The organism is Rhodovulum imhoffii, from assembly GCF_003046545.1.
In the GTDB taxonomy this organism is placed as follows: domain Bacteria; phylum Pseudomonadota; class Alphaproteobacteria; order Rhodobacterales; family Rhodobacteraceae; genus Rhodovulum; species Rhodovulum imhoffii.
The window spans coordinates 54438-110950 of sequence record NZ_QAAA01000002.1 but is presented as its reverse complement, the minus strand read 5'-3'; the positions used below and the strand labels follow the sequence as shown (position 1 = coordinate 110950).

Here is a 56513-nt window from a genome sequence, read left to right as displayed (position 1 = left end):
ATTCGCGAATGGCAGGTGGATCCGGAAACCGGGGCACTGCACCCGGAGCGGCTGGAGGTTCTGCTTGACGACAAGGTAAGGCTGGTGTGCTTTCCCCATTGTTCGAACATCCTTGGACATGTGAACGATGTGGGCGCGTTGTGCAGCCGTATTCGTGCGGCGGGCGCGGTCTCCTGCGTTGACGGTGTCAGTTTCGCGCCCCACGGGCTCCCCAATATTGGGAAGCTTGGGGCGGATATCTACTTATTCTCGGCCTACAAGACCTTCGGCCCCCATCAGGGGATCATGACGCTTCGGCGGGATCTGGCGCGGGTGCTGCCCCATCAGGGCCATGACTTCAATGCGGGGAATCTGTTGTGCCGGTTTACCCCTGCCGGGCCGGACCACGCCCAGGTTGCCGCCTGTGCCGCGCTGGCCGATTATGTCGACGCGTTGTATGAGCATCACTACCGTGCCGGTCGCGATCCGGTCGGGCGCAGTGCGAAAGTGGCGGAACTGTGCCGTGCCCATGAGATTGCCCTGGTGGAACCGTTGCTGGAGTTCTTGCGCAGCCGCGGGCTGCGAATCCTTGGGCCGGACCGGCCGGGATGGAACCGGGTGCCGACCGTTTCGCTTCAGGTGCCCGAACCGGGCGTATCGCTGGCGGAACGGCTGGCAAAGCACGGCATCCTGACGGGGGGGGGCAATTTCTATGCGCCCCGCCTGCTGTCCGCGATGGGGGTTGATCCTGCGGAAGGGGTGCTGAGAATCAGCCTTGTGCATTATAACTCGCCGCTTGAGGTTGACCGGCTGATCCGTGCACTAGATTGCGAATTGTAGGTTTTGCGCCTGCGGGCAAGTTTGACCTCAAGTACCGGGAAAGACATGGTTTCATCCTCCCCCATCCTTTGGTGGGTCCGGCGCGATCTGCGTCTTTCGGACAACCCGGCCCTGGCGGCCGCCGTGTCGCGCGCGCGGCCGCTGATTCCCGTTTTTCTGCATGACGAAACGGTAGAGTCACTGGGGGCCGCCCCGCGCTGGCGGCTGGGGCTGGGGGTCGAGAGACTGGCCAAGCGCCTGCGCCAACTGGGGGCCGGACTGGTATGCCGGCGTGGCCCGGCGCGGGAGACGCTGCTGGAGCTGGTCGCGGAAACCGGGGCCGGCACCGTGGTGTGGAATCGCTGCTATGACCCGGACTCGATCGCGCGCGACATGCCGCTCAAGGCGGAGCTGGCCAGACGAGGTGTGGCCGCCCGCAGCTTTGGTGGCCACGTGGTGTTCGAACCCTGGGCCCTGGAGACAGGGGCGGGCCGCCACTACAAGGTTTATACGCCCTATTGGAAGGCGCTGAGGGTTCTGGATGCCGAACCGCCTCTGGCGTCCCCAGCCAATCTCACCGCGCCCGATATCTGGCCCCGCAGCGAAGATATCGCGGACTGGCACATGGGGGCGGGGATGGGGCGTGGTGCGGATGTCGTTGCCGCACATGTGCGTGTCGGGGAAGAGGCCGCCGCCGATCGGCTGGAACAGTTTCTGGAGGAGCGCCTGCCGCGCTATACGGGGGACCGCGACCGCCCGGACCTGCCCGCGACCTCGGGCCTTTCGGAGAATCTCGCCTGGGGGGAGATCGGTCCGCGGCGTTGCTGGCAGGCGGGGATGATGGCGATGGACGCGGGTGTCGCGGGGGCGGAGACATTCCTCAGGGAACTTGCCTGGCGTGAGTTTGCCTATCACCTGATGTATCATACCCCCCGGCTGCTGACGGCCAACTGGCGCACGCGATGGGATGCCTTCCCGTGGAATGCCGAGGCCAACGCCCCCGAGGTGCTGGCGTGGAAACAGGGCCGTACCGGCGTCGCCTTCGTCGATGCCGCGATGCGCCAGATGCATGTCAGCGGGACGATGCACAACCGGGCGCGGATGATCGCCGCCTCTTATCTGACCAAGCACCTGCTGACCCACTGGCGCATCGGGCAGGCATGGTTCGCCCAGCATCTGATCGACTGGGACCCGGCCTCCAACGCGATGGGCTGGCAGTGGACCGCCGGGTCGGGACCGGACGCGGCGCCTTATTTTCGTATTTTCAATCCGGACACGCAGTTGGCAAGGTTCGATCCGCACGGTGTGTATACCGACAGGTGGCTTGCCGAGGGGCGCGCCCGCCCGACGGACACGGCGCTGTCTTACTATCGGGCCATTCCACGCCGCTGGAACCTTTCTCCCGGCGATCCGCCTCCACAGCCGGTTATCGGGTTGAGCGCCGGGCGGGCGCGGGCGCTGGCGGCTTATGAAACCGTGCGCGTGTGAACTTCTTGCCCTGTCCGGGTGCAATCTGCCAAAAACCGAAAAAAGGGAGACGGGATGGACGTCCTGAAATCGACAAAGGGTCAGCAGAACTTGCCGCGTTATTTTTCGCAGGTGTTCGATGTGGCCAGTTCCATGGGGCGGGGTCAACTGGATTTCGTACTGCCTGACGGGCGCCGCTTTCGCGCCGAGGGGCGCGGCCCCGGCCCGGTCGCGCAGGTGAATGTGCAGGATAACGACCTGTTCGCCCGGCTGATCCGCGAAGGCGATCTCGGCTTTTGTGAGGCTTATCTGGACGGCGGTTGGTCCTCCCCGGACCTGATGGCGTTCATGGATCTCGTCCATGCCGACAATGATGAGATATATGACGGCTTTCCCGGCCAGTCCGTTATACGCGCCTTCGAGAAATTGCGGTTCTGGTTGCAGCGCAACACCAGACGGCAGGCGCGGCGCAATATCTCCCATCACTATGACCTGGGGAATGAGTTCTACAGTCTTTGGCTGGATGACAGCATGACCTATTCTTCCGCGCTGTTCCGGACCGGGCAGGAAAGCCTTGAAAAGGCGCAGGAGCAGAAATACGCCTCTATAATCGCGGAGATGGGCGCGCAGCCGGGTGACCATGTGCTGGAGATCGGCTGCGGCTGGGGCGGGTTTGCGGAATACGCGGCCCGGCAGGGTCTCAGGGTCACCGGCCTGACCATCAGCCGCGCGCAATACGAGTACGCCGCGGCGCGCATCCGCAATGCCGGGCTTTCGGACAGGGTGGACTTCCGGCTTCAGGACTATCGCGACCACAGGGGCGAATACGACGGTATCGCCTCGATCGAGATGTTCGAAGCCGTGGGCGAGAAATACTGGCCGATCTATTTCGACAGCCTGCGCAGCCGTTTGCGCCCCGGACGTCACGCCACGCTGCAAATCATTACCGTGCAGGAGCGCCGGTTCGAAATTTACCGAAATGGTATTGATTTCATTCAGAAATATATTTTTCCCGGTGGCATGTTGCCCAGCCCCGCGGCCCTGCGCGACCAGGTGCGCGCGGCCGGGCTGGAGGTGACCCGCTCTCTCGAGTTCGGGGAAAGCTATTCGCTGACCTTGCGCCGCTGGCACGAGGTCTTCAACCGCAGGTGGGACGAAATATCCGCGCAGGGGTTCGATGCGCGCTTCCGGCGCATGTGGAACTTGTACCTGACCGCTTGCGCGGCGACTTTTCACAGCGGAAACTGTGACGTGACACAGATTACCGTGACGCGGCCCGCCTGAAGCCGGTTTCGAGGCAGTATGACCGACGTTTTTCTTTACGGCACCTTGTGCCATCCGCCGTTGTTTTCATGCGTCAGCGGGCAGGACATGCAGGCCGTGGCGGCCAGGCTTCCCGGCCATCAGGCGATGGCGACCGGTTTGGGGGCGATGCTGGTGCCCGGGTCGGGGGATGATGTGGCGGGGGTATTGGTCCGGGGGCTGGATGAGGCGGCGCAGGCGCGTCTTTTCCATTACCACGCATGTCTGGGTTACGTCCCCCGGCGGGTCGAACTGGTGACCGAAGCGGGCCGGGTTGTCGCCACGGCGTTTCAGCCGGAGGCGCCCGCCCTGGCGGGAGACTGGAACTTTCCCGCATGGCTGGCTGCCGACAGTGCGCTGGCGCTGGCCACGGCGGCGGAGATCATGGCCCGCCATGGTCAGCGCGACCCCGGCCAGATCAGGCCCCGGATCATGATGCTGCGCAACCGGGCGCAGGCGCGGTTGCAGGCCGGGGGGGACCGGCCCGCAGCCTTGCGCCGACCGACCGGGACAGGGGATGTTGAAATTCTCGCCCGCCGTTTTGCCTATGAAAACTTCTATGCTGTCGAGGAATACGATCTGCGCCACCGCCGCTTCGACGGGGCCATGTCCGCGCCGATCAACCGGGCGGCCTTCGTCACCGCCGATGTGGCGACGGTATTGCCCTATGACCGGGTACGTGACCGTGTGCTGCTGATTGAGCAGTTCCGCATTGGCCCCGTCGCACGGGGGGACGGGCAGGCATGGTCGCTGGAAGTCATTGCCGGACTGGTGGATGCGGGCGAAACGCCGCATGACGCCGCCCGCCGCGAGGCACGGGAGGAAGCGGGACTTGAGGTAGGGCGTTTGCACCGCATCCATGGCTATTACCCCTCTCCGGGGGCGAACGCGGAATACATGTATTCCTTTCTGGCAGAGGCCGACTTACCTGAAAGCGCGGCGGGCCTTGGCGGTGTTTTGTCCGAGGGTGAGGATATCCGCGCCCATGTCCTTCCATTTGACGCCATCGCGCCGCTGATGGACAGTGGGGAGATCGAGAACGCCCCGCTGGTCATTTCCCTGATGTGGCTTGCAAGACATCGTGAGCGGTTGCGGCAGGCCGCTTGAGTTGCCCGCGTGGCACCGCTAGGCAGGGTGAAACGCGAGACAGAAAAGGTGCCCGGATGCGCAAGGATTTCGCCGGTTTGGTCGGCAATACACCTCTGGTCAGGTTGAACGGTCCCTCCGAAGCCACGGGCTGTGAGATTCTCGGAAAGGCGGAGTTCATGAACCCCGGCCAGTCGGTCAAGGACCGTGCCGCGCTGTGGATCATTCGCGATGCCGTGGCGCGCGGGGCGTTGCGCCCCGGCGGCACCATCGTTGAGGGCACGGCGGGCAACACCGGTATCGGGCTGGCGCTGGCAGGGGCATCGATGGGGTTTCGTACGGTCATCGTGATCCCCGAGACCCAGAGCCAGGAAAAAAAGGACATGCTGCGCCTGGCCGGTGCGGACCTGGTAGAGGTGCCTGCCGCGCCGTATTCGAATCCGAACAACTTCGTTCGTTATTCGGAACGGCTGGCCGGGAAACTGTCCAAAACCGAGCCGAACGGCGCAATCTGGGCCAACCAGTTCGACAATACCGCCAACCGGCAGGCGCACCTGGAAACCACCGGGCCGGAGATCTGGCAGCAAACCGGCGGCAAGCTGGACGGGTTCATCTGCGCGGTCGGGTCCGGCGGGACCTTGGCGGGCACGGCGCTGGCGTTGCAGCCGAAGGGTGTGAAGGTGGGGTTGGCGGACCCGGAGGGGGCGGCGCTTTACAGCTATTACACCACCGGCGTGCTGACCTCGGAGGGGTCGTCAATCGCCGAAGGGATCGGGCAGGGGCGCATCACGGCCAATCTCGACGGGCTTGCCCCCGATTTTTGCTGCCGCGTCCCGGATGCGGAGGCCCTGCCGGTGCTGTTTGATCTGCTGGAACATGAAGGGCTTTGCCTTGGGGCATCGTCCGGTCTCAACGTTGCCGGGGCCATGCGCATGGCGCGCGAGATGGGGCCGGGCCATACCATCGTCACGGTGTTGTGCGATTACGGCACGCGCTACCAGTCGAAACTCTTCAACCCCGCTTTCCTGCATGAAAAGGGCCTGCCGGTGCCGCATTGGCTGGGCGGATCCGCGCGTGCACTGCCCGAGGTATATCAATCGTGACCCTTTTGTGCCGCATTCTGGTCTGCCTGACCCTTGTTCTGTCTTGCCTGCCGGCGGCGCCGGTTCTTGCCCAGCCCGTCGAGGAGGCGACCATCCCCGATTACACGACGTGGGAGATCCTGGCGACCCGGGCCGAGAATCTGCTGGCCGAGGGTCAGGCAAGCAATGCCACGCTTGAAACCCTGCGGGCCGCGCTGACGGAGGCGCGGACGAGGTTTCTGAGTGCGCAGGATATCAACGCCAGCCGCATCGCCACTTTGCAGGAACAGATCGATGCGCTGGGCCCGGTCCCCGATGGCGGCACCGAGGCCGAGGATATCGCCGCACGCCGGACAGAACTGAACAAGCAACTGGCGGAGCTGCGCGCGCCGGTTTTGCAGGCGGAGCTGGCCTATCGCCGGGCGGACGGGTTGATCCGCGAGGCTGACAAGATCATTCGCGACCGGCAGGCGGATGAGTTGATGTCCCTGGGGCCAACGCCGCTTAACCCGGTGCTCTGGGGCGAGGGGCTGTCGACACTGATCGAGACCGGGCGTGGGATCTGGGAGGAGCTGCGGACGAATATACAGGACCCGGCCCATCGTATGAACATGCGTGAAGACCTGCCTGTAACGCTGTTCTTTATTGTTCTGGCCGGGGTTCTCGTCAGCCGGGGACGCGGCTGGATGGAACGTGTGACCAGCCGCATCCTCACCCGCGGCAAGCGGCGTGGGCGCGCGGTTTACGGGTCTCTCAGTTCATTGGGGCAGATCATCGTTCCGGTGGTGGGGGTTCTTGCCCTGACGGCGGCCGCCAAATCTACCGGCATCTTCGGGCCGCAGGGGACGGCGGTGCTCAATCTGCTGCCGCTGATCGGCCTGGTCCCGTTTACCGCCCGCTGGCTGGGCGGGCAGGTCTTCCCGAAAACGCCCGTTTCCAAGCAGGTTTTGATTATTCCGGAAGACAGTATTGCCAAGGGGCGCTTGTACACCACGATGACGGGGGTCATCCTGTCTGTCGGGGTGGTCATGGACTTCCTGTTCAAGAGCTATGATTACAGCGAGTCTGTCCGCGCGGTCTTGTCCTTTCCGCTGATTGTATCGATGGCACTGCTGCTGTTTCTGATCGGCAGACTGGTGCGGCAGCATGATCGCGGCAAAGGCAGTGGGGAAAGTGTTGTCGATGGCTGGGCCTATGGCGCGCGCCTGACAGAGTTCGTGGGCCGGTTGGGAATGCTGGCTGCCGTGGCCGGGGCGGTTCTTGCCGCTATCGGGTATCGCGATGCGGCTGTGTTTTTCGTGTTTCCCTCCGTTCTGACGCTGGGGCTTTTCGCGCTGTTGCTTGTGTTGCAGCGGTTTGTGGATGACCTGTACGAATTTCTGACCGGGACCGCAGGGGAAGGGGGCGCACAGCGATCGCTCATCCCGACGCTTCTGGGGCTTGGGCTTGCTTTTCTGGCCTTGCCTTTTCTGGCGTTGATCTGGGGGGCCCGGATCGCCGACCTGACCGAGCTCTGGTCGCGGTTTCTTTCGGGGTTCACGATCGGGGGAACCCGGATTTCCCCATCCGATTTTCTGGTTTTCGCCGTTGTCTTCGCAATCGGCTATGGTCTGACGCGGGTGGTGCAGGGGACGCTGCGCAATACGGTTCTGCCCAAGACCCGGATCGACAGGGGAGGGCAGAGCGCGCTTATCTCCGGGGTCGGATATCTGGGGGTGATCCTCGCGGTGATCGTCGCCATCACAACGGCCGGGATCGACCTGTCGTCTCTTGCTATCGTGGCGGGGGCGCTTTCGGTCGGAATCGGCTTTGGGCTGCAGAACATCGTGTCAAACTTCGTCTCCGGCATCATCTTGTTGATCGAGCGTCCCGTCAGTCAGGGAGATTGGATCGAAGTCGGCGGCGTAATGGGGACGGTGAAGGATATCTCGGTACGTTCGACCCTGATCGAAACCTTTGACCGGACCAACGTGATCGTTCCAAACTCCGACCTCGTTTCGGGACATGTCACGAACTGGACCCATCAGAGCCTGATGGGGCGGGTCATCATCCCGGTCGGCGTGGCCTATGGTACGGATACCCGGAAGGTTGAAAAAATCCTGATGGAGATCGCCCAGGCGCAGCCGTTGGTCGTGGTGGATCCTGCGCCTTCGGTTCTGTTCATCAGTTTCGGCGCCGATGCACTGGAGTTCGAAATCCGCGTGATCCTGAGCGATGTGAACTATAGTCTTTCGGTACGCAGCGCAATCAATCACGAGATCGCGCGCCGTTTCACCGAAGAGGGGATCGAAATTCCCTACGCACAGCGCGATATCTGGCTGCGCAACCCGGATGCCGTGCAAACATTGGTTGCCTCATGCGGGGACACCGCGCAAGACAGCAGCAATGCGCTGAGGCGGGATGAGTATCATCCTGAAATCGAGCCATCCGAGGATGGTGATGGAGATGGACGATAAGGGCGACAAGCGTGGGAAAAGTTGCAAGAACCCTCTTGCGTTTGCAGAGGTTTCGAGGCTACACCCCACGCCACGGAGAGGTGGCCGAGTGGTCGAAGGCGCACGCCTGGAACGCGTGTAGGCGGGAAACCGTCTCCAGGGTTCGAATCCCTGTCTCTCCGCCACACTCAAATGCTGAATCCGTCCAAGGGCCCCGATTGGGGCCCTTTTTCTTTTTGTTTCAAAGGGCGTTGGCAGGGCCATCCGCCCTTCGGAGACCGGGCGCTTGACGTAGAAAGGGTCTCCGAATGGCCTGCGTCTCTCTTCGAGCGCCCCTCGACGGCCACAGGACGGCGCAAAACATTCTCGCATTTCCAATGGGTTGCCGGGTTCATGGGGTCGCCCCGTTCGCGAGATAATCCGGTGACGGAGACCGACACGAAGGCGCAGGGCGGTCAGAAGGACGGCTCCGTGGCGGCCGATCACCGGTCCGGTGCGCTGGTGCATGGGGCCGACGATAGCAGCGAAATCCCTGCCGGAAGTCTCTGATGACAAACAGACTTCGCGCCCATAGCCTGGCGCAATGTCGACCGGGCCCTGGACGGACGAAGAGAACGATCTGATCGTCGCGGATTACTTCGCGATGCTGTTCGATGACCTCGCGGGGAAACCCCTGAACAAGGCGGCATCATATCGACAGCTTGCAGACCGGATCGATCGGTCCGCAAAGGCAATCGAATACAAGCACCAGAACATCAGTGCCGTGCTCAAGGCGCTAGGTGAGACCTGGCTGACTGGCCTCGCACCCGCCTTCAACTTCCAGAGCTCGCTTGAGGATGCCGTTCTGCGATGGATGAACTCGCATCCGGAGTGGGTCCTGCGGGTCCCCGGCAACCGACCACCCACCGGCCTTCACGATGCGGCGCAGATCTGGATCGGGCCGCCGCCGACGCTGTCGAACCAGCCGCCACCGCAGGAGCTGGACCTGATGTTGCGGATCGCCAGGAAGTCCGACGTAGCCGGCCGCGACGAGCGTAACCGTGTCCTCGGCCGCGCGGGAGAGGAACGCGTGCTGGCGCATGAGCGGTTGGCGCTGCGGGCGGCGGGCCGCGACGACCTCGCGCGCAAGGTCCGCTGGGTGTCGGAGGAGGACGGTGACGGTGCCGGCTACGACATCGCCAGCTTCGAGCAGGATGGCCGGTCGCGGCTGATCGAGGTGAAGACTACGAACGGCTGGACGAGTTCGTGGATCAGACAAAAACGCTGGTTGGAGCCCTGGGCTGGGATCTCTTCCGAGAAGTCCGCGGTCGTGCGCCGGAGCAGATCGCAGGGCGAGAACTGCCAGAGGCTGAAATCCATGAAAGCCCTCGGTTCTTCTTCCGAGGCGAGGGCTTCGCGGCAGAGATGGGAATTGGGCCCTCCGGGGATTTCGTCGTCGCAGCAGGTTCGAGGGCAAGGGTCCGGACGACGCGAACAATACCGAGAGGGACGGTCACGCTCCGGAACACCCTTGTCGAGAAGGGTGTGCTCCGCGAGGAAGGCGATTTTCTTGTCTTCACAAGCGCCTACAGCTTCACGTCTGCCTCTGCCGCAGCTGCGGCGGTCATTGGTGCGAGCGCCAATGGCCGGATCCTCTGGAAACTCCCGGACGGACGCAATTACGCCGACTGGGAAGCCTCTCAAGGCATGTCAGACTGCGCCTCCGAGTGAGGCCGCCAAGGCGGTAGCAAGTTGGAATTCTGTTCCATCTCGCTAACGCCACCCACGTCGAACCGCTTCGCGGACGCTCTCAAAAAGTTTTCCGCTTTCAGTTACTTGCAAGAAATTCACCAAATTGGCGCAGTCACGAGGTCCGGAGAATATCGGCCCTGTGAGACCGCCTCCGGGCCGCCTGGCAGCAGGGGCAGTGCTCAGCCCCAACCGCATAACCCTCGAATACAACGAGAAAATCCGGCCGCAGCCGGATCGGGAGAACGCTTTCGCGGGGGCAAGTGGCGGAGAGACAGGGATTCGAACCCTGGGAGGGCTTGCACCCTCAACGGTTTTCGAGACCGCCCCGTTCGACCACTCCGGCACCTCTCCGCAAGCCTGAGGTCTTGTGAGGTGGTGATCTAATTGCTTCCGTGCAGCGGTGCAACCACTTTTATGCGTGGTGGCATGCGCAACGCCGCGCCGTTCGGCTGAGGTGCCCCTAGATTTGTAGACGCTTTGCCCGCTAATTTTGAGGCAAGGAGGAGGTGCCGGTGGTCTGCTCCCTGAAAGTGGTCCTCCCTGAAGTAGGCTTTCGGGCCAGTTGGAGGACGAAGGAATGGGACAGAAGAGGCACAAGCCGGAAGAGATCGTCGCGAAGCTGAGGCAGGTCGACGTACTGGTATCGCAGGGCCGATCGGTGGCCGAGACCCGTCATGCACTAAGACTGAAACCGGACCACCCGATAGGGGCAGGCCAGTTCGTCCATCGGCAAGTCTGTACTGGCCCGGGAACTTCGCTCAGGTCAAACCGCGAAACCGCAGGCTGACGGGATTTCAGGCCACGGCAGGTTGCAGACCCGCCCGGCTCTCATGAGTTTCTGTCCGGCGATACGAAGGGGAAAGATCGTGTTTCGCATCCCGTTTGCGCAAATGCGTTTTTTCATGACGCAGCCGCTTGACGCCGCCGGGCAGCTTGCCTAAAAGGCACCTCACGCCGGGATGACCCGGAAGGCATACGCGGTTGTAGCTCAGTTGGTTAGAGTACCGGCCTGTCACGCCGGGGGTCGCGGGTTCGAGCCCCGTCAACCGCGCCACTGCCTTCCCGACCCGACAAAAGCGCGGTTGTAGCTCAGTTGGTTAGAGTACCGGCCTGTCACGCCGGGGGTCGCGGGTTCGAGCCCCGTCAACCGCGCCACGTTTTCCCCCGGACCTGTGGCGAATAGGCGGTTGCCGCCCGCCTCGGAAATGTGAAACCTGTCGCGCAAGGCATATGCAGCGAAAGGATCTCGCATGAAGATCGACGGCACTCATTACCGCTCCATCTGGCGTGACGGGGACGGAACGGTAAAGATCATCGACCAGCGCTGGCTTCCCCATGAGTTGCGAATCGTGTCCCTGGAAAGCCGCACCGCCTTTGCCGATGCCATCCGCGACATGTGGGTGCGTGGGGCCCCCCTGATCGGCGCGACGGCGGCTTATGGTGTGGCGGTACAGATGGTGGCGGATCCCTCCGATGACGCACTGACGGAAACCTGGCGGGTCTTGCACGAAACCCGGCCCACGGCGATCAACCTGCGCTGGGCGCTGGATGAAATGGATCGTCTCCTCAGGCCGTTGCCCCTCGAGGCCCGCGCCGGGGCTGCCTTTGCCCGCGCGGCGGAGATTTGTGACGAAGACGTGGAAACCAATCGTCGAATCGGTCAGCACGGGCTGGAGATCATTCGCGCCATCGCCGCGAAGAAGGGGGGAGGGCGCGTCAACGTTTTGACCCATTGCAACGCGGGCTGGCTGGCGACGGTGGATTGGGGGACCGCGACCTCACCGATTTATCACGCGGCGGAGGCGGGGATCGACGTGCATGTTTTTGTGGATGAAACCCGTCCACGCAATCAGGGCGCGCAGCTGACCGCATGGGAAATGAACCACCACGGTGTCAGCCATGACCTGATCGTGGACAATGCGGGCGGCCACCTGATGCAGCACGGAGAGGTGGACCTGTGTATCGTTGGGACGGACCGCACCACCGCACAGGGCGATGTCTGCAACAAGATCGGTACGTATCTGAAGGCCCTGGCCGCACAGGCCAACGGGGTGCCGTTTTACGTGGCGCTGCCATCGCCCACAATAGACTGGACGGTCACGGACGGGGTGCGGGAAATCCCGATCGAGGAGCGGGCGCAGGATGAGGTGACCCGCGTGCAGGGGCGTTTGCCCGATGGGAAGATCGGGTGGGTACAGATTTCCCCCGACGGCACACCCGCGCGAAACCCGGCTTTCGATGTAACGCCTGCGGCGCTGGTAACCGGTCTGATCACCGAACGTGGCGTGGCACAGGCCAGCGCCGCAGGCTTGGCGGCGCTGTTTCCGGAGAAGGCCTAAAGATAAGGCGGCGTGCAGGCGGAGATCACCGTCGCCGGTCTGTCGCTGATATTGCGGAAGCGGTGCGGTTCCTGCGAATTGAACAGGTAGGAGTCGCCCGCCTTCAGAATCGTGCGGCACTTGCCGACGGTCAGTTCTATTTCACCGGAAATGACGATGCCGCCCTCGCTGGCGAGATGCTCCAGCATGGTCTCGCCCGTATCCGCGCCGGGGTCATAGGTTTCGTGCAGGATCTGAAGGTTGTGGCTGCGGGCATCGCCGACCTGCTTGAGCGTGATCCTGCCTTGCGCCTGGCCGGCGCCCGAATAAATGCGGGAGGTCAGGTCGCGCAATTCGCCGGGGGTGAAAAATACCTGCCCGCTGTCTTGTGCGTCCGGTTCGAAAAACTCTGACATCCCAATTCCCATGCCGCCCAGAATCTTGCGCAAAGAGGATACCGAAGGGCTGCTGCGGTTGGTTTCGATCATTGAAATCTGCCCGTGGGGCACGCCTGCCGACTCGGCCAGGTGCCGCTGGGACATTCCAAAACTCTTGCGTAATTCTCTCAGACGTGCGCCGACATCGAACTCGTGCATATGAAAGCCTCCCCGAAACGCTGTTTTGCTATGCGATTGCAGGGATTTGCACAAGTTGGAAGAAAGTACTGGCTCAAAATCCTGCGCAAAGGTAAACCTGACCGGAAGTTGGGAGGAATCAGCGATGACCAAGTCTGACGATCTGAAAACCCGGCGCGTTGCCGCAGTTGCCCAGGGGGCCGCCACGCGGGGCATCTATGTAGAGCGCGCCGAAAACGCCGAATTGTGGGATGTGGACGGCAAGCGATATATCGATTTCGCCGCCGGGATTGCGGTGAACAATACCGGCCATCGCCACCCCAGGATCATGGCGGCCGTGGCCGGGCAGGCAGAAGCCTTTACCCATACCTGCTTTCACGTTGCGCCCTATGAAAGCTATCTGCGCCTGGCCGAACGGTTGAACGCCGCCGCCCCCGGCGAATTCGCCAAGAAGACCCTGTTGGTCACGACAGGGGCCGAAGCGGTTGAAAATGCGCTCAAGATGGCCCGCGCCTATACCGGGCGCTCCGGCGTCGTCGCGTTCTCGGGGGCTTTCCACGGCCGCACGCTGATGGGGATGGCCCTTTGTGGCAAGGTCATGCCCTACAAGAAGAATTTCGGGGCCATGCCGCCTGAAGTATATCACGCGCCGTTTCCGAACGCCTATCATGGGGTGACGCCGGAGATGAGCCTGGCGGCGCTGGAACAGCTTTTCAGATCCACCATAGATCCGGAACGCGTTGCGGCCATCATCATAGAACCGGTGCAGGGCGAGGGGGGCTTCAATATTGCGCCCGCCGGGTTCCTGAAATCCCTGCGTGCGCTGTGCGACGCCCATGGGATCGTCCTGATCGCCGACGAGGTGCAGGCTGGAATCGCGCGGACAGGCAAGCTTTTCGCCTTTGAACATGCCGGAGTGGCGGCCGATCTTGTGGCCATGGCCAAGGGGCTGGCCGGAGGGTTTCCGCTGTCCGCCGTGACGGGGCGGGCGGAAATCGTGGATGCCGCCCCGTTGGGCGGGGTCGGTGGAACCTATGCCGGCAATCCGCTGGCCGTGGCTGCCGCCAACGCGGTGCTGGATGTGATCGCGGAAGAAGATCTGTGCGCCCGTGCCATTGAAATCGGCGAGCGGCTGCAAACCCGCCTGAAAGCGGTGGCGGAGCGGCAGGGCATGGCTTGTATCGGGGAGGTCCGCGGGCTTGGCGCGATGGTTGCCTTCGAACTGGTGCGTGATCGCGGCAGCCGTGACCCGGACCCGGCGCTGACCCAGGCCATCGTGGCCGAGGCCGAGGCGCGGGGGCTCATCGTCCTGCCCTGTGGCACGCGGGGCAACGTGGTGCGTATCCTGCCGCCGCTGACCACGCCTATGGCGCTGGTCGACGAGGCAGCCGACATTCTGGAGGCTTCGATCGAGGCCGCCGTGACAAAAACCGCCGAAGCAGCCTGAGGGAGGAGCCGATGGCGAAAGATCTGAGCATTCAAAGCAAACCCGACCTGTCCAGTTTCGTCTGGGATGATCCGTTCCTGCTGGAGAACCAGCTGACCGGGGAGGAGCGCATGCTCCGCGACGCCGCAGCGGCCTATGCCCAGGAAAAGCTGGCCCCGCGTGTGGTGGCGGCCTATCGCGACGAGGTGACCGATCCGGCCATCTTCCGGGAGATGGGGGAAATGGGGCTTCTCGGGGTGACCGTACCCGAGGACTATGGCGGGGTAGGGGCGTCTTACGTGGCTTATGGCCTGATTGCGCGCGAGATCGAGCGTGTGGATTCAGGGTATCGGTCAATGATGTCGGTGCAAAGCTCTTTGGTGATGTACCCGATCTACGCCTACGGGTCCGAGGCACAGCGCCGGAAATATCTTCCCAAACTCGCCTCCGGCGAATGGATCGGCTGCTTTGGCCTGACCGAACCCGACGCGGGGTCCGACCCTGCGGGCATGAAGACCCGCGCCGAGAAGACCGACACCGGGTATCGCTTGTCGGGCAGCAAGATGTGGATTTCCAACAGCCCCATTGCCGACGTGTTCGTTGTGTGGGCGAAATCCGATGCCCATGGCGGCAAGATTCGCGGCTTTGTGCTGGAAAAGGGCATGAAGGGGCTGTCCTCCCCCAAGATCGAGGGCAAGCTGAGCCTGCGCGCCTCAGTTACCGGGGAAATCGTGATGGAGGGGGTCGAGATCGGAGAAGAGGCCCTGCTGCCCGATGTCGAGGGTCTGAAGGGGCCGTTCGGGTGCCTCAACCGTGCGCGCTATGGCATCAGCTGGGGGGTTCTGGGGGCAGCGGAATCCTGCTGGCATGCCGCGCGGCAATACGGTCTGGATCGCAAGCAATTCGACCGCCCGCTGGCGCAGACGCAGCTTTACCAGAAAAAGCTTGCCGACATGATGACCGAAATCGCCCTTGGCCTTCAGGCCAGCCTGCGTGTTGGGCGGCTGATGGACGAAGGCAATGCCGCGCCGGAGATGATTTCCATCGTCAAGCGCAACAATTGCGGCAAGTCTCTGGATGTTGCGCGGCTGGCGCGGGACATGCATGGTGGCAACGGCATATCGGAAACTTTCCCGGTGATGCGCCATATGTGCAACCTCGAGACGGTGAATACCTATGAGGGCGCCCATGATGTGCACGCGTTGATCCTGGGGCGTGCCCAGACCGGATTGCAGGCGTTTTTCTGAACCGGGCGACATGCTGACATATCGCGCCGCCGGGGTTCCGGCGGCGCCCCCTGTTTTGCCGGAGATTTCTGATGAGTGAGATTCACAAGAACCTGATTGGCGGGGAATGGGTCGCGGGCGGCTCCGCCAGCGAGAATCGTAACCCCTCCGATCTGTCCGATCTTGTGGGCCTGTTCGCCCAGGGCACGGCCGCGCAGGTGGAGGCCGCGGCACAGGCCGCCCACGCGGCTTTGCCCGGTTGGGCCGCAAGCAGCCCGCAGGTGCGCGCCGACCTGCTGGAGCGGGTTGGCCAGACGCTGATGTCCCGCAAGGAGGAACTGGGCCGCGTTCTTGCCCGCGAAGAGGGCAAGACCCTCCCCGAGGCGATTGCGGAAACAGCCCGTGCCGCACAGATTTTCAAGTTTTTCGCGGGGGAATCGCTGCGGGTGCAAGGCGATGCGGTGGCTTCGGTTCGTGCCGGCGTGGATGTTGAAGTGATGCGCGAACCTGTGGGGGTGGTCGGGCTGATTACGCCATGGAATTTTCCCATCGCCATTCCGGCGTGGAAGATTGCCCCGGCTTTGGCCTATGGCAACACGGTGGTTTGCAAGCCCGCCGACCTGACACCGGCCTCGGCGCATCTGCTGGCGCAGATCCTTCACGACAGCGGTGTTCCGGCGGGTGTATTCAACCTTGTCATGGGGCGCGGGTCTGTCGTGGGAGAGGCGATCGTCAGCCACCCGCTGATCGATGCGATTTCGTTTACCGGCTCTGTCTCCGTCGGGCGGGCGCTGGCTGGGCGCGCGGCCGAAGGATTGAAAAAGGTGCAGTTGGAGATGGGCGGCAAGAACCCCATGGTGGTTCTGGACGACGCCGACATGGACACCGCCATCGCCGCCTGTGTGAATGGGGCCTTCTATTCGACAGGCCAGCGTTGCACGGCCTCGTCCCGGCTGATCGTTCAGGCGGGTATCCACGACGCCTTCGTCGACAGGCTTTGTGCCGAGGTTCAGGCGCTGCGTGTCGGCAATGCGCTGGAGCCCGACACCCAGATTGGTCCGGTGGCCAGCGAAAGCCAGTTGAACAACAACCTTTCCTATGTCGCGCTGGCCACGGAGGAAGGGGCGCAGGTCATGGGCGGGGAGCGGATCAACGGTGCCACAGAGGGGTACTTTCAGCGCCCGGCGCTGTTTCTCGATGCCTCCAACGTCATGCGCAGCACGCGGGAGGAGATTTTCGGCCCCTGCGCCAGCGTCATCCGCGTTGCGGATTTCGAGGAGGCCCTGGCTGTTGCCAATGATACGGAATTCGGCCTTTCCTCCGGCATCTGCACCTCCAGCCTGAAATATGCGCGGGAGTTCAGACGGCGCTCCCAGGCAGGGATGGTGATGGTTAATCTTGCCACGGCGGGGGTCGATTACCATGTGCCGTTCGGCGGGCGGAAGGGGTCTTCCTACGGTTCGCGGGAGCAGGGCCGCTATGCCGCCGAATTCTACACCACGGTCAAGACCGCCTACAGTTTCGCCCCCTGATATTGCGCTCTGACGCGGGGATGGGCCTACAGGTACGGCGCGGCTTTCCGGCTGCGCCGTTTTTCATTGCAGGCTGCCCGATTCCTGCCCGCCGCCCCGGGATGACGCGGGGTTTGTCACCTTTGTGTGCCTTGGTATTCAATTTTATGTTGCGCAAAAAAATGAGCGTTAATAGTGTTGCCCCCAGGAGGAGCGACCGAGGTCCGGCGAGAGTGAAACATCCAGCGAAGCAAGGTAAGATTTCGTTTTTTCTTTGTGATTTGAGGATCGGGGGGGAGCAGAGAAAAGTGGACAAGCCGCAAAATTCTGCGCGAAAATCTCCTGTAATCCGTCTTGGGTGTTTTGAATAGTGAGCAGTATGGCGTGTATTTTGCCGTCTCTTGCCGCGGCGCTGCGCCCACAACCTGTGTTAGGGAGAGAGACATATGAACACAACCGTTATCGTCAAGGGCATCGCGTTCGGGATTGCGGCGTCCATCGGCTTGGCCAGTGTGGCCGCTGCCGAAACTGTTCGTCTGCGGTTTCACACCTTCTATGGCACCGAGATGGACGAATTCGCCAAGAAGATGCGCGACACCGTGAAAGAGGCCAGCGGCGGCGATCTGCGTATTCAGTATTTCCGGGGCGGTGAACTGGTTGCCAGCGATCAGTTCGTGGATGCGGTTTCCAAGGGAACCATCGATATCGCCTATGGCGTGGGCAGTTACTGGGGCGGGCAACTGGACCTTGGCAATATCGAGGCCGGCCTGCCCGGGGCCTGGACCACAGCCGAAGAAGCGCGCGCGCTTTTCGAGGACAAGGGTCTGGATACGCTGCTGGCCGAGGCCTATGCCGGGAAAGGCGTCAAGCTGATCGGACGGGGCTACGGCAGCAACTACGACTTGCTGACCAAAGAGCCGGTCAACAGCCTCGAGGATCTGAAATCCATGAAGATTCGCGCCACCGGGCAGATGGCCAAGGTGCTGGAGGCCTTCGATATTCCTACCGTCTACCTGCCCGCGCAGGAGCTTTACATCGGTTTGTCCACGGGTGTCATCGATGGGGCGATCTACGGCGGCCCGGTGGAGTATGAGCAACTCAAGCTGCACGAGGCCGCCACGCATTACACCTTTCTCAACCTGCTCAATCCCGGCTGGATCGAGACGGTGATCATCAACCCCGATGTCTGGGAAGGCCTCTCCGAGACGCATCGGCAGATCCTGCGCGACGCCATCGACCAATACGCCGCCGATATTCACAACTGGCTGGAAGAGGGCAACCAGAAGATCGTGCAGGATGGCGACATTTTCGAATTTTCGACCCTTCCCGCAGAAGACTCCGCCCGCCTGACGGAGGCTGCCCAGTCTGTCTGGCAGGAAGAGGCGGCAAAGTCGGAACGCAACGCCCGCGCGGTTGAGATTCTCGCGGAAAACGCCAGGGCCGAAGGACGCCTGAAGTGAAGGTTTTTACCAGATACCTGCAAGTGCAGGATGGCCTGTCCGAGTTCGTCGGGCGGGCCATTTCGGGGCTGTCTCTGGTCTTGATCGTCATCTTGCTGATCGAGATCGTGGCCAGGTATTTTCTCGACTCCCCCACGATCTGGGCGCACGAACTTTCAACCATGCTGTTCGGGGCGTTCTGCATGCTGGCGGGCTGCTATGCGCTGCGCCACCACAGCCATGTGCGCTCCGAGGTGATCTACGGCATCCTGTCTTCGCGCATTCAGGCGCTGTGCGACACCATTGTCTTTGGCCTTGGGCTGGTTGTGTTGGCGGTGTTTTTCCGCATGGCCGTGGAGTTCGCCGCGGACTCCTGGGAAATGCGTGAGTTTTCCGCCCGCAGCGTGTGGCAGCCGCCGCTTTATCCGGTGAAGACGGTCATTCCCATCGCCGTGGGGCTTTTGTTTTTGCAAAACCTTGCGGAATTCCTGCGTTCTGTTTTGCGGACGTTCGGGGTGCGGTTCAACGACCCGCGCGCGCCGGAGGATGAGATCCTTGCAGAGACGCATCTGCCCGAAACGATGCACTGAGCCACGGGCCCACAGCGACAAAGCGGGGCGATGCCCCAGCCGAAAGGAATGGACATGGCCGATCTCGACCCCATGACAATAACCGCCATCATGTTTGCCTCGATGCTGGGGCTTATGGCGATCGGCGCACCGCTGGCCTGGGCGCTCATGATCTCGGGCATGGGCAGTGCCTACATGATGTTCGGAACCGGCGGGCTCGACCTGCTGCTGGCCTCTGCCTATGGGGCGATGGACAATTTCCTGCTGGTGTCGCTGCCACTGTTCATCTTCATGGGGCTGGTTCTGGAACGTTCCGGGATTACCGACGACCTGTTCGAGATGATCCACAAGCTGATGGGCGGGCTGCCCGGCGGGCTTGGCGTGGGGACGGTGCTGATCTGCGCCATGATCGCGGCCATGGCCGGGGTGTCCGGTGCCGCAACCGTCAGCCTTGGTATCATCGCGCTGCCGGCGATGCTCAAGCGCGGGTACGACAAGCGGCTGGTCACCGGGACAATCATGGCAGGGGGGGCGCTTGGCTTTCTGATTCCACCCAGTGTCCTGATGATCATCTACGCGTTCCTGTCGCGCGATTCGGTGGGCAAGCTGTTCGCCGCCGGCCTGATGCCGGGGCTGATGCTGGCCGGCATCTACATCGCGTACGTGCTGATCCGTTGCCGTCTGGACCCGAGCCTTGGCCCCCCCGCGCCGGTCGGGGAACGCTACAGCGGCCTCGAAAAGCTCAAGTCGTTGCGGCATCTGATTGCGCCTGCGCTTCTGGTGGGGGCGGTTCTGGGGGGCATTATCGGGGGGGTGACATCGCCGTCCGAGGCGGCGGCCATCGGCGCGGCGGGATCGCTTTTGATCGCGGTGCAGCGCCGCCGGGTGGACTGGCAGATGTTGCGCTACGTGATGGAAACCACAGCCAAGCTGATGGGAATGCTGATCTGGATTGCGATTGCCGCAGTGTTCTTTTCCAAGGTCTATGTGGGGCTTGGGGCGGGGATGATGGTTTCCGAACTGATCGACGATCTCGGGCTGGCGCCTTATGCGGTGATCGTGGCGATGCTGATCAGCTACTTCCTGCTGGGGATGTTTCTGGACGATTTCGCCATCATCTTCATCACCGTCCCGATCTACATCCCCGTCGTGCGGGACCTGGGCTTCGATACGGTCTGGTTCGCGGTATTGTTCATCCTCAGCATGCAGTCGGCCTACCTGACGCCGCCATTCGGCTACAACCTGTTTTACATGCGTTCGGTTGCGCCCAAGGAGATTACCATCGTCGATATCTACATGGCGGCCCTGCCTTTCGTGGCGCTGCAGATCCTCGGGCTGGCGCTGGTGGTGATTTTTCCGCAGATCGCACTTTGGCTGCCTGGCGTGTTGTTCTGAGCTTAACGGAATGTTGACAGGGGCAGGGCCGGGGGCTACTCCGGCCCTGCCTTGGTTTCCGGGCCTGCCCGGATGAAAAGGGAACGCGGTGCGCCTTCGGGCAATTCCGCGGCTGCCCCCGCAACTGTAGGCGGAGAGCGCGGCTGACAACGCCACTGGGAAACCGGGAAGGCCAGCCAAGCGACGACCCGCAAGCCAGGAGACCTGCCAGGGCGATCACCCGGTCCGCGTGCGGGGCGCGCGCGGGCAACGGCAGGTTCCGTAGTGGTGATGCTCGCCGTCTGCGGAAGGTAATCCCTTCACGGACATCGTTGCAAAGGCCGGCAGGACCGGCCGTGAGAACGGAACAGAATATGACACAACGCCTTTTTGCAATCGCGGGGGTGGCGGCGCTTGCACCGTTTTCGGTCCATGCCGAAAGCCTGCTTCTGGATGAGATCGTGGCCTCTGCGGCGTTGCTGCCGGTGGAAATCAACCGCACCGGCGCCACCGTCGAAGTGGTGGAGCAAGATGAACTTGACGGCGCCGGCCAGAGCGTCGGGCAAACGCTCAGCCGGCTGCCGGGTGTGTCGTTTTCCTCCAATGGCGGGCTGGGCGCGAATTCCACCCTGCGCGTGCGTGGCCTTGGCGGCAGCTATGTCGGGGTGCGGATCAACGGTATCGATGTCACGGACCCGTCCAGCACCCAGACAGCCTTCAACTTCGGGACGCTGACATCGGGTCTGGCGGGCCGGGTCGAGGTGCTTAAGGGGTCACAATCTGCGCTTTACGGTTCCTCTGCGATTGCTGGGGTTGTGGATATTTCCACGCGGAAGCCGGACCGGATGGGGTTCTCGCTGGGGAGCGTGGTCGAGGCCGGCAGCTTCGGCACTGTTTCCGGGACCGCGACGCTCACCAACAAAACCGGGAAGGGCTCCGTTGCGCTGACGCTCTCGCGGGTTGAGACAGACGGCTTTTCCACCAAACCCGACAATGATGAGGATGACGGCTTCGAACAGACCTTGCTGACCTTTTCGGCGGATTACCAGCTGACAGAGTCCCTGCGCCTTGGCCTCTCGGCGCTTCATGCCGATGGAACCGTCGAGTTTGACGCGGACATCGGTCATCTGGACAGTGAAACGGAGTCCACCCGTACGGGCGTTCGGGCCTTTGCCGAGTACCGGCAGGGTGTGCTGACCCATGAGGTTGCCGTCTCCGCCTATGAGATCGAGCGCGATCAGCACAATGTGCCAAGCTTCTATAGCCTCAATTACAAGGGGGAGCGCACCAGGCTGGAATACAAGGGCGGTGCCGATCTGTCCGCCGCAACCCGGCTGGCGTTCGGTGCGATCTGGATGGAAGAAAAATCCACCGTGGACGGGGTGAAATCCGATAGTGAGAGCCGTTCGGTCTTCGGGGAGGTTCAGCATGCTGCGACCGATGCGCTCGACCTGTCGCTGTCGCTGCGCTACGACGATGACGACGACTTCGATGGTGAGTTCTCCGGCCGCGGCGCGCTGGCCTGGCAGATTCAACAGGATCTGACCCTGCGCGCGGTTCTGGGCACCGGCTACCGGGCACCGTCTCTTTACGAACGTTTCGGTCCCTACGCTCTGGATGGCGTCACGCTGGAACCCGAGAAAAGCCGCAGCGCCGAGATTGGACTTGAAAAGCGGTATGAGACGGGCTTTGCCAAGGTGACGGCGTTTTATACCGAGGTCGATGATCTGATCGGCTTTCATGATCCTGACGGGTTCTTCGGCCCGCTGCCCGGCGGCTACCGGCAGGTTCCCGGAACCACCCGCACCCAGGGCGTGGAGTTTTCGGGCCGTTACGCGCTTGCCGAAACTGTCGCGCTTTATGGTAACTACACCTACACGGACGCGAAAGACCCCGACGGGCGGATGGCGCGCGTGCCGCGTCACGACCTGCTGATGGGGGTTGAGGCCGGGTTGAGCGATCGCCTGTCTTCCACCTTCGAGGTGCGGCACGTTGCCGATGTAAAGCCCAGCGCCTATGCCCCGTCCGGCCACAAGGTCGGGGATTACACGCTGGCCAACGCTGCGCTCACCTACGATCTGACGGAAACCGCAACCGCCTATCTGCGGGTTGAAAACCTCTTTGACGAGGACTACCAGACCGCGGGAGGCTACAATACCGCCGAGCGCAGTTTCTTCGTTGGCCTGCGTGCGGATTTTTAGAGCTATAGCCCTTGTCGTGCTGGGACTTGCCGGCACGGCACAGGCCGACCCGCCCCGGCGGGTCGTGTCGATCAACCTGTGTACCGACCAGCTTGCCATGCTGCTGGCCGGGCCAGGTCAGCTTTTGTCCGTCAGTCGTATCGGGGCGGATCCGATGAGTTCGCCGATGGCAGAAGTCGCTCAGGCCTTCCATACCAATAGTGGCGGGGCGGAGGAAATCTTTCTCCTGCGCCCGGATCTGGTTCTGGCCGGTCGATATTCCAATCCCGCAACGCTGGATATGCTGCGCCGCCTTGGTGTTCCGGTCGTGCAGGTTCCGATGACGTACAGCCTGCAAGAGGTGCCCGACCGCCTGCGCGAAGTGGGCCGCGTTCTGGGGCGGGAGGACCGGGCCGAGGCGTTGATCGCTGCGTTCGAAACCCGGCTGGCCCGGATTCGGCCCGGAGGCGCCGGGCCCGAGGCGGCCCTGTTCTCCGCCAATGGGTTTACCCAAGGGGCGGGGACGCTCAGCCATGACATTCTGCAAGCGGCGGAATTTTCAAACCTTTCGGCACGGTGGGGGCGACAGGGCAGCGGGTATCTCTCGCTTGAGGAAATCGTCATGGCGCAGCCCGACCTGATTGTGATGTCGCGCCCCTATCCAGGGACATCGCGGGCCGAGGAACTCCTGCGGCATCCGGCGCTTGGCAGGTTTGCCGCTACCGGGCGCATCGCCACAAGCGGGCCGGACTGGACGTGCGGAACGCCCCATGTTCTGGATGCTGTTGCACGCCTGGCCGAAGCGCGCCAACCTCCGATCGATGACTGACCTGCGCCTGACCCTGTCCCCCCCGTGGCTGGAGGCCGACCTGGGTGCTCCCCATAGGGTGCTGAGCTGGGCCTCCCACCGGCCCGGCTTCGTAACCGCGCGGCGTGTTCTCTGGCGCGAGGTCCGCAATGCCGACCTGACGCTTGATCTGGACGTTGGAACGTGGTTGCGCGCCCAGCTTGCGGCCCGCGACGCGAAGGATGCGGTGACGATGCTGACCTCGCGCTGTCTGGAGGGCCATGTCCGACGGTTCGCCCAGGTGGGGCGGGCACGGGCGGAGTGCATTGCCACCGTGGGCCTGTCCAATGCGGAACGGATCGGCTCGCGGCTGGGGGTGGGGCAGGGCTGGGGGACGATCAACCTTCTGGTCCACCTGTCCCCCGGCCTCACGGAGACTGCCCTGATCGAGGCCGTCAGCATCGCCGCACAAGCCCGAACGACCGCGATTCTCGACGCCGGGATCGTCCTGCCGACGGGGCAGGCGACGGGGACGGGAACCGATTGCATCGTCCTTGCCGCCCTGTCGGGCGACATGGAGTTTTGCGGCCTTCACACGGAAATCGGAGAGGCCCTTGGCCGTGCCGTATACGAGTCCGTCGCCCAGGGCGCGGCGGACTGGCTGGCCAACCCTTACGCAGAGAAGGCGCCCACATCCAGACAGGCGCCGAAGGCGATGGGGGTGTGCCAGGGGTCCGGGTCGCCCAGCACGTAACGGGCCGCGCGCATGATCCCGGCATGGGTTACGGCGAGGACACGCTCCTCGTGATAGGCGGCCAGAACCTGCCGGGTGCGGCCGATCAGCGAGGCGACGCTTTCCCCGCCATGGGGGCGCGCGGTGAAGAAATCGCGGGCCCACGCGTCCAGTTCGGCCTGCGGAACGGAGGCCCAGGGCCGACCTTCCCACGCGCCGAAATCCATCTCCGCCAAACGGAAATCGACACTGACTTTCACCTCCTTCCGCGTGCCCGCGCGGGCCGCAAGCCGGCGGCAGCGGGTGGCGGGGCTGGTCACGATGCGGCTCACATCCGGCAAAGAGGCAAGCACGGCTTCGGCTTCCTGGGCGAAGCCGGGGCAAAGCGGCACGTCGCGCCGCCCATAGCAGGTGCCGGGCGGTACGTCCGGGGTGGTGTGGCGCAGCAGGATCAGACCCATGCCAGAACCGCCAGAAGAACGCCCAGTTCGGCGATCTTGCCGACCGCGCCCAGGGTGTCGCCGGTATAACCGCCCAGCCGGTGGGCGAGGTAACGGCGCGCGCCCGCCACCAGTCCCCAGGTGGTCAGGGCGGCCGTGACGGCAGCCCCCGGCCCGATCGTCAGCGCCACAAACCCCAAAGCCGTCAGCGCCGTGGCCTGGGCGATGCGCTTGCCGGTCAGTGGCAGGCTCTGGCGGGTAAAGCTGGCCGCGCCCCCGGCCCGTGCATAGGGCAGGGTGGCCATCAGCGGCAGCATGGCGTATCGTGCCAGCGTATGGGCCGCGATCAGCCCTGCCGCCCCTTGCCATGGCCCGAACTGTGCCAAGGCAGCGGCACTCAGCCCCAGAACCAGCACCAGGGTCAGCATGCCATAGCTGCCGATGCGACTGTCGCGCATGATTTCAAGCGCCCGTTCTCGGGTGGCACCCCCGCCCAGCCCGTCGGCGGCATCCGCCAGCCCGTCCTCGTGCAACCCGCCGGTCAGAGCCACGCCCAGAGCAATGGCCAGCCCGGCCGCCACCGGCGCGGGCCAGATCCACCCGCCCAGAGCGAACGCCGCCGCCATAACGCCCCCTACGGCCAGCCCGACCGCCGGAAACCACGCCATCGCGCGGCCCATGGCGGCACTGTCGAACCCGGTTCCAACCGGCACTGGCAGGCGCGTCAGGAATTGCAGCGCCAGACCGATTTCCTCGGCCCGCGCGCGCATCAGGCCGGCTCCGAGACGCCGGCGTCGTCGAAGCTTGCCATCTCATTGAGCATGTCCGCCGCCGCCCGGAGCAGCGGCCACGCCAGCAGCGCCCCGGTGCCTTCGCCCAAACGCAAGCCCAGCTGCAAAAGCGGCTGTGCATCCATTGCGGCCATCATTTTCCGATGTCCGGTTTCGGCGGAACCATGGGCAAACACCATCGCCTTGCGCGCCTCCGGTGCCATGCGCACGGCGACCAGCGCGGCAGAAGAGGCGATGAACCCGTCCACGATCACGATGCGCCCCGCCTGAGCGGCCCCCTGCATGGCTCCGGCCATCATGGCGATTTCGAAGCCGCCATATTCGCACAGGGCTCCGATGGCGGTCAGTTCGCCGGTACGGGCGCTGGCACGGGTCAGGATGTCGCGCTTGCGGGCCAGCCCGGCGTCGTCCAGCCCCGTGCCGCGGCCGATGATCGCGTCGATCGGTGCGCCGGTCAGCTTATGGGTCAGCACGGTCGCCGAGGAGGTATTGGCGATTCCCATCTCGCCATAGGCGACCGCGTCCCAGTCGCCCCCGACGCCCAGGTCGCGCCCGGCTTCCAGCGCGGCTTCGCACTGTACCTGCGTCATCGCGGGGCCGGAGAGGAAGCTCTGTGTGCCCGGCGCGATGCGGCGATCAAGCAGGCCCTCCATGTCGAACGGCTGGCCCGCGATTCCCGCGTCGACAACCCGGAGCTCCGCCCCCACGGTTTTCGCGAATACGTTCGCTGCTGCGCCGCCTTGCAAGAAATTCAGCACCATCTGGCGCGTCACTTCTTTCGGGAATGCGGAAACGCCCTCATCCGCGATACCGTGGTCAGCGGCGAAGATGGTCAGTTGGCAGGTTTCCATCCGGGGGGTCAGCGTGGCTTGCAGGCTGGCGATCTGGGTGGCCAGTTCCTCGATCCGGCCCAGTGAGCCAAGCGGCTTGGTTTTCATGTCGATCTTGCGTTGCAGATCGGTGGCGAATGTCGTTTCTGTGCGCATGTTGGCCCTCGTGTTTGTGGCGGTGTTTTAGGGGGTGACTTCGGGGGCTGCAATCGTCCTGGGCAAAAGGGGCGGGTTGTCGCGGAAAGGGGCGGTATGGCGCGGGCGATCATGATTCAGGGCACGGGCTCCAACGTGGGCAAGTCGATTCTGGTCGCGGGGCTGTGTCGGGCGGCGCGGCAGCGGGGGCTTCGTGTCGCGCCGTTCAAGCCGCAGAACATGTCGAACAATGCCGCCGTCACCGTGGATGGCGGTGAGATCGGCCGGGCGCAGGCGCTACAGGCGGTGGCCTGCGGGCTGGATCTGCACAGCGATATGAACCCGGTCTTGCTGAAGCCCGAAACCGATACCGGCGCGCAGGTTGTCGTGCAGGGGCGAAGCCGGGGGGCGTTGTGGGCGCGCGATTACGGTGGCGTCAGGCCCACGTTGATGCCCGCGGTGCTGGAGAGCTTTGGCCGCCTTGCCGCCGGGGTGGATCTTGTGATCGTCGAGGGGGCGGGATCTCCGGCAGAGGTCAACCTGCGCAGGGGCGACATCGCCAACATGGGCTTCGCCCGCGCCGCCGGGGTGCCGGTTGTGCTGGCGGGGGATATCGACCGGGGCGGAGTGATCGCGCAGATCGTGGGCACGCAGGCGGTGATCGACCGTGACGATGCCGCGTTGATCCGGGGGTTTGTCATCAACAAGTTCCGGGGCGACCCGCGGCTTTTCGAGGACGGTTACCGGATGATCGGGGCGCGGACCGGCTGGCCGGGTCTTGGCGTGGTGCCATGGTTCGCACAGGCGCACCGCCTGCCCGCAGAGGATGCCGTGGACATGGGCGCGTCCGGCGGTCAGGGCGCCTTTCACGTGGTTTGCCCGATGCTGTCGCGCATTGCCAATTTCGATGACCTCGATCCGCTGAAGCTGGAACCCGCCCTGCGCCTGACGATGGTGCCGCCGGGCCGGCCCCTGCCGGGGGACGCGGATCTGGTGATTCTGCCGGGCACCAAATCCACCCGTGGCGATCTGGCGTTCCTGCGTGCACAGGGGTGGGATGTGGACCTGGCCGGCCATATGCGGCGCGGCGGGCGGGTTCTGGGCCTGTGCGGCGGGTACCAGATGCTCGGCAATGTCATCCATGACCCCGAAGGGCTGGAAGGTCCACCGGGAGAGACGCCGGGGCTTGGCCTGCTGGACGTGGAAACGCATATGCTGCCGGGCAAGACCCTGACCCGCGTGACCGCCGCGCATGCGGCGACGGGGGCGGGCCTGACGGGCTATGAGATTCACATCGGCCAGACGGATGGTCCGGACCGTGCGCGCCCCTTTGCCCATATCGCGGGACGTCCCGAGGGCGCGGTGTCTGCCGACGGTCATGTTGTGGGCACCTACCTGCACGGGCTGTTCGGGGATGACGGGTTTCGCCGGGCCTGGCTTGGGGCGCTTGGGCTCGAGGGGGGGGTGCGATCCTACGGCGCTGCGGTCGAAGAAACTCTGGATGCACTGGCGGAGCATCTTGAAACTCACATGCGGCTTGATGCACTTTTTGCTGCGGCCGGTTCAGTCGAGAGCGGCAGCCAGGCGTGACCATTCGGCCTCCGTGCCCGGCAGGCCGAGGCGCAACCAGCATCCGGAATAGGGGAAGATGCGGCTCCAGATATGTGCTGCCGCCAGACGGTCCCGCGCGGCGGTGGCGTCTGGGACTTCGAACAGCCGAAAAAGTGCCGTCCCCCCCACCGGCCGCCAGCCCGCCCGCGCAGCCAGGGCATCGGCACGGACGCCGTCCTGCCTCAGCCGGGCGATGCTGCGTGCTGTCCAGTCCTGATCGGCCAGGGCCGCGCGCCCGATCTCAAGCGCCGGGCCGGATACCGCCCACGGCCCGGCGCGCGCAGCCATTCGCGCCAGATGCGCCGCATCCCCCAGTACAAAGCCCAGCCGCACCCCGGCCAGGCCGTAGAATTTTCCGAAAGAGCGCAGCACGATCACGTTTTCAGGCCGCGTGCCAGGCAGCAGTGATAGGTCCGGATGCGCGTCGGCAAAGCTTTCATCGACAACCAGAAGACCCGTTTTGGCGGACAGCGCGCGCAGGGCGTCAGGGCTGTGTGTGCGGCCATCCGGGTTGTTGGGGTTGACGACGATGGCCAGATCCGCCCCCGCCAGTGCCGCGACATCCGAAACCTGCGTGGCCTGCCAGCCCGCATCCGCCAGGGCTGCGGCATACTCGTTATAGGTTGGGCCAAGGATGCGCGCCTGCCCCCGCGGGGCCAGGTGGGGCAGAAGCTGAATTGCCGCCTGTGCCCCGGCCAAGGGCAGCACCGGCCAGCGGGTGTGAAACCCCGCCTGTGCGGTGTCCTTCAGCGCCTCCAGCGAAGCCTGCCCGGGCAAGTCACGCCATGCGCTCGCCGGCAGGCCGGGCAGCGGAAAGGGCACGCGGTTGATGCCGGTGGAAAGATCGATCCAGCCTTCCGGCGTGCCGCCGAACCGTGCGATCGCGGCACCCAGGTCGCCGCCATGGTCTCTGATCCGTGTCATGCCGTCTTGATGGCCTTAGAGTCCGGCCAGCGCAAGGCCCGCCAACCCCAGCGCCAGCCCCGCCACCGCCCTGAGATAGAGGCCAAGCCCCTGCCAGAGTGTTTCCGGCGCCGGATCCGGGGCGGTTTCGTTCAGCCAAGGGTCGTCGTCAAGCGTTTCGTCATAGCAGCGCGGCCCGGACAGGCGTACGCCCAGTCCCCCGGCCATCGCTGCTTCTGGCCAGCCGGCGTTGGGAGAACGGTGCTTGCGCGCGTCGCGCTTCATGACCTTCCACACATTCCGGGGGGCGGCCCCGGCAAGGCAGAACAGCCCCCCTGTCAGCCGCGCGGGCACCCAGTTGGCCACGTCATCCAGCCGGGCGGCCACACGGCCGAAATGCATGAAACGGGTGCTGCGATGGCCGATCATGCTGTCGAGCGTGTTGATCGCCTTGTAGCCCGCAATGCCCGGCAGGCCCAGAAATACCCCCCAGAAAACCGGGGCCACGACCCCGTCAGAGGTATTTTCGGCCAGGCTTTCCAGTGCCGCACGGGTGATGGCGGGCGCGTCCAGATGTGCGGGGTTGCGCCCGACGATCATCGTGACGGCCTGCCTTGCCGCGGCCAGATCGCCGCGCGACAGGGGCCGGGCCACGGCGGCGACATGGGTGTACATGCTGCGCGGTGCGACCAGGGGCGCAGCCAGAAGACCCGTCAGGATTGCTCCGACCGCTCCGTCGGGCAGCACCGCGGCCACAGCAGCGGCGGGCAGGGTTGCCGCGGCCACCGTCACCGCTGTACAGGCCGCGCCCTTGGCCAGCCGGCGTTGTGGCGATCCGGTGTTCCAGCGGCTTTCCAGCGCGTCGATCAGAAGGCCCAGCCACATCACCGGGTGACTGATGCGGGTGTGCAGACGATCCGGCCAGCCGAAGGCGGTCTCCAGCCCCAGGGCGATGAGCAGGGCAAGGCTGTTCATCGCGGATCTCCGATGCGAAAACGGGTGATGTGGGACAACCCGGCATCCTGCATGGCTGCGCGGGCCTCCGGGGGTATGGTGCCGGGTGCGAACAACAAGGCTTGTGCTGCGCCGGTATGGGCACTGGCCAGGCCCAGGGCGCCCATTCGCCGCCCCAGTGCCAGAACCGGGGCTGGATCGGCCCCCCCGCGCAGAGCGTGATTGCGCCGCGCGCTTTCGGTGGCAAGATCGGCCAGCGCGGCCCGGTCGGGCCCCGTTTTCCAGCGGATGACCAGATCGGAGATATCGGCAAAGCGTGAGTCGGACGGGTCGGTGCGCTGGCCGGGGCCGGCGAACCCGCCAAGCACATCGAATGCAGGCAGCGGCGGCAGAGATGCCACAGCCCGTGCCGCCCGCGGGGCCCAGAGCGTGCGCTCGGGCGCCTCGATCATCAACGGGTCGGTCGCGCCTTCCAGGGACAGGCACAGCCCGGCTTCGTTTTGCAGGTTGGGGCGCAGACAGCGCAGCAGTGCCAGGCGCGCTGCTGTCGACGCCCCGGCACCCCCGCCCGGCGGCATGGTACAGGACAGGCGGGCACGCCCGAACGGGGCCGTTCCGAGGGCGCGCGCGAACAGTGCCCGCAGATCCGCCAGCCGCAGCACCGGCCTTGCACCTTGCCAAAATCCGAAGCCGCGACCGGGCTGCCATACCGCGTGAGCCCGAAGAACCGGACAGGGCAGGGTAATCAGCACGATCGCCCCCCCCGGACCAAGACGGCCTTGCAGGAACTCCCCGAAATGACCGCAGACAGAGGCCTGCCGCACTGCGCGGGAAACAAGAGCGGAAAATCGGGGCGGCATGGGATGTCCGGGTTGGAGGCGCGGTTCTTGCCGGCTGCACGCGGGAACCACAAGGGCTTCAGGCGGCCTCATCGGTTCTCAGGGATCGGTCGGGTACGGGTTCCGGCAACCCCTCACGCGAGAGGAGTACCGCGATCGGGCGCAGGCTGGGAATGTGGCTGCAGACGATCAGCGTGCCGACCATGATCGGGACCGAAAGGAACATTCCCGGTATGCCCCAAACCGCCCCCCAGAAAGCCAGGAACAGCAGGATGCCAAAAGTCGAAAGCCGCAGCGCCCGGCCCATCAGGATAGGGTCTATGACATTGCCAATGAAAAACTGCAACCCCGAGACGGTCAGGAACACGGCGACCGTTAACGCCGGATCGGTGAACTGCACGTAGGTGACCAGCGTGACCAGAAGCGTCGCCACGATAGACCCGATATTGGGAATGAAATTCAGGATATAAGCCATGATGCCGAGGGCAACCGCCAGGTCCAGACCAAAGCCCCTGGCCATAAGATACACCAAGAACCCGGTCGCGGCGCTGACGGCGGTCTTGATCAGCAGGTAATAGTTCACCTTGTAAATGATCGAGGTGACGATGTCCCCGACCTGTTCGGCGGTTTCGGGGTCTCCGAAGAAATTGGTCAGTTTGGTCGAGAACCATATCCGTTCCCCGAACAGAAAGGTGACGAACAGAATCACCAGAACGGTTCCCTGCATCAGGCTGCCCGCCTGTCCGGCCAGCGATTTCAGGTAGCTGGAGACATCCAGCGTCTGGACAGAATTGAGCACTGCCATCTCCACGTCCGGGCCGGCCCAGGAAAACATCGAGGCAATCGCCGCAGGGGTGCTTTCGACATAGGTCAGGGCGGTGCTCAGCACCGTATTCACCTGTGAAAGCACCAGCGACGTCACCCCCAGAAGCGTCAGCGTTATGAGGATCAGCGCCGCGATGGAAGCCAGCCAGTTGGGCACCCGCAGGGGGCCGATGCGGCGTGTGGCGATGAAGTTGATCGCATCGCTGGTGAAGCTGAAGACCATGATCGCCGTTGCCAGCGAGATCAGCAGAAACTTTGCCTTGACCAGCAAAAGCAGCATCACCGCGAAGGCGATAAGTACCAGCGCGCCGGTTTGCAGGGCATGCCGGTCGGGCCGCGGGTGGCGTATGAATTGCCGGGCGGTGCGTTCGGTGGTGATGGGGATGTCCTTGCGTGTGATGGTGTGTCTCCCGGCGTGCTGGCTCAGGTGAAGGGTTGAAGCGCGCCCGGCCCGGCGAGTCAAGGCGCGCTTTCATGTTGTACGGCGGGAAGAAAATGGGAAGTATGGAAAAAACGGTGGGAGGGAACGGATGGCCGGTTGGCAATTGGCTCATCGCATGGGGCGGCTCGGTACGGAATCCGCGTTCGAGGTTCTGGCCCGCGCGCAGGCTTTGGCGGAGCAGGGACGCACGATTGTCAATCTCGGCATCGGACAGCCCGATTTCGAAACCCCCGGTCATATCGTCGAGGCCGCCGTGAAGGCGCTGCGCGATGGGCATCACGGTTATACCCCCGCCAACGGGCTGCCCGCCCTGCGTGAGGCCGTGGCCGAAGACCTTTACCGGCGCCATGATGCGCGCGTGGACCCCGCGCAGGTTGTCGTTGTGCCCGGCGGCAAGCCGACGATGTTCTTCGCGGCGATGATGTTTGGCCAGTCCGGGGCGGAGATCCTGTACCCGAATCCCGGTTTTCCGATTTACGAGTCCGTTATCCGTTTTTCCGGCGCCACCCCGGTGCCCATCGCCCTGCGCGAGGAAACCGGCTTTGCCTTCGATGCCGAGGCCGTCCTGGCCCGGATCACCGCACGCACCCGGCTTCTGATCCTCAACAGCCCCGCGAATCCGACCGGGGGCGTTGTTCCGAAGGCGGAACTGGACCGGCTCGTGGCGGGGTTGGCCGACCATCCCCATGTCGTGGTGTTGTCGGACGAAATCTACAGCCGGATGCTGTATGATGGGGCGCATGTCAGCCTGCTGCGCTACCCCGAGCTTGCCGACCGTGTGATCCTTTTGGACGGCTGGTCCAAGACTTACGCGATGACAGGGTGGCGGTTGGGCTATGGCGTCTGGCCCCGCGCATTGGCAGAGCACGCAACGCGGCTTTGCATCAACACCCATTCCTGTGTGAACGCGGCGGCGCAATACGCGGGTCTGGCGGCGCTGACCGGGCCGCAGGATGCGGTGTCGGAGATGATGGCCCAGTTCACCCGCCGCCGCAGTGCCATCGTGGCCGGGCTGAACGCTTTGCCAGGGGTGCACTGCACCACCCCGGGCGGTGCGTTTTACGCCTTCCCCAACATCGCCGGCACGGGGCTGGAATCCCGTGCCGCGCAGGATCTGTTTCTGGAGAAGGCGGGTGTGGCGACAGTCGCCGGGACGAGTTTCGGTGCGTTTGGCGAAGGTTACCTGCGGTTTTCCTACGCCAACAGCCTTGAGGCGATCGAGGAGGCGCTTTCCCGGATCCGGGCGGTGCTTTAGTCCGCATCCGGCAAAAGCTTGCCGGGGTTGAGGATGCCGCTCGGGTCCAGGGCGGACTTCAGCATGCGCATGATCGCGACGGCGTCGCCATGTTCGGCATGCATGTATTTTCGCTTGCCCAGCCCGATTCCATGCTCGCCGGTGACCGTGCCGCCAAGATTCAGCGCGAGCTTTGCCAGCTTGTCGGAAAATGTGTCGGCGCGGGATGTTTCGTCTGGGTCTCCCGGGTCGATCAGCACGCCGCAATGGAAGTTTCCATCCCCGACATGACCTACGATGGTACAGGTCAGGCCAAGGGCGCGGCTGTCTGTCTGGGCGGTTTTCACGGCCTCGGCAAGGCGTGAGATCGGGACACAGACATCGGTGGACAACACCCGTCTGGAAGGGTTCAGCGCGCGGGTGGCCAGATGCGCCTGATGCCGCATGCGCCACAACGCGGATCGGTCTTCGCTATGTGTCGTCCAGCGGAAACCGGCGGCGCCGAAGTCCCGCGCCAGGGAGCCGAAGCTTTCCGCCTGTTCCGCCACGCCGGCTTCGGAGCCGTGGAACTCGAGGAACAGGTGTGGTGCCTCGGGCAGGTCGGAGCCCTGGTGCAGGTTGAAGCCGCGGACCATCATCTCATCCACCAGTTCGATGCGTGCCATCGGCAGGCCGGACTGGATGGTGGTGATGACCGTGTTGACCGCATCCTCGACGGAGGGAAACCGGCAGGTCGCGGCCGAGATCGCTTCCGGCTGGCCCTGAAGGCGCACGGTCAGTTCGGTCAGGATTGCCAAAGTTCCCTCCGAGCCGACCAAAAGGCGCGTCAGATCGTAACCCGCCGAGGACTTGCGCGCCCGCGTGCCGGTGCGGACGATCCGGCCGTCGGCCAGAACGGCCTCCAGCGCCAGAACGTTTTCCCGCATGGTGCCATAGCGCACGGCGGTGGTGCCGCTGGCACGGGTGGCGGCCATCCCGCCGAGCGTCGCGTTCGCGCCCGGATCGACGGGAAAAAACAGACCCGTGGCGCGCAGCCGGGTATTCAGGTCTTCGCGCGTGACGCCGGGTTGGACGGTGGCATCCATGTCTTCGGTGTTGATGCGCAAAACCCTGTTCATCCGGCTGGTGTCGAGGCTGATGCCCCCCCGCACGGGCAGGTGGTGCCCTTCCAGGGAAGTCCCCGCGCCGAAGGCGGTCACCGGACAGCCATGGGTATTGCAGATTTTCAGAATTTCCGAAACGTCCCCGGTGGTTTCGGGAAAGACCACCGCGTGGGGCGGTGCGGGGGGAAAGTGGGTCTCGTTTTCGCCGTGGGCCTGCCGTGCTGCGCGGGTCTTGGTCAGGCGCGCGCCGGGAAGGGACCGCAACGCCTCAAGGGCGGTCTCGATTGTCATGTCTCAGTCCAGAAGGGTTGCCATGTGGCGCAGGGCAAGGCTGTAGCCCTGTGCGCCGCAGCCTGCAATCACCGCATCCGCCCGTCGCGAGACGTAGGAGTGGTGGCGAAACGTCTCCCGCTTGTGGATGTTGGACAGGTGTACCTCGATCACCGGGCCATCGAAGGCCAAGAGCGCATCGAGGATGGCCACGGAACTGTGCGTATACGCCGCGGGGTTCAGGATGATGCCGTCCGCGGTTGCCCGCGCTGTCTGGATCTGATCGACGATCGTCCCCTCGTGGTTCGACTGGAAAAGCGCCACGTCCAGCCCCAGTTCCTGTCCCAGCGCCTTGCAGGTTGCGGCGATGCTGTCCAGTGTGTCGTGGCCATAGATCTCCGGCTGCCGCTTGCCCAGCAGGTTCAGGTTGGGACCGTTGAGAATGTGGATGGTCTTCACGGGGGCGCTCCTTGCAGGGTTGGTCGAGTTTTGCCGACACGGCGCGGGCTGGCAAGGGGGTCAGGCGAACGGATCCTGCGGATACTCCACGCGGGCGAGATAAAGCCCCTGTGGCGGGCAGACCGGGCCGCAGGCGGCGCGGTCGCGGGCCTCCAGCGCGGCTTTGACCGCCTGCGGGGGCCATGCGCCTGCGCCGACTCGCTCCAGCGTGCCGACAAAGCTGCGCACCTGATTGTGCAGGAAACTGCGGGCGCGGACGTGAAAGCGGAACTCCGATCCGCCGGGAAAGGGGATTTTCTCGATGCACAGTTCGTCCAGCGTCTTGACCGGGGAGGCCGCCTGGCAGATCGAGGCGCGGAAGGTGGTGAAATCGTGCCGGCCCAGGAGGTGGCGGGCGGCCTTCTGCATGGGGGCAAGCTCAAGCGTGTGCGGCACCTGCCACACCAGCCCGCGCATATGGGTCACCGGCGCGCGGCGGCTGACCAGCCGGAACAGATACTGGCGTTCAAGGGCGGAGAAGCGCGCGTGGAAATCCTGTGCCACCCGCACGACCTGGACGATTGCCACGGGCGCGGGTCTGAGATGGAAGTTCAGGGCCTCTCTCAGGCGGAAAGGATCCCAGTCGCGCTTCAGGTCGCAATGGGCCACCTGCGCCAGCGCGTGCACGCCCGCATCGGTTCGACCGGCGGCGGCGATGGAGGGCACGTCGGATTCCAGCCGGGCCAGTGCAGCCTCGACCGCCCCCTGAACGGAAGGCACGCCGGTCTGCCGCTGCCAGCCGGAAAACGGCGCCCCGTCATATTCGATTTTCAGCGCGAACCTTGGCATGGGTCTGCGTTACCGCGACAATGCGGTCTTGGCAATCGGCACGCTTTGGGCTGGCGGTCGGGGCGGGCTATGCTTACGTTGGCCCCCAAACGAGGGAGGCCCCTTTGCGCATCGGTGATATTGCAGACGGTGTAACACGCGGTTTGGAGAGCTTGGGCGCGACGGTCAGCGAAACCTTCATGGAGCCCGTGATCCGCCTTGGCGTGACGGGCCTGTCCCGGGCAGGAAAGACCGTATTCATCACCTCGCTGGTCGCCAACCTGATGGAGAGGGGGCGCATGCCGCAACTGCGCGCCGCCGCCTCGGGGGCGATTCAGGCGGCGTATCTTCAGCCCCAGCCGGATAACACCGTGCCCCGATTCGACTATGAGGCGCATCTTGCCGCGCTGACCGGCCACGATCCCCACTGGCCGGAATCCACCCGTGCGGTATCGGAGTTGCGCCTGTCGCTGAAGGTGCGCCCCGGAGGCCTTCTGGGGGCGGTGCGCGGGCTGCGCACGGTGCATCTGGATATCGTCGATTACCCAGGTGAGTGGTTGCTGGATCTCGGCCTGATGGAGAAATCCTATGCCGAGTGGTCTGCCGACACGCTTTCCCATATGCCCGAGCGCCCCGGCGGTACGGCGTTGGTGCAGGCGCTGAACGGGCTGGACGCCGCCCGGCCGCTGGACGAACCCGCGATCCAGGCCATGTCCGCCAGTTTTACCGCCTACCTGGCCCAAACGCGGGAGGCCGGCTTTTCCGATTGTTCGCCCGGCCGCTTCCTGCTGCCCGGAGATCTGGCGGGATCGCCGGTGCTGACCTTTGCGCCGCTGCCGGCGGTGTCGGGCAGCGCCCCGCGTGGCAGCCTCTGGCGCGAGATGGAGCGGCGGTATGAGGCCTACAAGCGCGAGGTCGTCAAACCTTTCTTTCGCGACCATTTTGCCCGGATCGACCGGCAGGTGGTGTTGATCGATGCCCTTGGCGCGATCCATGCCGGTCCGCGCGCGGTCGAGGATCTTCGCCGGGCGATGACGGACATCCTTGGCGCCTTCCGGCCGGGGAGGAATGCGTTTCTGAGTTCTTTGCTGACCGGCAAGCGGGTGGAACGTATCCTGTTCGCGGCCACCAAGGCCGATCACCTGCACCACAGCCAGCACGGGCGGATGACCGCGATCATGCAGGCCCTGATGCGCGATGCCCGTCGCCGGGCGGATTTCGCCGGGGCACAGACCTCGGCCATGTCGATCGCCGCGCTGCGCGCCACGGTTGAGGAAACCCGTCCGCACAATGGCGACACGCTGGACTGTGTGCGCGGCACCTTGCTGGAGACCGGGCGCCAGGCGGCGCTTTATCCCGGCGAGTTGCCGGAGGACCCCTCCGTGTTGCTGGAGCCTGCCCGCGCGGGCGCGGCAACCTGGCTGGACGGAGATTATAACATCATGCGGTTCGCCCCGGCCCGGCTGACCCTCAAACCCGGCGAAGGGCCGCCCCATATCCGCCTGGACCGTGCCGCGGAGTTCCTGTTCGGGGACCGTTTGCTATGAGCCGAAAGCCTGTTCTGTTCGATCTCGATGAAACGTCCGATACGCCCGAAACCCCGGCCACCGCGCCTCCGGTACCCGATCTGCCCGACGATCCGCCCACCGGGCAGGCGATGCGGGCCGTAGCCCTTCTGGCCGCGCGGCGGCCTTCGCGGACTCTGCGGCTGTTCTGGGCTGCATTCGTGGGGCTCCTCGGGCTGGCGATCTCGATTGCCGCCTGGGATTTCGTCACCGGGCTTTTGTCGCGCAGCAGCGTATTGGGCGGTTTGGCGTTGGGCTTGCTGGCGCTGGGCGGCGTGACGCTGCTGGTGTTGATATTGCGCGAGATGGCTGCTTTTGCCCGCTTGCGCCGCCTGGATGACCTGCATCAACAAGCCGATGCGGCACTGGCCGCTTCGGATTTGACGGCCGCCCGCAAGGTTCTGGATCGCCTGCTGGATCTTTATGCCGGGCGGGGGGATATACGCTGGGGCCGCGACCGCCTGGAAGAGCGGCGCGACGACATGTTCGATGCCGATGCGCTGTTGTCCCTGGCCGAAGCGGAGTTGCTGGCACCTCTGGATGCCGCCGCCACCCGGGAGATCGAGGCCGCCGCGCGTCAGGTTGCCGCTGTGACGGCTCTTGTTCCTCTGGCATTGGCGGATCTGGCTGCGGCGCTGACGGCGAACCTGCGAATGATCCGGCGCATTGCGGAGATTTACGGCGGGCGCGCGGGGTTTTTCGGCAGCCTGCGGCTTGGCCGGGCGGTGATGACGCATCTCGTCGCTACCGGTGCGGTGGCCGTTGGCGATGACCTGATCGGGTCCATCGCCGGGGGGGGCGTTCTGGCGAAGGTGTCCCGCCGGTTTGGTGAAGGGGTTGTGAACGGGGCGCTGACCGCACGGGTCGGCGTGGCCGCGATGGAGGTCTGCCGGCCGCTGCCGTTCCGGTCGCGCAAACGCCCCTCGGTCAGCGCGTTGCTTCAGCGGGCGCTTGCGGGGGTGTTTTCCCGCCCCTGACTGGACAGGGCTTTGCCCCCCGGCCATAGTCTGCGAATGCCCTTGCCGGACCGGACATGACCGCCTTCGATCTGACCACCGTTGCCTGCCGTGTGATTTCCCTGCCAATGGCCGGGGCGCGGCGTGCGCATATGCAGGCCTTACTGGCGGGGATGGGCATCATACCTGAATTTCGCCCCGGCGTTCCTGCCCGCCGTCATGCGCTGGGCTGCGCCCGTGCCCATCTTGCCGCGACGGCGGGGGGTGCGCACCTGCCCCTGATGGTACTGGAAGACGATCTTGCCCTGACGGGCGCCGTCCTGCCGCCGCTGCCCTGGGACGCGGACATTGTCTATCTCGGGGTCAGCCAGTTCGGCTGCCTGCCCGAACAGGTCGCGCAGGAAGCGGGCCTGGGGCATCGGGCGATCATGGGGCTTGCGCTGGCCGCCGAGGCCGGGGAGGACTGGCTGCGCCTTTACTCGATGGCCGGGGCGATAGCGATCCTGTACCTGAGCGACCGGGGGCTGGAAGCCTGGCGCGCGGCGATGCGGAGGTCTCTGGAAACCGGGCGCCCCTTTGATGTTTTCACAGCTTACGCAATGCCGGGGCTGCGGGTGTTCACCCCGCGCCGGCCGCTGTTTTATGAAAGCGCCGATCTGCAACGCCCCCATGCGCGCGTGCCGCCGGTGCGGCGTGAAAGCTGGACACGTACCCCCCTTTGTCCGGTGGCCGAGGGCGATCGGCGCACTGGCCTGACCCGTGAAGGCCCCCTTCGCGTACGTGCTGTTCGCGCAGGTGAAGGCCTGGCGTGGAAACCGGAGGGACAGCCATGACCTTGCCCGTGATCGGCGGTCTTTGGGTTGGCCCGCGGCTGAGCTGGGTGGAACAGCTTTGCCTGCGCTCTTTCGTGGATCGGGGGCATCGCGTGGTACTTCATGTCCCCGCGCCGGTCGGAGGGGTGCCCGAAGGGGTCGAAACGCGCCCGGCGGCGGAAATCTGTGCCCCGCCGTTCGATATTTCCGATGGCGACCGCCATCGGGTGGCGCTCTATTCCGATATCTTTCGTCTACACCTGTTTCGGCAAACTGCGTTCATATGGGCGGATCTGGATGCCTATTGCGTGCGTCCGCTGGCCTTTGTGTCCCCCCATGTTTTTGGGGTGTCGCACCGGGGCACCTACCCAACGGGGGTGATGCGCCTGCCTGCGGAGTCGCCCACGCTGGCGGCGATGCTGGCATTCGTTTCCGCCCCAAACCCCGTGCAGCCGTGGCGGGGGGGGCGCGCCCACCGGCTGGCCCGCCGCCGCATCGCCCAAGGGGAAAGCTGGGGGATCGAGGCGCTGCCCTGGGGATGCGCCGGGCCGAAAGCGTTCGCGCATTTTCTCAGGCAGACGGGCGAGGCGCACCATGCTCTGCCGCCTGCCGCCTTTTACCCGCTGCGGATCGAGGAACTGCACAAGCTGCACACCCCCGGCCTGCCACCAGAGGCGTTCGAGGGGGCAGGCGTGTATTCCGTACATATCTACGGCCACCAGCGGCGCCATATTGCGCGTGTTCTGGGGGGGATGCCGGCGCCGGGCTCTTATCTGGAGGCGCTGTGTCACCGCCACCGGATTGATCCCGGCGCGGCGCCGCTTCTGGCCGAGGGTTGGATGGCCCGCTGATGGTCTTTACGGGGCCGGGCAGGGCGCCTATAAGCCGGGGCATGGTGCAGCTCATAGCCATTTTCTCCCGAATTACCGGCCCGGCGCTCTGACTTTCGGGGCCGCCGGGGAAAGGCGCCGAGTCCTTCGCGCCGCCGCATCATTTGCCTGACTTGCCCAAGGACCAGACCCCATGTCCGCAGAGACGCCCGACTACAAAGATACCCTGACTCTGCCCGAAACGGATTTCCCCATGCGCGCCGGCCTGCCCAAACGGGAGCCCGCGTGGCTGGCCCGTTGGGAGAAGATCGGAATCTACGACCGGTTGCGCGAAAAGGAAGGCCGCAAGCCCTTTATCCTGCATGATGGACCGCCCTATGCCAACGGCCACCTGCATATTGGCCACGCGCTGAACAAGGTGTTGAAGGATTTCATCGTTCGCAGCCAGCAAATGATGGGGCGCGATTCCCGCTATGTTCCGGGCTGGGACTGCCACGGCCTGCCGATCGAGTGGAAAATCGAGGAGCAATATCGCGCCAGGGGGAAAGACAAGGACGCGGTTCCCGTCATCGATTTTCGTCAGGAGTGCCGCCGCTTCGCGGAAGGGTGGATCGACATCCAGCGCGCCGAATTCAAGCGCCTGGGCATCACCGGGAACTGGGACGATCCCTACCTGACCATGGACTATCATGCCGAGGCCGTGATCGCGGAGGAATTCCTGAAATTCCTGATGAACGGTACGCTTTATCAGGGATCCAAGCCGGTGATGTGGTCGCCCGTGGAAAAGACCGCGCTGGCCGAGGCCGAGGTGGAGTACAAGGACAAGGAAAGCTTTACCATCTGGGTGAAATTCCCGGTACTGACGGACGGTGACTTGAAAGGCGCGAACGTTGTCATCTGGACGACGACGCCGTGGACGATTCCGTCCAACAAGGCGGTGGTCTTCGGGGAGAGCTTTGACTACGGCCTGTACGAAGTGACCGAAACGCCCGAAGAGTGCTGGGCCAGCGTGGGGGACCGTTTCCTGCTGGCTGACAAACTGGCCGGCCAGGTCATGACCCGTGCGCGTCTCCAGCCGGGCATGTATCGCCGTGTGCGCGCCGTATCCTGTGAGGAGCTTTCGCGCCTGTCCCTCGCGCATCCGCTGGCAGGGGCCGAAGGCGCGGACGGAGAGTGGGACGAACCGCGCGATTTTCGCGCCGCCGGGTTCGTCACCGACGAGGAAGGCACCGGATTCGTGCATTGTGCGCCGTCACACGGGATGGAGGAATTCGAACTCTACCGTGGCCTTGGGATGCTCGATCAGGTCATCACCTACAACGTGATGGACGATGGATCCTTCCGGCCCGACCTGCCGTTCTTTGGAGGTGCCTGCATTCTCCGTCCCAACGGCAAGGAGGGGGACGCCAACAAGGCGGTGATCGACAAGCTGGCCGGGCAGGGCGGGCTTCTTGCACGGGGCAAGATCAAGCATTCCTATCCTCATTCCTGGCGCTCCAAGGCTCCGGTGATCTACCGGAATACCCCCCAATGGTTTGCCGCCATCGACCGCAAGCTGGACGATGGCATGGGCCGCCATGGCGACACCATCCGCAAGCGCGCCCTGACCAGCATCGACAAGCTGGTGAAGTGGACGCCGCCCAAGGGCCGCAACCGTCTTTATGCGATGATCGAAAGCCGCCCGGACTGGGTGCTGTCGCGCCAGCGCGCCTGGGGTGTGCCGCTGACGTGCTTCGTCCGGAAAGGGGTCTTGCCGACGGACCCGGATTTCCTGCTGCGCGATGCGGCGGTGAACGCGCGCATCGTTGCCGCCTTCCGGCAGGAGGGCGCGGATGCCTGGTACAAACCCGGTGCGAAGGAACGCTTTCTTGGCAATGAGCACGATTCAGAGGCGTATGAGCAGGTCTTCGATGTGCTCGATGTCTGGTTCGATTCGGGCTCGACCCATGCGTTCGTGCTGCGCGACCGGGCCGACGGCGCCGAAGACGGCATCGCCGATCTTTACCTCGAGGGGACAGACCAGCACCGCGGGTGGTTCCACTCTTCCATGCTGCAAGCCTGCGGCACCAGGGGGCGCGCGCCCTATCGCGGGGTGCTGACCCACGGGTTCACGCTGGACGAGAAGGGCAACAAGATGTCCAAGTCGCTCGGCAACACGGTGGCGCCGGAGGATGTGACCCGAGAATACGGCGCCGATATCCTGCGGCTGTGGGTGGCGCAATCGGATTATACCGCCGACCTGCGGATCGGGCCGGAGATTCTGAAAGGCGTTGCCGACGGCTATCGCCGTTTGCGCAACACGATGCGTTTCATGCTGGGCAACCTCAGCGGGTTTTCGGAGGAAGAGCGCATCGCCCCCGCCGACATGCCGGAACTGGACCGCTGGGTGCTGCACCGCCTGGCGGAGTTGGACCACAAGGTGCGCAGCGGCTACGACGCCTATGACTTTCAGGGGGTTTTCCAGACGCTGTTCAATTTTTGCACGGTGGATCTGTCGGCCTTCTACTTCGACATCCGCAAGGATGCACTTTACTGCGACGCCAGCGACAGTTTGAACCGGCGGGCTGCCCGCACGGTTCTGGATCTGTTGTTTCACCGCCTGACCACCTGGCTGGCACCTGTACTGGTCTTCACGATGGAGGACGTGTGGCTGGCGCGCTTTCCGTCGGAAGATGGGTCCGTCCATTTGCAGGACATTCCGGCTACGCCCGCCGACTGGCTGGATGAAACGCTGGCCCGGAAATGGGCCGATGTGCGCCATGTGCGTCGCGTGGTGACCGCCGCGCTGGAGGTGCAGCGCCGTGAGAAGGTGATCGGCGCCAGCCTTGAGGCCGCCCCGGTGGTGCATGTGCGCGATGCGGGGGTTTTGGCCGCGCTCAAGACGGTGGATTTCGCGGAAATCTGTATCACGTCTTCGATCCAGATGACGGGGGACCCCAGCCCGCAGGAAGCCTTTCGCCTGCCGGAGGCAGAGGGGGTTGGTGTTGTCTTCGAGAAGGCCGAGGGTGAAAAGTGCCAGCGTTGCTGGAAGATCCTGCCCGATGTCGGGACCCACGCCCATCCTGGCACCTGCGGACGCTGCGACAAGGCGTTGACCTGAAACAGGGGCCGCACGGCCCTTGTTTTTATCCTGCGTGGTCTGTTGCGCAGCCTTACCACAAGCGGGCGGGCGATGGAGCGGCTTCGCCCCCTGACGGTCACACCCCCCGCGGTGAAGTGATGGCTGGCCGACCGTCCGGTTCAGGCCGTCCGTATCTGTGCGACCGGCAGGAAAAGCGTCGCCACACAAAGGCTACGGGAGAATCGTCCACGGCCGCGCGAAGATGACCGGAAAGTGCGAAACACTGCTTCGTGGCCTCTTCTGGGGCAGTCGCGATCGCTGTGGGAGGGGGGTTACTCCCGTGCGCGGCCTTGTGGGTGGGCCTGCTCATAGACTTCGCGCAGGCGGGTGGTATCGACGGCGGTATAGCCTTGGGTTGTGGAGAGCGAGGCGTGGCCCAGAAGTTCCTGTATGGCGCGCAGGTCTCCGCCCGCGCGCAGAAGGTGGGTGGCAAAGCTGTGACGCAGGGCGTGGGGGGTGGCGCTGGCTGGCAGGCCAAGCTGAAGGCGCGTGCGTTCCATCAGCCGGGAGACCAGCCGCGGATTCAGCGCCCCGCCCCGCACACCGCGAAACAGCGGCCCTTCCGGGGCAGGGGGGTACGGGCAGATCCGGGCATAGGCCGCCACCGCCGCCCGTGCGGCGGGAAGGACGGGGACCAGGCGCTCTTTTCCGCCTTTGCCGCGGATGCGCAGGGTATCGGGCAGGGGATGATCACGCCCGGTCAGGGAGAGTGCCTCTGAAACACGCAGGCCGCAGCCATAAAGGAGTGTCACCACCGCCGTATCGCGCGCGGCGACCCAGGGGGTCTCATGCTGTGTGCCCGCAATATCCAGTACCGCGCGGGCGGCGGTTTCGTCCAGCGGACGGGGCAGGCCGGGCCTGAAGCGCGGCGCGCGGACCGAAAGCACCGCCGTCGGGTCGAATCCTTCACGCCGGGCCAGCCAGCGGTAGAACCCCTTGACCGCCGACAGCGCCCGCGCCAGAGACCGCGCCCCCAGATCGCGCCCGCGTTCATGGGCCATCCATGCACGCATGTCGCGTTTTCCCAGCCGCCGCAGGTCTGCCGGGCCGGGGGCGCCGCCCAGGTGCCCGGCCAGAAAGCTCAGGAACCGCAGCACATCCGCGCGGTAGGCCTTGAGCGTATTGTCCGTTCCCCCGCGCAAGGCCTTTTCTTGCGCCAGCCATGTTTCCAGCGCGTCCCTCAGGGCGGGGGTGAGGGTCAGGCTCATCCCAGCCAGCGGCGCATGGTGCGTTCGAATACGCCGGCGAAAAAGGCAAGAAGGTCGCTTCCCTGGTTCGGGGCGAAGGTTTCCGGGGCTTCGGCCGCCATGACCAGAAGTCCGGGCAGCCGGCCCGTCCCCAGATCGAGGCGCAACAACGCCTCCGATCTGATGGACGGTGCTTCGCCGCCATAGAGATGAGGGTCCCCATGGGGGTGACAGATTCGCAGGTTCACCTGTCGGCGGTTGTTGGAGAGAGAGTCGATAAAACCGGGACTTTCCACCAGCAGCAGGTTCTGGAACTGGCGCAGAGCGTGCGCCTGTTCGACAGAGCCGGTCTCCAGCACCAGCCGCAGCGCCTTGATGCGCAGGGCGTCCTTGACGTCGCTGCCGAGAGTCAGAAGAAAACTTTCGAAATCCGTCGGATCCAACAGGCGGAGGACGGCCCGGTGCACCTGCTTGGTTCCGGCGAGGTTCTCGTAGGCCGCCGCGATCACCTGCTGGTGGGTTTGTTCCAGCTGGCCCAGCCGGTTTTCCAGCTTTTCCATCGCGATACTGCGCAGATCGACGATATTGTCGCCCATCATGCGTTCATTCGCCCCGACGAGGGCGCGCATCACGTCAGGGTCCGAAAGGATCGTTTCGGGGTTGGCGATGATCTGCGCACGCAGATCGGAGTTTGGGGTCCTGCTCATACCTTCGGTCCTGTTTTTTGCAGTTTAACGCAGGATCACAGGATTTTCTGCCCCGTTTTTTCCCAATCGGTCATGAAGGTGGCCAGGCCCTTGTCGGTCAGCGGGTGGCAGGCCATCGCCTTGAGGACAGCGGGCGGCGCGGTGGCCACGTCCGCCCCGATGACGGCGGCCTGCGCGATGTGGTTGACCGAGCGGATCGACGCCGCCAGTATCTGCGTCTCGAACCCGTAATTGTCATAGATCGCGCGGATATCGGCGATCAGGTCCATGCCGTCCAGATTGATGTCATCCAACCGCCCGATGAAGGGAGAGACGAAACTCGCCCCGGCCTTGGCCGCCAAAAGCGCCTGCGCCGCCGAAAAGCACAGCGTGACGTTGACCATGCGGCCTTCGCCGGTCAGCACCTTGCAAGCTTTCAGGCCATCCCAGGTCAGCGGCACCTTGATGGCGATGTTTTCCGCGATGTCCGCCAGCTTTCGGCCTTCCGCGATCATGGCGTCGGCCTTTTGTGCCACGACCTCGGCGGAGACCGGGCCATCGACCAGCGCGCAGATCTCACGCGTGACCTCGAGAATGTCGCGCCCGGATTTCAGGATCAGCGAGGGGTTCGTGGTGACGCCGTCGGCCATGCCCAGTTGGGCCAGTTCTGCGATGGCGTCCACATCGGCGGTATCAACGAAGAATTTCATCGGGCGTGTCCTGCGATTTGGTGCAAATTGTCGCGCCCCTGATACCGCATGCTTTCGTGTACCGAAAGCGGAAAGGCCCGCCCGGTGATACCCGAGTTCGAACAGGGCAAGCCCGTCGCGGTCCTGACGGCACAGCCGATCGGCCGGCTTCTGGACTATCGCGCGCCGGAGGGGGGCTGCGCCACCGGGGATTTCGTCCGGGTTCCGCTGGGACCGCGCAAGGTCGTTGGCGTGGTCTGGGGGGCGGGGCAGAGCGCACTTGATCCCGCGCGCCTGCGTGACGTGATCTGTGTGCTTGACCTTCCCCCGATGGGTGAGGCGATGCGAACATTTCTGATTCGTGCCGCGGATTATACCCTTACCCCGCTCTGGGCGATGCTGCGGTTGGCGACCCGTGCGCCGGGGTTGGCGGAAGGGCCCGTGATGCAGAAGGTCTATCGCCGCGGCGGGGCGGCCCCCGCACGCTTGACGCAGGCCCGCGCCCGCGTTCTGGACGTTCTGGAGGGCTATGGTGGCCTGCCCGTCACGATGGGGGAGCTTTCGGCACAGGCGGGGGTATCGACCTCGGTCGTCAGGGGGCTGGTCACAGCGGGTACGGTGCTGGAGGAGGATACGCCCCGCGATCGCCCGTATCCGCGCCTTGATGCGGCGCGTCCCGGCAAGCCGCTGGCCCCCGATCAGGCCACCGCCGCAGGCCTTCTGCGCGCTGCGGTGCGTGCGGGGGCGTACGGAACGACGCTTTTGAAAGGGGTGACGGGGTCGGGCAAGACAGAGGTTTATCTTGAAGCCGTGGCCGAATGCCTTGCCCGTGGCCGTCAGGTTTTGGTCCTGCTGCCTGAAATCGCCCTGACGGCGGAGTTTCTGACCCGGGTAGAGGATCGCTTCGCCGCCCGCCCGGCGGAGTGGCATTCCGGCGTCACCATGACGGAACGCCGCCGCTGCTGGCGTATGGTCGGGCAGGGGGGGGCGCAACTGGTCGTGGGGGCGCGCTCGGCACTGTTCCTGCCGTTTCGGGATCTTGGGCTGATCGTCGTGGATGAGGAACACGACAGTTCCTACAAGCAGGAAGACGGCGTGCTTTACAACGCGCGCGACATGGCGGTGCTGCGGGCGTCGCTGGGGGCGGCGCAGGTGGTTCTGGCGTCGGCCACGCCGTCTCTGGAAAGCTGGGCGAATGCCGAGGCCGGCAAATATGCGCGGCTGAATCTTGGCGCCCGGTTCGGGGCCGGTGGAATGCCGCGGATGCGCGCGGTCGACATGCGGGTGGAGGCGGTGCCGCCGGGGCGCTGGATTTCGCCGTCGCTTGAGCGTGCGGTGGGCGCGCGTGTCCGGGCCGGGCAGCAGGCGATGCTGTTTCTGAACCGGCGCGGCTATGCCCCGGTTACCGTGTGCCGGGCCTGTGGGCACCAGATCGGCTGCTCCCAATGCGATGCGCGCATGGTCGAACACCGTTTCAGAAAGCGGCTGGTCTGCCATCAATGCGGGGAAAACCGCCCGGTGCCGGAGGCGTGTCCTTCCTGCGGGGTGGCCGGGAAACTGGCGGCCCTGGGGCCGGGCGTGGAACGCTTGGCCGAAGAAGCCGCCGTGCTGTTCCCCGAGGCGCGTCTGGCGGTGTTGTCGTCGGATATTTTCGGTTCCGCCCGCGCTCTGAAGGCGCAGATCGAAGCCATCGCCGCCGGCGAGGCCGATCTGATCATCGGGACCCAGCTTGTCGCCAAGGGGCATAACTTTCCCAAACTGACCCTGGTCGGGGTGATCGACGCGGATCTGGGGTTGCAAGGGTCGGATTTGCGGGCGGCGGAACATACCTTCCAACTGATGCGGCAGGTGGCGGGCCGTGCCGGGCGCGGAGCGCAAAAGGGGCAGGCACTGTTGCAGACCTGGCAGCCCGATCACCCGGTGATCCGTGCTATCCTGACAGGGGACGAGGAGGGTTTTTGGCGGGCTGAGGCCGGGCAGAGGAAGGCTGCGGGCATGCCCCCCTTCGGACGTCTGGCCGGGATCATCCTGTCCGCGCCCGCCCCGGAGACCGCGTTTGATTTCGGCACCGCGCTGGCGCGCCATGACGGGCCTCTGCGCCGCATCGGCGCGCAGGTCTTCGGCCCCGCGCCGGCACCGATTGCGCGGATTCGCGGGCGGCACCGGGTGCGGCTGTTGGTCAAGGTGACCAAGGGGGCGCCGCTGCAAGATGCGATTGCCGACTGGCTTGCCCCGCACACACCGCCCGCCGGGTTGCGGTTGGCGGTGGATATCGACCCGCAGAGTTTTCTTTAGCCGCCGGTGTGGCTCATGTGGCGGCTCATCTGTCCGCGTATGCCGCGGGAATAATCGAAGTCGTGCCCTTTGGGCTTGGTGGCGATGGCGGCACGGATGGCCTGTTCCAGCGCGCGATCATCGCTCCGGGCGCGCAGGGGCGCGCGCAGGTCGGCACTACCTTCCTGCCCGAGGCAGGTATAAAGCTGGCCGGTGCAGCTGAGCCGGACCCGGTTACAGCCTTCGCAGAAATTATGGGTCAGCGGGGTGATGAAACCGATTTTTTGCCCGGTTTCCCCCACGCGGACATAGCGCGCCGGGCCGCCCGTGCGTTCCGACAGGTCGGTGAGGGTCAGGCGGGCCGCCAGCCGTGCCCGCAGGTCGCTGAGCGGCCAGTACTGGTCCAGCCGGTTTTCCGTGCCTATGTCGCCCATCGGCATGACCTCGATAAAGGTCAGATCCATGTCTTCTCCGGCGCACCATGCGGCGAGAGAAAAAATCTCGTCCTCGTTGAAGCCTTTCAGGGCCACGGCGTTGATCTTGATTCGCATCCCGGTACTTCGGGCGGCATCTATTCCGTTGAGGACCCGATCGAGCCGTCCCCAGCGGGTGAGGCGGGCGAACTTTTCCGCGTTCAGCGTGTCGAGACTGACATTTACCCGCCGGACTCCTGCCGCGTGCAGATCCTTCGCGAACCGCCCCAGCTGGGAACCGTTGGTCGTGAGCGTCAGTTCCTCGAGCGTCCCGGTTCCCAGGTGGCGGCCCATGGCGGAGAAGAACTCCGTGATGCCGCGCCGGACCAGCGGTTCCCCGCCCGTCACGCGCAGTTTGCGCACCCCCAGCCGAACAAAGGCAGAGCACAGACGATCCAGTTCCTCCAGCGAGAGCAGTTCGCGCCTGGGCAGGAAAGTCATCTCCTCGGCCATGCAATAGGTGCACCGGAAATCACATCGGTCCGTCACCGAAACCCGCAGGTAGCTGATGGCACGGGCGAAAGGATCGATCAGCGGAGGCTGCGTCATCATGGCGCAAAGTTAAGAGGGGTCGTTGCAACGAGCAAGTGGTTTTACGCGTTGTTGCCCAGGGGCACGGGCCGGGTTAGGCTGGCGGGGCCAGGAAAACGGGGGAGGCCATGGGTCGTAACGGAATGGGTCGTAACGGAATCGTCCTGTTGGCGGTGGCCAGCATTCTGGCTGGTTGTGCGCGTGCGCCGCTGGAGGGGTCTGGCGCCCCCGTCCCGCCACCCAAACCGCGCCCGGTTGCGGCGCCCGCCCCGCCGGCAACGGCAATGACGGTTGAGCAGTTCGACACCACCAGTGTTCAGGCCCGCACCCTTGCCGCCGCGCCGGACAGCGGGGGTCAAAGGCTGGGGACGACGATCGCCAGCCTGGGGGATCCGGCGGAACCGGGGTTCTGGGCGAAGACGCCGCTGGTCGATACGGTTCGGACCGGGCGCCTTGAGTCTCCCGCCAGCGGGGCTTCTGTACAGGTGGAGTTGCGGCCTCTGAAGGCACCGGCCGGGGCCGGGTCGCAGGTGTCGCTGCCGGCATTGCGCGTGTTGGGCGTTCCGCTGACGGATTTGCCGGAGCTTATCGTTTACGCGGGGGGCTAAAACTTTAATTAACCCAATAAAAACAAATTTTTGCTCTCTTGTGTCGCATCGACATGATCCGGTCCTGCGGTTTCTGATATGCGCAACCAGAAGGAGAGCGACTGATGAAACATGGAATGTTGATTTCTGGCATTGCATTGGTTCTGGCCGGGTGCGGCGGCGGTGGCGGTGGTGGCTCTGCCGACCGTGCGTTTGAAGGCATTTCGAAAATTCCCGCGAATGGAACCGTTGCCGTTCCGGGGGAAGCACGCCGTGTGAATTATACCGCCAGCGGGACGGACTTCGACAATATCGAGATTTCAGACATTTCGGCGCCGCTGGAGACGCGGATTCGCCTGACGCACGGGAATGAGGAGCCGCGCCGCGTGGAGATTTCTTCCGGCGATGAGAAGATCGTGTTCGATGCCGCACAGGGGGATGAACTGGAGGCTCTCGATTATTCCATCGTCGCCATGGATGCGGAGGGCAAAACCCTCGCGGCGCTGTCGGGGGGCGCGGATGGTGAGCTTGAATACCAGGTGTTTGGCGCGTGGCTGACCGGCTACGGCACCGGCAGCGGGACGGTCGGCGTCGCCTCGACCGGGATGCGCTCTGCGCAGGTGCCGAGATCGGGCAACGCGGAGTACAGGGGGACAAGCGTCGGCGTGCTGAAGGCCGCCGATGGCAAACCGTACATGACGGCCTCCGATGTGCATGTGGAGACCGATTTCTCCACCCTTGAGGTGCACTCTTACAACACCGCGAAAGTCAACCTGAACACGGAGGTCGAAAGCGATGCCTCCGATGTCGATTTCACTGCGGTGGGCACCGTGTCTGGCGGCGGGTTTGCCGGGACCGTCAAGGGGGATATCATTTCAGGTGACATGAGCGGCTATTTCTTCGGTCCGAATGCGGAGGAAGTCGGTGGGACCTTCACCGCCGAGGGGGGCGGCAACAGCTATGCGGGGACCTTTGGGGCCGCGCAGGGGGGCGAGATCAGGAAATAAGGCCGCTGTCCGCGATCCGAAAACTGCTGATGGCCGGGCTTCTGGTCATCGGTCTTGCCACGCCGTCCGGGGCCGCCACGTCGCGGGATATCAACCGGGCTTTCATGCATGCCTTGCAGGATATGGCGGGCGGGAACCCAGGAGGGGCGGCCCTGGTTTTGCGCCGGATTCTGGCCGCGAACCCTTCTTTGGTGCGGGTGCGGCTTGAACTTGGGCGGGCACTGTTTCTGGCACGCGACTTCGATCAGGCGCGGACAGAGTTCCTGAAGGTTCTCTCGGGCGATATTCCGCCGCCCGTGCGCCGCAATGTCATGCGGTTTTTGCGCCGCATCGACGAACGGCGGGGCATGACGACGTCCATGTCTTTTGTCATCCGTGCCCCCGAGGGGGCTGGGCGGTCTTACAAGACCGATGCTATCTGCCCCGATTGGCCGGGGTGGGATTGCACGAAATTCCCGCTGCGTATGACCCGTGAGGCGCTGCCTGCACGCGGGATCGAAATCACCGTCTCGGGACGTCGCCAATGGGGACAGGGCCGACGACCGGGCCCGTATCTGCGCGGCAGCGCCATGGTTTTCGACACCAAGGGGCGAAGATACGATGAGGCCGGGGCGCAGGTCGCCTTTGGATTGCGCCGGAGCGCCCCCCGCGCATACTGGGAGGCAGAAGGCCGCATGGCTGCGGATTTCGAAGGCGAAAGGCTGCAGGAAGTGCAGTTTGGCCCGGCGTTCTCCTGGCACGCGCGCACGGGCGCGGGCGGGGCTTATGGTGCATCCCTGACGGTGTTGCAGGCGGATCACCGCCGGATCGGCGGGGCCGACGGCATGCTGGCCAGATCGCGGATTTTTGCCAGCAGGACCTTTGCCGGACACGGGGTCTTCGATGTGTCGTTGAAGGTGGAAAGCCGGGCGGCGGACCGGGAGGATCACGGGTACGATTCCGTGAGGATGACACTTTCCCACGAGGCTTCGGTGGATGCAGGCCTTACCCTGGCCACAAGCGCTTTTGCCGAGCATTTTCTGCAGCGGGGGGCCTCGCCCGGTTTTGCGGCCCCGCGTCGCGAGACCGAGATCGGCGTGCAGTTCTCCCTCATGAAAGAGGACACCTTCGTGATGGGGCGTTTCCGTCCGGCCGTGTCCGTTGCCTGGCGCGACCGGCGCAGTTCCCTACGTGCCTATTCCTACACCGAATCCGAGATCGCTTTGCGCCTGGTCCGCGCCTTCTGACCGGCGTGGTGCAGGAAACCATGGCGATTTGCGTGTTTTTGCTTGCCCCTGACAGTGGCTTTGCCTAGATAGCCGCTGGCACCGACGCGCAGCGTTCCCCGGCCTTTCAGGGCGTCCCTTTGGTCCGGTTCTGGCGCAAGGCGAAGTCGCAGAAAATGTGGGTGCGCGTGAATTCCAGGTTCTGGCGCTGCAAGGCGTGGGGGATCCGGTCCCTCCGCACCGAGGTTGGACAAAGAGGACGAGATATGCAGGTCACCGAGACCCTCAATGACGGCCTGAAGCGGGGATACACCATCACCGTGACTGCCGCCGAGCTGGACGACAAGGTCAACGAAAAACTGGCCGAGGCACGGCCCGGAATAGAAATGAAGGGCTTCCGCAAGGGCAAGGTGCCCATGGCGCTTTTGAAAAAGCAGTTCGGCCAGCGCCTTCTGGGCGAGGCCATGCAGGAAGCCGTCGATGGCGCCATGAGCAAGCATTTCGACGAGACCGGTGATCGCCCCGCGTTGCAGCCCGAAGTCAAGATGACCGGCGAGGACTGGAAAGAGGGCGATGATGTGGTCGTCGAAATGTCTTACGAGGCGCTGCCCGAGATTCCCGAGGCCGACCTGAAATCCATCAAGCTGGAAAAGCTTGTGGTCAAGGCCGCCGAGGAGGACATCACGGATGCACTGGAGCGTCTGGCCGGGACGGCCCAGAACTACGAAGATCGCCGCAAGGGCTCCAAGGCCAAGGATGGCGATCAGGTTGTGATCGACTTCGTCGGCAAGGTCGACGGTGAGACTTTCGATGGCGGCTCGGCCGAGGATTACCCGCTTGTGCTGGGCTCCGACAGTTTCATCCCCGGTTTCGAAGAGCAGCTGGTTGGCGTCAAGGCCGGGGAAGAGGTGAGCGTTACCGTCACTTTCCCGCAGGATTATGGTGCGGAGAACCTGAAGGGCAAGGATGCCACTTTCGAGTGCACCGTGAAGGCCGTGAAGGCCCCCAAGCCGGCCCCGATTGACGACGCGCTTGCCAAGCAGTTCGGCGCGGAGGACCTGGAGGACCTGAAGAAGAAGGTCTCCGAACGTCTGGAAGGGGAATACAAGGGGGCCGCGCGCGCGGTGATGAAGCGCGCGTTGCTGGACAAGCTGGATGAGATGGTCGGCTTCGACCTGCCGCCGACTCTGGTCGAGGCGGAGGCGAAACAGATTGCTCACCAACTCTGGCACGAAGAACACCCTGAGGAAAAAGGCCACGAGCACGGTGAGATCGAACCGACCGAGGAACACACCAAGCTGGCCGAACGCCGGGTGCGCCTTGGTCTGCTGCTGGCGGAAACCGGCCGCAAGAACGAGATCGGGGTCTCCGACAGCGAGATGACCCAGGCAATCCTGAATCAGGCGCGGCAGTTCCCTGGACAAGAACAGCAATTCTTCCAGTTCGTTCAGCAAAACCAGCAGATGCAACAGCAAATCCGCGCGCCTCTTTTTGAGGACAAGGTCGTGGATTACATTTTCGAACTGGCCGAGGTGTCCGAGAAGGAGATCTCCAAGGATGAGCTTGAAAAAGCCGTCGAGGCGCTGGAAGACGAATAAGGCCGCGCGCGGAAATCGGACCGGCCCCTTCGGAGGGGCCGGTTTTTTATGGCTTTTTCTTGTGTTTACGGGCGTGCGTTGTACTACTCTTGCCGGGGTGAGATAAAAGCCTCTGGGGTTGAGGGGAACAAATGGGCATTCCAGATACGTTGGCCGCACGCATCATAGAGTACGTCAATGAATTCGGGCTTTCCGGGCATCTTCTGATGCTGGGGCGCCAGAGTTGGGGCGGATCGCGCAAAGGGCCTTCGGCGCGGATGCTGGCGCGCACCATCAAGACCTATTACCCCGATCTGACCGAAGCAGACTTTCACAGGGGGGAGGAGCGTTTCGCGGAGCCGTTCTTTGAAAGGCTTGGCTTCGAACAGGTCGATTCCCTGGATATTTCCGATTTTGAAGGGGCATCCATCATCGTGGACCTTTCACAACCTGTCCCCGACCAATTGCACGGGAAATTCGATGTCATTTACGATGGCGGCACCTGTGAGCATATTTTCGACCTGCCGACCGCCTATCGCAACATAGATCGCATGCTGAAAGTCGGGGGCGTTCTGATTGGACATTCCCCCTGTAACAACTGGATCAACCATGGATTTTTCCAGATTTGCCCCGAAACGGTTTATGGGTTCTGGGAGAAATCGATGGGGTACGAGTTGCTGGAATGCCGCTTGCAACCCATCCGCCCGGCCCATGCGGAGAAGGCCGTTAGAACGAGCAACCCGAATGTGACCGGAAAGCGTCCGCGCCTTCTTGGGGATATCCCTTCAACCCCGATCATGCTGGATTATGCGGTACGAAAGACCAGACCGTCGGGGCAAGCGCCACAGGGTGCTTACCAGACCGACTATCTCGAGCACTGGCAAAGAAAAAACCGCCCCTGAGAGGGGGCGGCTTTCGCAACTTTCGGCGGGGCCGCTCAGGCCTCGTCTTTGTTTTCCGTTTGCTCGGGGGTGTCGTCGTCGGATGCGGCTCCGCCGATGTCGTCGAACAGTTCCGAAATCTCGAATTCGGCTTCGGCGTCGGCCTCGGCGGCGAGTTCCTGGATCGACTTGCCGGAGGCTTGCAGCTCAGCCTCTTCGGTCGAGCGGGCAACGTTCACCTGAACGGTCACTTCGACCTCGGGGTGCAGGGTGACGGTCACGTCATGCAGCCCCAGTTCCTTGATCGGAGTGTTCAGAACGACCTGCTTGCGGTCGACCGAGAAGCCGGCTTCGGTAGCGGCGTCGGCAATGTCACGGGTGGTGACGGAACCATAGAGCGCGCCGGAATCGGAGGCAGAGCGAATCACGACGAACTGTTCGCCGTTCAGCTTTTTGGCCAGGGCCTCGGCTTCCTTGCGGGTTTCGAGGTTGCGCGCTTCCAGCTGGGACTTCTCGGCCTCGAAGCGGGCGATATTGGATTCGTTGGCGCGCAGGGCCTTGCCCTGGGGCAGCAGGAAGTTGCGGGCGTAGCCGTCCTTGACGGAGACCACTTCGCCCATCTGGCCCAGCTTGGCCACGCGTTCCAGAAGGATGACTTGCATGGGGGCTCTCCTTACTTCACGGCGTAGGGCAGCAGGGCAAGAAAGCGCGCGCGCTTGATGGCGCGGGACAGTTCACGCTGCTTTTTCGCCGACACGGCGGTGATACGGCTGGGCACGATCTTGCCGCGCTCGGAAATGTAACGTTGCAGCAGGCGCGTATCCTTGTAGTCGATCCCGGGGGCGTTGTCGCCCGAGAAGGGGCAGACCTTGCGGCGGCGGAAAAACGGTTTGGCGGCCATGGGTTGGGTTCCTTTCCTGGGCTGATCAGCGGCGGCGGTTTTCACGTTCGTCACGCTTTTGCATCTGAACCGACGGGCCTTCTTCGTGGGTGTCGACCTTGATGGTCAGCACGCGCATCACATCGTCATGCAGACGCATCAGACGCTCCATCTCCTGCACGGCAGGGGCGGGGGCGTCGGAGCGCAGGAATGCATAGTGGCCCTTGCGGTTCTTGTTGATCTTGTAGGCCATCGTCTTGACGCCCCAGTACTCGCTGTCGACGACTTTGCCGCCGTTATCCGCCAGTACGGTGGAAAAATGTTCGACAAGACTTTCGGCCTGCGCGTTGGAAAGGTCCTGGCGCGCGATGAAGACATGCTCGTAAAGCGGCATGTGAGCTCCAGTTCTGTTGCGGGTGCACTTCATAGGACGGTTTTCCTTCCGCGGCCCGTCCACGAGAGGCTGCACCGGGTTGCGATCGTGCGGAAGGATGGGCTGCTTATACACATCCCGCAGGGCGATGCAAGCGCTGCTCTGGTCTGTGCGGCGCGGGCGGGATATGCAGGGGGAAAAGGCAACAGGGGCACCCGATGCGAAGGCTCTTTTTCCGATCCCCCGTTACCCGGCTGACGCTGGAACCACCCGCGCCTCAGGCCGGGCGCGCGGGGCTGGCGCTGGTGCTGATCGTGCGCGACGAGGCGCGCCACATCGGCGAATGGGCGGCGTTTCACAAGCTGGCGGGGGCGGCCCATGTCATCGCCTATGACAATGGCTGTAGCGATGGCACGGTGGCGGAACTGCGCCGGGTGCTGGGGGGCGCGCTCACGGTCGTTCCCTGGGCACAAAAGTTGCGGGAGGCCGCAACGGGGCAGGAAATTCACAACCAGATCCTTGCCTATGCCCATGCGGTGGCGAATTTCGGGGCGCGGTTCCGCTGGATGGCCTGTGTGGATGCCGATGAGTTTCTCGTGCCCGTCACCGGGCCGGACCTGCCTGCGGCGCTGGCCGGGCTGGAGCATTGTCCGCAGATTTCATTGCCCTGGCACAATTTCGGGCGCAATGGGCATGACGGGCCGCCTGCGGGCGGGGTTCTTGAAAACTACACCCGCCGCGCCGCCGATCCGATAAGCGGTGCGCGCGGGGTGACGAATTTCAAGGTTGTCTTCGATCCGGTCCGGGTGACGGCGGTGAAGGTGCACGATTTCCAGACCGACGGCAACAGCGACACCTGGAACGACCGGGGGGAGCGGTTTTCCCTCAGGGCGCGTGCAACGCGGGGGTTTTATTCGGTGGAACGTATCCAGTTGAACCACTATTACACCCGCTCCGGGCGGGAACTGGCCGCGAAAATCGCGCGCGGATCGAACCGCAGCGTCGAGGCTGCCCGCCACGCCGCACGCGTGTGGCGCAACGTTGCCAATATCGAGGCCGCGGAGGTCGAGGACACCCTTGCCGTGGACTATCTGGCGCGGGTCGGGGCGCCTGTCCCTCTCTTGTGAAGCCGCGGGCAAGGGGATAGACCAAGGCAAATTTGACCAAAGGGGGCACCATGACCCGAGCATTCGTATT

The 56513-nt window shown here is 64.3% G+C and carries 51 protein-coding genes, 4 tRNA genes, 1 pseudogene and 1 riboswitch (2 of these 57 cut by a window edge); of the genes and pseudogenes, 37 read left to right on the top strand and 19 right to left on the bottom strand.

Annotated features, from left to right (window positions below; translation table 11 throughout):
• The 10 genes and pseudogenes from C8N32_RS02370 to C8N32_RS15230 all read left to right on the top strand — a co-directional run.
• Positions 1-819, top strand: partial view of an aminotransferase class V-fold PLP-dependent enzyme gene (locus C8N32_RS02370; RefSeq protein WP_107890869.1) — the 3' portion only. It extends 408 nt beyond the left edge of the window; 819 of the gene's 1227 nt are visible here — the last part of the coding sequence; its start codon lies off the left edge, out of view; it ends in the stop codon at positions 817-819.
• A gap of 45 nt (positions 820-864) precedes the next feature.
• Entirely contained in the window at positions 865-2286 is a 1422-nt protein-coding gene (locus tag C8N32_RS02365; RefSeq protein ID WP_107890868.1) for a cryptochrome/photolyase family protein, read from the top strand.
• 54 nt (positions 2287-2340) lie between these two features.
• Positions 2341-3549 carry an SAM-dependent methyltransferase gene (locus C8N32_RS02360; RefSeq protein ID WP_107890867.1) on the top strand — a complete coding sequence of 403 codons (1209 nt, stop codon included), beginning with the start codon at positions 2341-2343 and terminating at the stop codon, positions 3547-3549.
• An 18-nt stretch (positions 3550-3567) separates the two neighbouring features.
• Positions 3568-4674, top strand: coding sequence for an NUDIX domain-containing protein (locus C8N32_RS02355; protein WP_107890866.1), 1107 nt, complete (start codon positions 3568-3570; stop codon positions 4672-4674).
• Between the two features lie 56 nt (positions 4675-4730).
• Positions 4731-5756 (top strand): cysteine synthase A, encoded by a 1026-nt coding sequence (locus C8N32_RS02350; RefSeq protein ID WP_107890865.1) that lies wholly within the window; start codon positions 4731-4733, stop codon positions 5754-5756.
• Positions 5753-8191 (top strand): DUF3772 domain-containing protein, encoded by a 2439-nt coding sequence (locus tag C8N32_RS02345; protein ID WP_170106712.1) that lies wholly within the window; start codon positions 5753-5755, stop codon positions 8189-8191. Before C8N32_RS02350 ends, C8N32_RS02345 begins: the two co-directional genes overlap by 4 nt.
• A 74-nt stretch (positions 8192-8265) precedes the next feature.
• Positions 8266-8355 (top strand) — tRNA-Ser (locus C8N32_RS02340).
• A 238-nt stretch (positions 8356-8593) separates the two neighbouring features.
• Positions 8594-8719, top strand: coding sequence for a hypothetical protein (locus tag C8N32_RS15460; protein ID WP_274610732.1), 126 nt, complete (start codon positions 8594-8596; stop codon positions 8717-8719).
• A gap of 34 nt (positions 8720-8753) precedes the next feature.
• Positions 8754-9407 (top strand): annotated as a pseudogene (locus tag C8N32_RS15235) (protein NO VEIN domain-containing protein); the annotation flags it as partial.
• Positions 9408-9574: 167 nt separating this feature from the next.
• Positions 9575-9880, top strand: a complete 306-nt coding sequence (locus tag C8N32_RS15230) for a DUF4357 domain-containing protein (protein ID WP_242509447.1) — start codon at positions 9575-9577, stop codon at positions 9878-9880.
• Positions 9881-10162: 282 nt separating this feature from the next.
• On the opposite strand, the gene C8N32_RS02325 is transcribed toward C8N32_RS15230, so the two are convergent.
• Positions 10163-10252 (bottom strand) — tRNA-Ser (locus C8N32_RS02325).
• 626 nt (positions 10253-10878) lie between these two features.
• Between C8N32_RS02325 and C8N32_RS02315 the strand changes: the two genes are divergently transcribed.
• From C8N32_RS02315 to mtnA, 3 genes are all read left to right on the top strand, one after another.
• Positions 10879-10955, top strand: a tRNA-Asp gene (locus C8N32_RS02315).
• 24 nt (positions 10956-10979) lie between these two features.
• Positions 10980-11056, top strand: a tRNA-Asp gene (locus C8N32_RS02310).
• Between the two features lie 95 nt (positions 11057-11151).
• Positions 11152-12240, top strand: a complete 1089-nt coding sequence (gene mtnA, locus C8N32_RS02305) for an S-methyl-5-thioribose-1-phosphate isomerase (RefSeq protein ID WP_107890860.1) — start codon at positions 11152-11154, stop codon at positions 12238-12240.
• On the opposite strand, the gene C8N32_RS02300 is transcribed toward mtnA, so the two are convergent.
• A complete protein-coding gene (locus tag C8N32_RS02300) occupies positions 12237-12815 on the bottom strand; it encodes a cupin domain-containing protein (protein WP_107890859.1) in 579 nt (192 codons plus the stop codon). The genes mtnA and C8N32_RS02300 overlap by 4 nt on opposite strands.
• A gap of 124 nt (positions 12816-12939) precedes the next feature.
• On the opposite strand from C8N32_RS02300, the gene gabT reads away from it, so the two are divergent.
• The 9 genes from gabT to C8N32_RS02255 all read left to right on the top strand — a co-directional run bounded on the left by gabT (position 12940) and on the right by C8N32_RS02255 (position 24060).
• Entirely contained in the window at positions 12940-14241 is a 1302-nt protein-coding gene (gene gabT / locus C8N32_RS02295; RefSeq protein WP_107890858.1) for a 4-aminobutyrate--2-oxoglutarate transaminase, read from the top strand.
• 11 nt (positions 14242-14252) lie between these two features.
• Complete coding sequence (locus C8N32_RS02290) at positions 14253-15467, top strand: acyl-CoA dehydrogenase (RefSeq protein ID WP_107890857.1); 1215 nt, start codon at positions 14253-14255, stop codon at positions 15465-15467.
• A gap of 71 nt (positions 15468-15538) precedes the next feature.
• Complete coding sequence (locus C8N32_RS02285; protein ID WP_107890856.1) at positions 15539-16978, top strand: aldehyde dehydrogenase family protein; 1440 nt, start codon at positions 15539-15541, stop codon at positions 16976-16978.
• A 425-nt stretch (positions 16979-17403) separates the two neighbouring features.
• Entirely contained in the window at positions 17404-18417 is a 1014-nt protein-coding gene (locus tag C8N32_RS02280; RefSeq protein WP_107890855.1) for a TRAP transporter substrate-binding protein, read from the top strand.
• A complete protein-coding gene (locus tag C8N32_RS02275) occupies positions 18414-18986 on the top strand; it encodes a TRAP transporter small permease subunit (RefSeq protein ID WP_107890854.1) in 573 nt (190 codons plus the stop codon). Before C8N32_RS02280 ends, C8N32_RS02275 begins: the two co-directional genes overlap by 4 nt.
• A gap of 54 nt (positions 18987-19040) precedes the next feature.
• Entirely contained in the window at positions 19041-20360 is a 1320-nt protein-coding gene (locus C8N32_RS02270; RefSeq protein WP_107891001.1) for a TRAP transporter large permease, read from the top strand.
• A 35-nt stretch (positions 20361-20395) separates the two neighbouring features.
• A riboswitch (cobalamin riboswitch) is annotated at positions 20396-20586 on the top strand.
• Positions 20587-20713: 127 nt separating this feature from the next.
• On the top strand, positions 20714-22540 hold the full coding sequence (locus tag C8N32_RS02265) for a TonB-dependent receptor plug domain-containing protein (protein ID WP_107890853.1): 1827 nt from the start codon (positions 20714-20716) through the stop codon (positions 22538-22540).
• 16 nt (positions 22541-22556) lie between these two features.
• Positions 22557-23348: an ABC transporter substrate-binding protein gene (locus C8N32_RS02260; protein ID WP_244905888.1), complete on the top strand. Its 792-nt coding sequence runs from the start codon at positions 22557-22559 to the stop codon at positions 23346-23348.
• On the top strand, positions 23341-24060 hold the full coding sequence (locus C8N32_RS02255; protein WP_107890852.1) for an adenosylcobinamide amidohydrolase: 720 nt from the start codon (positions 23341-23343) through the stop codon (positions 24058-24060). Before C8N32_RS02260 ends, C8N32_RS02255 begins: the two co-directional genes overlap by 8 nt.
• Here the strand turns inward: C8N32_RS02255 and cobC are convergent.
• The 3 genes from cobC to cobT are packed head-to-tail and all read right to left on the bottom strand — an operon-like array spanning position 23979 to position 26256.
• Entirely contained in the window at positions 23979-24500 is a 522-nt protein-coding gene (gene cobC, locus C8N32_RS02250; protein ID WP_107890851.1) for an alpha-ribazole phosphatase family protein, read from the bottom strand. The genes C8N32_RS02255 and cobC overlap by 82 nt on opposite strands.
• Complete coding sequence (gene cobS / locus C8N32_RS02245; RefSeq protein ID WP_107890850.1) at positions 24491-25249, bottom strand: adenosylcobinamide-GDP ribazoletransferase; 759 nt, start codon at positions 25247-25249, stop codon at positions 24491-24493. The genes cobC and cobS overlap by 10 nt, the downstream gene beginning before the upstream one ends.
• Positions 25249-26256 (bottom strand): nicotinate-nucleotide--dimethylbenzimidazole phosphoribosyltransferase, encoded by a 1008-nt coding sequence (gene cobT, locus C8N32_RS02240; protein WP_107890849.1) that lies wholly within the window; start codon positions 26254-26256, stop codon positions 25249-25251. The genes cobS and cobT overlap by 1 nt, the downstream gene beginning before the upstream one ends.
• A gap of 96 nt (positions 26257-26352) precedes the next feature.
• On the opposite strand from cobT, the gene C8N32_RS02235 reads away from it, so the two are divergent.
• Positions 26353-27825, top strand: a complete 1473-nt coding sequence (locus tag C8N32_RS02235; RefSeq protein ID WP_107890848.1) for a cobyric acid synthase — start codon at positions 26353-26355, stop codon at positions 27823-27825.
• Here C8N32_RS02235 and cobD read toward each other — a convergent pair.
• From cobD to C8N32_RS02215, 4 genes are read right to left on the bottom strand one after another with little or no spacing between them, the layout of a single operon-like run.
• The gene (gene cobD, locus C8N32_RS02230; protein ID WP_107890999.1) at positions 27799-28761 is read right to left on the bottom strand and encodes a threonine-phosphate decarboxylase CobD; all 963 of its coding nucleotides are present in this window, start codon (positions 28759-28761) and stop codon (positions 27799-27801) included. The two genes, C8N32_RS02235 and cobD, sit on opposite strands and share 27 nt — an antisense overlap.
• Before the next feature lie 24 nt (positions 28762-28785).
• A complete protein-coding gene (cbiB, locus tag C8N32_RS02225) occupies positions 28786-29724 on the bottom strand; it encodes an adenosylcobinamide-phosphate synthase CbiB (RefSeq protein WP_107890847.1) in 939 nt (312 codons plus the stop codon).
• Positions 29721-30563 (bottom strand): propanediol utilization protein, encoded by an 843-nt coding sequence (locus tag C8N32_RS02220; protein WP_107890846.1) that lies wholly within the window; start codon positions 30561-30563, stop codon positions 29721-29723. The genes cbiB and C8N32_RS02220 overlap by 4 nt, the downstream gene beginning before the upstream one ends.
• A gap of 58 nt (positions 30564-30621) precedes the next feature.
• Entirely contained in the window at positions 30622-31647 is a 1026-nt protein-coding gene (locus C8N32_RS02215; protein ID WP_107890998.1) for an AI-2E family transporter, read from the bottom strand.
• Positions 31648-31897: 250 nt separating this feature from the next.
• Between C8N32_RS02215 and C8N32_RS02210 the strand changes: the two genes are divergently transcribed.
• Positions 31898-33064 (top strand): pyridoxal phosphate-dependent aminotransferase, encoded by a 1167-nt coding sequence (locus tag C8N32_RS02210; protein WP_107890845.1) that lies wholly within the window; start codon positions 31898-31900, stop codon positions 33062-33064.
• Here C8N32_RS02210 and C8N32_RS02205 read toward each other — a convergent pair.
• Genes C8N32_RS02205 through truA form a run of 3 tightly spaced genes read right to left on the bottom strand, consistent with a single transcriptional unit; the run spans position 33061 to position 35703 of the window.
• Complete coding sequence (locus C8N32_RS02205; protein WP_107890844.1) at positions 33061-34437, bottom strand: FAD-binding oxidoreductase; 1377 nt, start codon at positions 34435-34437, stop codon at positions 33061-33063. The genes C8N32_RS02210 and C8N32_RS02205 overlap by 4 nt on opposite strands.
• A 3-nt stretch (positions 34438-34440) precedes the next feature.
• Entirely contained in the window at positions 34441-34875 is a 435-nt protein-coding gene (gene aroQ, locus C8N32_RS02200; RefSeq protein ID WP_107890843.1) for a type II 3-dehydroquinate dehydratase, read from the bottom strand.
• Positions 34876-34935: 60 nt separating this feature from the next.
• On the bottom strand, positions 34936-35703 hold the full coding sequence (gene truA / locus C8N32_RS02195) for a tRNA pseudouridine(38-40) synthase TruA (protein WP_107890842.1): 768 nt from the start codon (positions 35701-35703) through the stop codon (positions 34936-34938).
• A gap of 104 nt (positions 35704-35807) precedes the next feature.
• Between truA and C8N32_RS02190 the strand changes: the two genes are divergently transcribed.
• The 5 genes from C8N32_RS02190 (at position 35808) to ileS (ending at position 42945) form a co-directional block, all read left to right on the top strand.
• A complete protein-coding gene (locus C8N32_RS02190) occupies positions 35808-37229 on the top strand; it encodes a YcjX family GTP-binding protein (protein WP_107890997.1) in 1422 nt (473 codons plus the stop codon).
• Positions 37226-38224, top strand: coding sequence for a YcjF family protein (locus C8N32_RS02185; RefSeq protein ID WP_107890841.1), 999 nt, complete (start codon positions 37226-37228; stop codon positions 38222-38224). Before C8N32_RS02190 ends, C8N32_RS02185 begins: the two co-directional genes overlap by 4 nt.
• A 56-nt stretch (positions 38225-38280) precedes the next feature.
• Complete coding sequence (locus C8N32_RS02180) at positions 38281-39036, top strand: glycosyltransferase family 25 protein (protein ID WP_107890840.1); 756 nt, start codon at positions 38281-38283, stop codon at positions 39034-39036.
• Positions 39033-39866: a hypothetical protein gene (locus tag C8N32_RS02175; RefSeq protein WP_107890839.1), complete on the top strand. Its 834-nt coding sequence runs from the start codon at positions 39033-39035 to the stop codon at positions 39864-39866. The genes C8N32_RS02180 and C8N32_RS02175 overlap by 4 nt, the downstream gene beginning before the upstream one ends.
• A gap of 172 nt (positions 39867-40038) precedes the next feature.
• Positions 40039-42945, top strand: a complete 2907-nt coding sequence (gene ileS / locus C8N32_RS02170; protein WP_107890838.1) for an isoleucine--tRNA ligase — start codon at positions 40039-40041, stop codon at positions 42943-42945.
• Positions 42946-43238: 293 nt separating this feature from the next.
• Here ileS and C8N32_RS02165 read toward each other — a convergent pair whose 3' ends face one another.
• The 3 genes from C8N32_RS02165 to fsa are packed head-to-tail and all read right to left on the bottom strand — an operon-like array spanning position 43239 to position 45549.
• Positions 43239-44174, bottom strand: a complete 936-nt coding sequence (locus C8N32_RS02165; RefSeq protein ID WP_107890837.1) for a tyrosine recombinase XerC — start codon at positions 44172-44174, stop codon at positions 43239-43241.
• Positions 44171-44860 carry a DUF484 family protein gene (locus C8N32_RS02160; RefSeq protein ID WP_107890836.1) on the bottom strand — a complete coding sequence of 230 codons (690 nt, stop codon included), beginning with the start codon at positions 44858-44860 and terminating at the stop codon, positions 44171-44173. Before C8N32_RS02160 ends, C8N32_RS02165 begins: the two co-directional genes overlap by 4 nt.
• Positions 44861-44895: 35 nt before the next feature.
• Entirely contained in the window at positions 44896-45549 is a 654-nt protein-coding gene (gene fsa / locus C8N32_RS02155; RefSeq protein WP_107890835.1) for a fructose-6-phosphate aldolase, read from the bottom strand.
• 48 nt (positions 45550-45597) lie between these two features.
• On the opposite strand from fsa, the gene C8N32_RS02150 reads away from it, so the two are divergent.
• Positions 45598-47823: a primosomal protein N' gene (locus tag C8N32_RS02150; protein ID WP_107890834.1), complete on the top strand. Its 2226-nt coding sequence runs from the start codon at positions 45598-45600 to the stop codon at positions 47821-47823.
• Here the strand turns inward: C8N32_RS02150 and moaA are convergent.
• Positions 47820-48827, bottom strand: coding sequence for a GTP 3',8-cyclase MoaA (gene moaA / locus C8N32_RS02145; RefSeq protein ID WP_420853808.1), 1008 nt, complete (start codon positions 48825-48827; stop codon positions 47820-47822). The two genes, C8N32_RS02150 and moaA, sit on opposite strands and share 4 nt — an antisense overlap.
• Before the next feature lie 107 nt (positions 48828-48934).
• Between moaA and C8N32_RS02140 the strand changes: the two genes are divergently transcribed.
• The 5 genes from C8N32_RS02140 (at position 48935) to C8N32_RS02120 (ending at position 54084) form a co-directional block, all read left to right on the top strand.
• Positions 48935-49414: a hypothetical protein gene (locus C8N32_RS02140; protein WP_242509559.1), complete on the top strand. Its 480-nt coding sequence runs from the start codon at positions 48935-48937 to the stop codon at positions 49412-49414.
• 104 nt (positions 49415-49518) lie between these two features.
• A complete protein-coding gene (locus tag C8N32_RS02135; protein ID WP_107890832.1) occupies positions 49519-50400 on the top strand; it encodes a transferrin-binding protein-like solute binding protein in 882 nt (293 codons plus the stop codon).
• Between the two features lie 29 nt (positions 50401-50429).
• Positions 50430-51626, top strand: a complete 1197-nt coding sequence (locus C8N32_RS02130; protein WP_107890831.1) for a surface lipoprotein assembly modifier — start codon at positions 50430-50432, stop codon at positions 51624-51626.
• Between the two features lie 245 nt (positions 51627-51871).
• Entirely contained in the window at positions 51872-53203 is a 1332-nt protein-coding gene (gene tig / locus C8N32_RS02125) for a trigger factor (protein WP_107890830.1), read from the top strand.
• Positions 53204-53334: 131 nt separating this feature from the next.
• A complete protein-coding gene (locus C8N32_RS02120; RefSeq protein ID WP_107890829.1) occupies positions 53335-54084 on the top strand; it encodes a class I SAM-dependent methyltransferase in 750 nt (249 codons plus the stop codon).
• A gap of 35 nt (positions 54085-54119) precedes the next feature.
• Here the strand turns inward: C8N32_RS02120 and rplI are convergent, their stop codons facing one another.
• From rplI to rpsF, 3 genes are read right to left on the bottom strand one after another with little or no spacing between them, the layout of a single operon-like run.
• Positions 54120-54725, bottom strand: coding sequence for a 50S ribosomal protein L9 (gene rplI / locus C8N32_RS02115; protein WP_107890828.1), 606 nt, complete (start codon positions 54723-54725; stop codon positions 54120-54122).
• Between the two features lie 11 nt (positions 54726-54736).
• Positions 54737-54964 carry a 30S ribosomal protein S18 gene (rpsR, locus tag C8N32_RS02110; protein ID WP_107890827.1) on the bottom strand — a complete coding sequence of 76 codons (228 nt, stop codon included), beginning with the start codon at positions 54962-54964 and terminating at the stop codon, positions 54737-54739.
• Positions 54965-54989: 25 nt separating this feature from the next.
• Positions 54990-55337: a 30S ribosomal protein S6 gene (gene rpsF / locus C8N32_RS02105; RefSeq protein WP_107890826.1), complete on the bottom strand. Its 348-nt coding sequence runs from the start codon at positions 55335-55337 to the stop codon at positions 54990-54992.
• A gap of 197 nt (positions 55338-55534) precedes the next feature.
• On the opposite strand from rpsF, the gene C8N32_RS02100 reads away from it, so the two are divergent.
• Positions 55535-56443, top strand: a complete 909-nt coding sequence (locus C8N32_RS02100) for a glycosyltransferase family 92 protein (RefSeq protein ID WP_107890825.1) — start codon at positions 55535-55537, stop codon at positions 56441-56443.
• A gap of 50 nt (positions 56444-56493) precedes the next feature.
• On the top strand, positions 56494-56513 hold the start of the coding sequence (fabD, locus tag C8N32_RS02095; RefSeq protein WP_107890824.1) for an ACP S-malonyltransferase. The gene runs 925 nt beyond the window's last position; only the first 20 of its 945 coding nucleotides appear in the window; its start codon is at positions 56494-56496; its stop codon lies beyond the right edge, outside the window.

Coding starts and splice junctions, on each gene's coding strand:
- C8N32_RS02365 (WP_107890868.1), top strand. CDS start 865: ATGGTTTCATCCTCCCCCATCCTTTGGTGGGTCCGGCGCGATCTGCGT.
- C8N32_RS02360 (WP_107890867.1), top strand. CDS start 2,341: ATGGACGTCCTGAAATCGACAAAGGGTCAGCAGAACTTGCCGCGTTAT.
- C8N32_RS02355 (WP_107890866.1), top strand. CDS start 3,568: ATGACCGACGTTTTTCTTTACGGCACCTTGTGCCATCCGCCGTTGTTT.
- C8N32_RS02350 (WP_107890865.1), top strand. CDS start 4,731: ATGCGCAAGGATTTCGCCGGTTTGGTCGGCAATACACCTCTGGTCAGG.
- C8N32_RS15230 (WP_242509447.1), top strand. CDS start 9,575: ATGGGAATTGGGCCCTCCGGGGATTTCGTCGTCGCAGCAGGTTCGAGG.
- mtnA (WP_107890860.1), top strand. CDS start 11,152: ATGAAGATCGACGGCACTCATTACCGCTCCATCTGGCGTGACGGGGAC.
- C8N32_RS02300 (WP_107890859.1), bottom strand. CDS start 12,815: ATGCACGAGTTCGATGTCGGCGCACGTCTGAGAGAATTACGCAAGAGT.
- gabT (WP_107890858.1), top strand. CDS start 12,940: ATGACCAAGTCTGACGATCTGAAAACCCGGCGCGTTGCCGCAGTTGCC.
- C8N32_RS02290 (WP_107890857.1), top strand. CDS start 14,253: ATGGCGAAAGATCTGAGCATTCAAAGCAAACCCGACCTGTCCAGTTTC.
- C8N32_RS02285 (WP_107890856.1), top strand. CDS start 15,539: ATGAGTGAGATTCACAAGAACCTGATTGGCGGGGAATGGGTCGCGGGC.
- C8N32_RS02280 (WP_107890855.1), top strand. CDS start 17,404: ATGAACACAACCGTTATCGTCAAGGGCATCGCGTTCGGGATTGCGGCG.
- C8N32_RS02270 (WP_107891001.1), top strand. CDS start 19,041: ATGGCCGATCTCGACCCCATGACAATAACCGCCATCATGTTTGCCTCG.
- C8N32_RS02265 (WP_107890853.1), top strand. CDS start 20,714: ATGACACAACGCCTTTTTGCAATCGCGGGGGTGGCGGCGCTTGCACCG.
- C8N32_RS02255 (WP_107890852.1), top strand. CDS start 23,341: ATGACTGACCTGCGCCTGACCCTGTCCCCCCCGTGGCTGGAGGCCGAC.
- cobC (WP_107890851.1), bottom strand. CDS start 24,500: ATGGGTCTGATCCTGCTGCGCCACACCACCCCGGACGTACCGCCCGGC.
- cobS (WP_107890850.1), bottom strand. CDS start 25,249: ATGCGCGCGCGGGCCGAGGAAATCGGTCTGGCGCTGCAATTCCTGACG.
- cobT (WP_107890849.1), bottom strand. CDS start 26,256: ATGCGCACAGAAACGACATTCGCCACCGATCTGCAACGCAAGATCGAC.
- C8N32_RS02235 (WP_107890848.1), top strand. CDS start 26,353: ATGGCGCGGGCGATCATGATTCAGGGCACGGGCTCCAACGTGGGCAAG.
- cbiB (WP_107890847.1), bottom strand. CDS start 29,724: ATGAACAGCCTTGCCCTGCTCATCGCCCTGGGGCTGGAGACCGCCTTC.
- C8N32_RS02220 (WP_107890846.1), bottom strand. CDS start 30,563: ATGCCGCCCCGATTTTCCGCTCTTGTTTCCCGCGCAGTGCGGCAGGCC.
- C8N32_RS02215 (WP_107890998.1), bottom strand. CDS start 31,647: ATGCTGCTTTTGCTGGTCAAGGCAAAGTTTCTGCTGATCTCGCTGGCA.
- C8N32_RS02210 (WP_107890845.1), top strand. CDS start 31,898: ATGGCCGGTTGGCAATTGGCTCATCGCATGGGGCGGCTCGGTACGGAA.
- C8N32_RS02205 (WP_107890844.1), bottom strand. CDS start 34,437: ATGACAATCGAGACCGCCCTTGAGGCGTTGCGGTCCCTTCCCGGCGCG.
- truA (WP_107890842.1), bottom strand. CDS start 35,703: ATGCCAAGGTTCGCGCTGAAAATCGAATATGACGGGGCGCCGTTTTCC.
- C8N32_RS02185 (WP_107890841.1), top strand. CDS start 37,226: ATGAGCCGAAAGCCTGTTCTGTTCGATCTCGATGAAACGTCCGATACG.
- C8N32_RS02180 (WP_107890840.1), top strand. CDS start 38,281: ATGACCGCCTTCGATCTGACCACCGTTGCCTGCCGTGTGATTTCCCTG.
- C8N32_RS02175 (WP_107890839.1), top strand. CDS start 39,033: ATGACCTTGCCCGTGATCGGCGGTCTTTGGGTTGGCCCGCGGCTGAGC.
- ileS (WP_107890838.1), top strand. CDS start 40,039: ATGTCCGCAGAGACGCCCGACTACAAAGATACCCTGACTCTGCCCGAA.
- C8N32_RS02165 (WP_107890837.1), bottom strand. CDS start 44,174: ATGAGCCTGACCCTCACCCCCGCCCTGAGGGACGCGCTGGAAACATGG.
- C8N32_RS02160 (WP_107890836.1), bottom strand. CDS start 44,860: ATGAGCAGGACCCCAAACTCCGATCTGCGTGCGCAGATCATCGCCAAC.
- fsa (WP_107890835.1), bottom strand. CDS start 45,549: ATGAAATTCTTCGTTGATACCGCCGATGTGGACGCCATCGCAGAACTG.
- C8N32_RS02150 (WP_107890834.1), top strand. CDS start 45,598: ATGCTTTCGTGTACCGAAAGCGGAAAGGCCCGCCCGGTGATACCCGAG.
- moaA (WP_420853808.1), bottom strand. CDS start 48,827: ATGATGACGCAGCCTCCGCTGATCGATCCTTTCGCCCGTGCCATCAGC.
- C8N32_RS02140 (WP_242509559.1), top strand. CDS start 48,935: ATGGGTCGTAACGGAATGGGTCGTAACGGAATCGTCCTGTTGGCGGTG.
- C8N32_RS02135 (WP_107890832.1), top strand. CDS start 49,519: ATGAAACATGGAATGTTGATTTCTGGCATTGCATTGGTTCTGGCCGGG.
- C8N32_RS02130 (WP_107890831.1), top strand. CDS start 50,430: ATGGCCGGGCTTCTGGTCATCGGTCTTGCCACGCCGTCCGGGGCCGCC.
- tig (WP_107890830.1), top strand. CDS start 51,872: ATGCAGGTCACCGAGACCCTCAATGACGGCCTGAAGCGGGGATACACC.
- C8N32_RS02120 (WP_107890829.1), top strand. CDS start 53,335: ATGGGCATTCCAGATACGTTGGCCGCACGCATCATAGAGTACGTCAAT.
- rplI (WP_107890828.1), bottom strand. CDS start 54,725: ATGCAAGTCATCCTTCTGGAACGCGTGGCCAAGCTGGGCCAGATGGGC.
- rpsR (WP_107890827.1), bottom strand. CDS start 54,964: ATGGCCGCCAAACCGTTTTTCCGCCGCCGCAAGGTCTGCCCCTTCTCG.
- rpsF (WP_107890826.1), bottom strand. CDS start 55,337: ATGCCGCTTTACGAGCATGTCTTCATCGCGCGCCAGGACCTTTCCAAC.
- C8N32_RS02100 (WP_107890825.1), top strand. CDS start 55,535: ATGCGAAGGCTCTTTTTCCGATCCCCCGTTACCCGGCTGACGCTGGAA.